Origin of the sequence: Streptomyces mashuensis (assembly GCF_014654785.1) — a bacterium.
Lineage (GTDB): Bacteria > Actinomycetota > Actinomycetes > Streptomycetales > Streptomycetaceae > Streptomyces > Streptomyces mashuensis.
Window position 1 is genome coordinate 576,715 of sequence record NZ_BNBD01000001.1, and the last position, 57,381, is coordinate 634,095.

General features: G+C 73.2%; 50 protein-coding genes (2 of these 50 cut by a window edge). 29 read left to right on the plus strand and 21 right to left on the minus strand.

All coding sequences use genetic code 11. The features are described 5' to 3' along the window. Positions 1 to 1,544 carry the 3' portion of an FAD-dependent oxidoreductase gene (locus IE305_RS02220; RefSeq protein WP_190127629.1) on the plus strand. It extends 52 nt beyond the left edge of the window, so only the last 1,544 of its 1,596 coding nucleotides appear in the window; the start codon falls outside the window, past its left edge; it ends in the stop codon at positions 1,542 to 1,544. Between the two features lie 37 nt (positions 1,545 to 1,581). Here IE305_RS02220 and IE305_RS02225 read toward each other — a convergent pair whose 3' ends face one another. Genes IE305_RS02225 through IE305_RS02240 form a run of 4 tightly spaced genes read right to left on the minus strand, consistent with a single transcriptional unit; the run spans position 1,582 to position 9,339 of the window. Further along, positions 1,582 to 2,814, minus strand: a complete 1,233-nt coding sequence (locus IE305_RS02225) for a cytochrome P450 (protein WP_190127630.1) — start codon at positions 2,812 to 2,814, stop codon at positions 1,582 to 1,584. Further along, positions 2,811 to 4,454 (minus strand): FAD-dependent monooxygenase, encoded by a 1,644-nt coding sequence (locus IE305_RS02230; protein WP_190127631.1) that lies wholly within the window; start codon positions 4,452 to 4,454, stop codon positions 2,811 to 2,813. The genes IE305_RS02225 and IE305_RS02230 overlap by 4 nt, the downstream gene beginning before the upstream one ends. Further along, positions 4,451 to 7,813: a ferritin-like domain-containing protein gene (locus IE305_RS02235; RefSeq protein WP_190127632.1), complete on the minus strand. Its 3,363-nt coding sequence runs from the start codon at positions 7,811 to 7,813 to the stop codon at positions 4,451 to 4,453. The genes IE305_RS02230 and IE305_RS02235 overlap by 4 nt, the downstream gene beginning before the upstream one ends. Further along, positions 7,813 to 9,339, minus strand: coding sequence for a flavin monoamine oxidase family protein (locus IE305_RS02240; protein ID WP_268255840.1), 1,527 nt, complete (start codon positions 9,337 to 9,339; stop codon positions 7,813 to 7,815). The genes IE305_RS02235 and IE305_RS02240 overlap by 1 nt, the downstream gene beginning before the upstream one ends. Positions 9,340 to 9,910: 571 nt before the next feature. Here IE305_RS02240 and IE305_RS02245 point away from each other — a divergent pair. Next, positions 9,911 to 10,411 carry an inorganic diphosphatase gene (locus IE305_RS02245; protein ID WP_190127633.1) on the plus strand — a complete coding sequence of 167 codons (501 nt, stop codon included), beginning with the start codon at positions 9,911 to 9,913 and terminating at the stop codon, positions 10,409 to 10,411. A 53-nt stretch (positions 10,412 to 10,464) separates the two neighbouring features. Here IE305_RS02245 and ssgD read toward each other — a convergent pair whose 3' ends face one another. Together ssgD and IE305_RS02255 are read right to left on the minus strand one after the other, a co-directional pair. Further along, positions 10,465 to 10,878, minus strand: a complete 414-nt coding sequence (gene ssgD / locus IE305_RS02250) for a spore wall synthesis regulator SsgD (RefSeq protein WP_190127634.1) — start codon at positions 10,876 to 10,878, stop codon at positions 10,465 to 10,467. Positions 10,879 to 11,126: 248 nt separating this feature from the next. Beyond that, on the minus strand, positions 11,127 to 13,133 hold the full coding sequence (locus tag IE305_RS02255) for a Xaa-Pro dipeptidyl-peptidase (RefSeq protein ID WP_190128172.1): 2,007 nt from the start codon (positions 13,131 to 13,133) through the stop codon (positions 11,127 to 11,129). A 217-nt stretch (positions 13,134 to 13,350) separates the two neighbouring features. Between IE305_RS02255 and IE305_RS02260 the strand changes: the two genes are divergently transcribed. From IE305_RS02260 to IE305_RS02275, 4 genes are all read left to right on the plus strand, one after another. Continuing rightward, positions 13,351 to 14,883 carry a M1 family metallopeptidase gene (locus tag IE305_RS02260; RefSeq protein WP_190127635.1) on the plus strand — a complete coding sequence of 511 codons (1,533 nt, stop codon included), beginning with the start codon at positions 13,351 to 13,353 and terminating at the stop codon, positions 14,881 to 14,883. Positions 14,884 to 15,114: 231 nt separating this feature from the next. Then, positions 15,115 to 15,552: a hypothetical protein gene (locus tag IE305_RS02265; RefSeq protein WP_190127636.1), complete on the plus strand. Its 438-nt coding sequence runs from the start codon at positions 15,115 to 15,117 to the stop codon at positions 15,550 to 15,552. 9 nt (positions 15,553 to 15,561) lie between these two features. After that, positions 15,562 to 17,355, plus strand: coding sequence for an alpha/beta hydrolase (locus IE305_RS02270; protein ID WP_190127637.1), 1,794 nt, complete (start codon positions 15,562 to 15,564; stop codon positions 17,353 to 17,355). Next, entirely contained in the window at positions 17,348 to 17,917 is a 570-nt protein-coding gene (locus IE305_RS02275; protein ID WP_190127638.1) for a hypothetical protein, read from the plus strand. Before IE305_RS02270 ends, IE305_RS02275 begins: the two co-directional genes overlap by 8 nt. Here IE305_RS02275 and IE305_RS02280 read toward each other — a convergent pair. The 3 genes from IE305_RS02280 to IE305_RS02290 are packed head-to-tail and all read right to left on the minus strand — an operon-like array spanning position 17,887 to position 19,123. Continuing rightward, a complete protein-coding gene (locus tag IE305_RS02280; protein ID WP_190127639.1) occupies positions 17,887 to 18,099 on the minus strand; it encodes a DUF397 domain-containing protein in 213 nt (70 codons plus the stop codon). The genes IE305_RS02275 and IE305_RS02280 overlap by 31 nt on opposite strands. Further along, on the minus strand, positions 18,096 to 18,305 hold the full coding sequence (locus tag IE305_RS02285) for a DUF397 domain-containing protein (RefSeq protein ID WP_190127640.1): 210 nt from the start codon (positions 18,303 to 18,305) through the stop codon (positions 18,096 to 18,098). Before IE305_RS02285 ends, IE305_RS02280 begins: the two co-directional genes overlap by 4 nt. Continuing rightward, a complete protein-coding gene (locus IE305_RS02290; protein WP_190127641.1) occupies positions 18,302 to 19,123 on the minus strand; it encodes a helix-turn-helix domain-containing protein in 822 nt (273 codons plus the stop codon). Before IE305_RS02290 ends, IE305_RS02285 begins: the two co-directional genes overlap by 4 nt. 127 nt (positions 19,124 to 19,250) lie before the next feature. Between IE305_RS02290 and IE305_RS02295 the strand changes: the two genes are divergently transcribed. After that, on the plus strand, positions 19,251 to 19,664 hold the full coding sequence (locus tag IE305_RS02295) for a DUF6415 family natural product biosynthesis protein (RefSeq protein ID WP_190127642.1): 414 nt from the start codon (positions 19,251 to 19,253) through the stop codon (positions 19,662 to 19,664). Positions 19,665 to 19,676: 12 nt separating this feature from the next. Here IE305_RS02295 and IE305_RS02300 read toward each other — a convergent pair whose 3' ends face one another. From IE305_RS02300 to IE305_RS02320, 5 genes are all read right to left on the minus strand, one after another. Then, positions 19,677 to 21,839, minus strand: a complete 2,163-nt coding sequence (locus IE305_RS02300) for a 3-hydroxyacyl-CoA dehydrogenase NAD-binding domain-containing protein (protein WP_190127643.1) — start codon at positions 21,837 to 21,839, stop codon at positions 19,677 to 19,679. Positions 21,840 to 21,889: 50 nt separating this feature from the next. Then, positions 21,890 to 23,116, minus strand: coding sequence for an acetyl-CoA C-acetyltransferase (locus IE305_RS02305; protein WP_190127644.1), 1,227 nt, complete (start codon positions 23,114 to 23,116; stop codon positions 21,890 to 21,892). A gap of 11 nt (positions 23,117 to 23,127) precedes the next feature. Then, positions 23,128 to 24,312 carry a CaiB/BaiF CoA transferase family protein gene (locus IE305_RS02310; RefSeq protein WP_190127645.1) on the minus strand — a complete coding sequence of 395 codons (1,185 nt, stop codon included), beginning with the start codon at positions 24,310 to 24,312 and terminating at the stop codon, positions 23,128 to 23,130. A 123-nt stretch (positions 24,313 to 24,435) separates the two neighbouring features. Beyond that, on the minus strand, positions 24,436 to 24,810 hold the full coding sequence (locus IE305_RS02315) for an MmcQ/YjbR family DNA-binding protein (protein WP_190127646.1): 375 nt from the start codon (positions 24,808 to 24,810) through the stop codon (positions 24,436 to 24,438). An 81-nt stretch (positions 24,811 to 24,891) separates the two neighbouring features. Continuing rightward, positions 24,892 to 25,593, minus strand: coding sequence for an endonuclease V (locus IE305_RS02320; protein ID WP_190127647.1), 702 nt, complete (start codon positions 25,591 to 25,593; stop codon positions 24,892 to 24,894). Between the two features lie 94 nt (positions 25,594 to 25,687). Between IE305_RS02320 and IE305_RS02325 the strand changes: the two genes are divergently transcribed. Both IE305_RS02325 and IE305_RS02330 read left to right on the plus strand, forming a co-directional pair. Continuing rightward, positions 25,688 to 25,981 carry a YciI family protein gene (locus IE305_RS02325; RefSeq protein WP_190127648.1) on the plus strand — a complete coding sequence of 98 codons (294 nt, stop codon included), beginning with the start codon at positions 25,688 to 25,690 and terminating at the stop codon, positions 25,979 to 25,981. Between the two features lie 81 nt (positions 25,982 to 26,062). Further along, a complete protein-coding gene (locus IE305_RS02330) occupies positions 26,063 to 27,700 on the plus strand; it encodes an ABC-F family ATP-binding cassette domain-containing protein (RefSeq protein WP_190127649.1) in 1,638 nt (545 codons plus the stop codon). A gap of 14 nt (positions 27,701 to 27,714) precedes the next feature. Here IE305_RS02330 and IE305_RS02335 read toward each other — a convergent pair whose 3' ends face one another. Then, on the minus strand, positions 27,715 to 28,455 hold the full coding sequence (locus IE305_RS02335; RefSeq protein ID WP_229890432.1) for a TetR/AcrR family transcriptional regulator: 741 nt from the start codon (positions 28,453 to 28,455) through the stop codon (positions 27,715 to 27,717). A 122-nt stretch (positions 28,456 to 28,577) separates the two neighbouring features. On the opposite strand from IE305_RS02335, the gene IE305_RS02340 reads away from it, so the two are divergent. Then, positions 28,578 to 30,290 carry a CocE/NonD family hydrolase gene (locus IE305_RS02340; RefSeq protein ID WP_190127650.1) on the plus strand — a complete coding sequence of 571 codons (1,713 nt, stop codon included), beginning with the start codon at positions 28,578 to 28,580 and terminating at the stop codon, positions 30,288 to 30,290. 76 nt (positions 30,291 to 30,366) lie between these two features. After that, entirely contained in the window at positions 30,367 to 30,606 is a 240-nt protein-coding gene (locus IE305_RS02345) for a hypothetical protein (protein ID WP_190127651.1), read from the plus strand. Between the two features lie 26 nt (positions 30,607 to 30,632). Here the strand turns inward: IE305_RS02345 and IE305_RS02350 are convergent, their stop codons facing one another. Then, positions 30,633 to 33,023: a Tex family protein gene (locus IE305_RS02350; protein WP_190128174.1), complete on the minus strand. Its 2,391-nt coding sequence runs from the start codon at positions 33,021 to 33,023 to the stop codon at positions 30,633 to 30,635. Positions 33,024 to 33,157: 134 nt separating this feature from the next. After that, positions 33,158 to 34,009, minus strand: coding sequence for an SCO6745 family protein (locus IE305_RS02355; RefSeq protein WP_190127652.1), 852 nt, complete (start codon positions 34,007 to 34,009; stop codon positions 33,158 to 33,160). 110 nt (positions 34,010 to 34,119) lie between these two features. On the opposite strand from IE305_RS02355, the gene IE305_RS02360 reads away from it, so the two are divergent. Next, a complete protein-coding gene (locus tag IE305_RS02360) occupies positions 34,120 to 35,094 on the plus strand; it encodes a GlxA family transcriptional regulator (RefSeq protein WP_190127653.1) in 975 nt (324 codons plus the stop codon). Positions 35,095 to 35,159: 65 nt separating this feature from the next. Beyond that, positions 35,160 to 35,807 (plus strand): DJ-1/PfpI family protein, encoded by a 648-nt coding sequence (locus IE305_RS02365; RefSeq protein WP_190127654.1) that lies wholly within the window; start codon positions 35,160 to 35,162, stop codon positions 35,805 to 35,807. Here the strand turns inward: IE305_RS02365 and IE305_RS02370 are convergent. Further along, positions 35,785 to 36,543 (minus strand): enoyl-CoA hydratase/isomerase family protein, encoded by a 759-nt coding sequence (locus IE305_RS02370; protein ID WP_190127655.1) that lies wholly within the window; start codon positions 36,541 to 36,543, stop codon positions 35,785 to 35,787. The genes IE305_RS02365 and IE305_RS02370 overlap by 23 nt on opposite strands. Before the next feature lie 260 nt (positions 36,544 to 36,803). On the opposite strand from IE305_RS02370, the gene IE305_RS02375 reads away from it, so the two are divergent. Continuing rightward, positions 36,804 to 37,325 carry an ATP-binding protein gene (locus IE305_RS02375; protein ID WP_190127656.1) on the plus strand — a complete coding sequence of 174 codons (522 nt, stop codon included), beginning with the start codon at positions 36,804 to 36,806 and terminating at the stop codon, positions 37,323 to 37,325. Here IE305_RS02375 and idi read toward each other — a convergent pair. The 3 genes from idi to galE form a co-directional block, all read right to left on the minus strand. Beyond that, complete coding sequence (idi, locus tag IE305_RS02380; protein WP_190127657.1) at positions 37,300 to 37,899, minus strand: isopentenyl-diphosphate Delta-isomerase; 600 nt, start codon at positions 37,897 to 37,899, stop codon at positions 37,300 to 37,302. The two genes, IE305_RS02375 and idi, sit on opposite strands and share 26 nt — an antisense overlap. A 137-nt stretch (positions 37,900 to 38,036) precedes the next feature. Then, positions 38,037 to 38,984: a cation diffusion facilitator family transporter gene (locus IE305_RS02385; protein WP_190127658.1), complete on the minus strand. Its 948-nt coding sequence runs from the start codon at positions 38,982 to 38,984 to the stop codon at positions 38,037 to 38,039. Positions 38,985 to 39,152: 168 nt separating this feature from the next. After that, complete coding sequence (galE, locus tag IE305_RS02390; RefSeq protein ID WP_190127659.1) at positions 39,153 to 40,136, minus strand: UDP-glucose 4-epimerase GalE; 984 nt, start codon at positions 40,134 to 40,136, stop codon at positions 39,153 to 39,155. Positions 40,137 to 40,431: 295 nt separating this feature from the next. Between galE and IE305_RS02395 the strand changes: the two genes are divergently transcribed. From IE305_RS02395 to ispG, 15 genes are all read left to right on the plus strand, one after another. Further along, a complete protein-coding gene (locus IE305_RS02395) occupies positions 40,432 to 42,213 on the plus strand; it encodes a DUF5941 domain-containing protein (RefSeq protein ID WP_190128175.1) in 1,782 nt (593 codons plus the stop codon). Continuing rightward, positions 42,210 to 42,947, plus strand: a complete 738-nt coding sequence (locus IE305_RS02400) for a phosphocholine cytidylyltransferase family protein (protein ID WP_190127660.1) — start codon at positions 42,210 to 42,212, stop codon at positions 42,945 to 42,947. Before IE305_RS02395 ends, IE305_RS02400 begins: the two co-directional genes overlap by 4 nt. Next, positions 42,935 to 43,996 (plus strand): iron-containing alcohol dehydrogenase family protein, encoded by a 1,062-nt coding sequence (locus tag IE305_RS02405; protein WP_190127661.1) that lies wholly within the window; start codon positions 42,935 to 42,937, stop codon positions 43,994 to 43,996. Before IE305_RS02400 ends, IE305_RS02405 begins: the two co-directional genes overlap by 13 nt. Beyond that, complete coding sequence (locus IE305_RS02410; RefSeq protein WP_190127662.1) at positions 43,974 to 44,753, plus strand: CDP-alcohol phosphatidyltransferase family protein; 780 nt, start codon at positions 43,974 to 43,976, stop codon at positions 44,751 to 44,753. Before IE305_RS02405 ends, IE305_RS02410 begins: the two co-directional genes overlap by 23 nt. A 74-nt stretch (positions 44,754 to 44,827) precedes the next feature. After that, on the plus strand, positions 44,828 to 45,682 hold the full coding sequence (locus IE305_RS02415; RefSeq protein WP_229890580.1) for a glycosyltransferase family 2 protein: 855 nt from the start codon (positions 44,828 to 44,830) through the stop codon (positions 45,680 to 45,682). 83 nt (positions 45,683 to 45,765) lie between these two features. After that, complete coding sequence (locus tag IE305_RS02420; RefSeq protein WP_190127664.1) at positions 45,766 to 46,701, plus strand: ABC transporter permease; 936 nt, start codon at positions 45,766 to 45,768, stop codon at positions 46,699 to 46,701. Further along, on the plus strand, positions 46,694 to 47,473 hold the full coding sequence (locus tag IE305_RS02425; protein ID WP_229890434.1) for an ABC transporter ATP-binding protein: 780 nt from the start codon (positions 46,694 to 46,696) through the stop codon (positions 47,471 to 47,473). The genes IE305_RS02420 and IE305_RS02425 overlap by 8 nt, the downstream gene beginning before the upstream one ends. Before the next feature lie 432 nt (positions 47,474 to 47,905). Beyond that, on the plus strand, positions 47,906 to 48,808 hold the full coding sequence (gene hpnC, locus IE305_RS02430; RefSeq protein WP_229890436.1) for a squalene synthase HpnC: 903 nt from the start codon (positions 47,906 to 47,908) through the stop codon (positions 48,806 to 48,808). Further along, on the plus strand, positions 48,805 to 49,755 hold the full coding sequence (gene hpnD, locus IE305_RS02435; protein WP_190127665.1) for a presqualene diphosphate synthase HpnD: 951 nt from the start codon (positions 48,805 to 48,807) through the stop codon (positions 49,753 to 49,755). The genes hpnC and hpnD overlap by 4 nt, the downstream gene beginning before the upstream one ends. 82 nt (positions 49,756 to 49,837) lie before the next feature. Beyond that, entirely contained in the window at positions 49,838 to 51,307 is a 1,470-nt protein-coding gene (gene hpnE, locus IE305_RS02440; protein ID WP_190127666.1) for a hydroxysqualene dehydroxylase HpnE, read from the plus strand. A gap of 71 nt (positions 51,308 to 51,378) precedes the next feature. Continuing rightward, positions 51,379 to 52,443 carry a polyprenyl synthetase family protein gene (locus tag IE305_RS02445; RefSeq protein ID WP_373311494.1) on the plus strand — a complete coding sequence of 355 codons (1,065 nt, stop codon included), beginning with the start codon at positions 51,379 to 51,381 and terminating at the stop codon, positions 52,441 to 52,443. A gap of 131 nt (positions 52,444 to 52,574) precedes the next feature. After that, the gene (shc, locus tag IE305_RS02450; protein WP_190127668.1) at positions 52,575 to 54,569 is read left to right on the plus strand and encodes a squalene--hopene cyclase; all 1,995 of its coding nucleotides are present in this window, start codon (positions 52,575 to 52,577) and stop codon (positions 54,567 to 54,569) included. Next, entirely contained in the window at positions 54,569 to 55,216 is a 648-nt protein-coding gene (locus tag IE305_RS02455; RefSeq protein WP_190127669.1) for a phosphorylase family protein, read from the plus strand. Before shc ends, IE305_RS02455 begins: the two co-directional genes overlap by 1 nt. 5 nt (positions 55,217 to 55,221) lie before the next feature. Further along, entirely contained in the window at positions 55,222 to 56,244 is a 1,023-nt protein-coding gene (gene hpnH, locus IE305_RS02460; protein ID WP_190127670.1) for an adenosyl-hopene transferase HpnH, read from the plus strand. Positions 56,245 to 56,267: 23 nt separating this feature from the next. Then, a protein-coding gene (gene ispG / locus IE305_RS02465) for a flavodoxin-dependent (E)-4-hydroxy-3-methylbut-2-enyl-diphosphate synthase (RefSeq protein WP_190127671.1) crosses the window boundary here: on the plus strand, positions 56,268 to 57,381 show its 5' portion. 35 nt of this gene lie beyond the right edge of the window; only the first 1,114 of its 1,149 coding nucleotides appear in the window; its start codon is at positions 56,268 to 56,270; the stop codon falls past the right edge of the window.

Here is a 57,381-nt window from a genome sequence, read left to right on the forward strand (position 1 = left end):
TTGTGATCGTCGGCGCCGGGCCCACCGGCCTGGCGCTCGCGGTCGCCCTCCGCCAGTACGGGCTCGACGTGGCCCTCCTGGAGAAGGAACCCAGCACCAAGCGGCAGGTCCGCGCCAGCGTCATCTGGCAGCGCGCCCTGGAGGTCCTGCGCGATTTCGGCTGCTCCGACCGGTTCCTGGAACAGGGGCTGTCGCTGCGCCGCAGCGAGGTGTACATCGGGGGCCGGCACGCCGGCCGGCAGGACCTGGCCGTCACCGGCACACCCTTCGCCAACCCCCTCGCCATCGAGCAGATCGCCATCGAGGGCCTGCTGGCGGACCGCCTGCGGGAGCTGGGCACCGAGGTGCAGTGGAACACCGAGGCCGTCGCCGTCCGGACGTACGCCGACGGCGCGGAGGTCCGCGTACGCGAGCACGGCACCGGCCGCGACCGGGAACGGGTCATCGGCTGCCGGTGGGTCGTGGGCTGCGAGGGCGCGCACAGCCTCGTCCGCAAGACGCTGGACGTCCCCTTCGAGGGCGAACGCCGCACCGGCTTCCAGGCCGTGCAGATCAACGCCATGCCCGACTGGAAGTACACCTGCGCCCCCGACACCACCCACATCTTCGTCGAGCGCCGGGTGTGCCTCATCGCCTCGCCGCGCCCCGGCGGCGGCTACCGCTTCTTCGCCTTCCGCGACGACCCCGACCCGGGCCTGGCCGACCCGCCCACCGTCGACGAGATGCGCGAACTCGTCGCGCGTGCCTCGCACGACACCGGCGTGCAGCTGGTGCCCACCGAGCCGCCCTGGTTCAACCGGGCCCGCTTCCACGACCGGCTCGCCCGCTCCCTGCGCGTCGGCCGGGCGCTGCTCGCCGGCGACAGCGCGCACCTGTGGGCGCCGGTCGGCGGCCGGGGCCTCAACACCGGGCTGCGCGGTGTGCACAACCTCGCCTGGAAGCTCGCCGCCGTCCACCAGGGCCGCGCCCCCGACGAACTCCTCGACACCTACTCCGCCGAGCAGCGCGCCATCGTCCGCGACGTCATGCGGCAGATGCGCCGCAACGTCGTCGAGCTGCCCCCCTCGCGCGCCATGCTGCTGGCCATGCGGCTGGCCGTGCCCGCCGTGCTCGCCAGCGAACGCCTCAGCCGGGGCAGCAGCGACCTGCTCAGCGAACTGCCCCGGCACCACCGCGCCGGCAAGCTGTCCACCGACGCCGGCGGCCGGGGCGAACTGCGCGCCGGCGACCGCCTGCCCGACACGACGGTCGTCGCCGACGGCCGGCCCTGCCGCGTCCACGAACTCCTCTCCTACGAGCGGTGGACGCTGCTCACCGACCCCCGCGCCGACCTCGCCGCCCTGCGGCGCGCCGCCGACCGCCACTCCCTCCCGCTGGAGGTGCACGCCGTACGCCCCGGCCCCCGCGAGGGCGACGGGTTGCCCTCCGGCACGCTGTACCTCGTACGGCCCGACGGTCACATCGGCCTACGGGCGCGCCACACCGCCGTCCGCACCGTCGACGCCTACCTGCGCCGGTGGTCCACGCCGCGCACGCCCCGCTGAAACCCCGGCCACGTCAGCCCCCCCCCCTCAGCCTCCATCAGCCCCCCGGCCGCACCAGCAGCCGCTCCGGCCCGTGGAACACCAGGTCGTCGGCGTACCGCACGGCGTCCGGGCCCTCCGCCACCGTCAGCCACGGCAGCGACCGCAGCAGCTCGGTGAACGCCTCTTCGGCCTCCACCCGGGCCAGGGGAGCGCCCAGGCAGTAGTGCGCGCCCATGCCGAAGCCCGCGTGCCGGCGTGCGTCCCGGCGTATGTCCAGCCGGTCGGGCGCCGTCACGTACGCCGGGTCGCGGTTGGCCGAGCCCAGCACCAGCGTGACGTGCGAGCCGCCCGGTATTTTCCGGCCGCCCACCTCGTCGTCCTCGCGCGCCCACCGGCTGATCATCTGCACCGGCGAGTCGTACCGCACCAGCTCCTCCACGGCCCCGGGCGCGAGCTCCGGCCGCGCCCGCAGCAGGGCCAGCTGCCCGGGGTTGGCCAGCAGGGCCAGCAGGCCCTTGCCCACCAGGTTGGTCGTCGTCTCGTGACCGGCTGTCAGGAGGTGGATGCAGGTGCCCACCAGCGTGTCGTCCCCCAGCGGCTCGTCCTCCTCGGCCCGCAGCATCTCCGCGATGAGATCGGTGGTGGCGGGGTCGGCGTCGGCCGGCGTCTCCTTGGAGCTGCGGCGCCGGTCCAGCTCCGCCCGGAAGTACGCGTCCAGGTCGCGCGCCGCGGCCTCCGCCGCCGCGAACGCCCCCGGGCTCCGTGCCACCCGCGAGCTCGTGGCCTGTTGCAGCCCCACGGCCCGCTCCCGGAACCACGGACGGTCCTCCGCCGGCATCCCCAGCAGCTCGCTGATGACGAGGATGGGGAACGGCGCGCAGAAGCCCGCCACCAGGTCGGCGGTCTCCTCCTCCGCGAGGGCCGCCACCAGCCCGGCCGCGAGCCGGCGGATGCGCGGGCGCAACCCCTCGACCATGCGCGGCGTGAAGCTGCGTGCCACCAGCGACCGCACCCGTGTGTGCCGCGGCGGGTCCATGAACACCATCCAGTTGGCGGTGGTGCGCCGCAGGTGCGGGCAGTCCTCGGGCAGCCGCGCGGTGGGCGTGCCCCGCCCGTATGCCCGGCTGGTCAGCACGTGCGCCACGTCCGCGTGCCGGAACAGCGTCCACGCCCGGCCCGACCCGTGCACCGGGTCGGCCTCCCGGTAGCGCCGGTACAGCGGGTACGGGTCGCGCACGTCCACGTCCTCCGTGCGGAACGGCGGCAGCGCCGCGGCCGGGGCGCTCATCGCGCACCCCGCACCCTGTCGACGAGAGCCCCGGCCGCCGCCGCACCCGACGGCGGACGTGCCCCGCACCAGGCGACGTGCCCGTCGGGCCGGACGAGGCAGTACGCGTCCCCGTACAGGGCGCGCGCCGCAGAACCGGGCGCCCAGCGCGAGGTGTCCGTCGTCTCCAGTGGTACGCCGCGCAGCGCGAAGGCGGCCTCCAGGGGCGCCGTGCGCTCGCGGCCGGCGGGCGCCAGCAGGTGGAAGCCCCTGCCGAACAGGTCGAGCGTCGAGCGGCCCGGCGCCAGCCAGGCGTGCGGCGCCCGCCCGCCCGGCAGCACCGCCGTCCGCCAGTCGCCGCCACCTCCGCCCCCAGCACCGTCACCGCCACCGTCACCGTTCCCGGCGATCAGCGACGAGGCGTACCGGTAGCCCAGATGCACGTCGGGCGCGTCGAACTCGCTCCGCACGCCGCTCTCCTCCAGCACCCGCGCCAGCTCCTTGCGGGCCCGCTCGCCCTCCGCCGAGTCGTCCAGGATCTCCTGGGGCAGCTCGCGCCGCAGGGTGCGCGCCAGATGCACGTTGGCCTCCTCCAGGCTCTGCTCGGCGACCGGCCGCCGCTCGGCCTCGTAGGAGTCCAGCAGCCGCGGCCCGGCCCAGCCGGCCAGTTCCGCGGCCAGCTTCCAGCCCAGGTCGGCGGCGTCCACGATGCCGGTGTTCATGCCGAAGCCGCCCGACGGCGACAGCGTGTGCGCGGCGTCCCCGGCCAGCAGCACCCGGCCCGCGCGGAAGCGCCGGGCGATGCGGTGGGTGAGGTGCCACACGTTGTCGGAGAGGATCTCCACCGGCGTGTCCAGGCCCAGCGCCGTGCGCACCATCTGCTCGGCGTCGCCCGCCGGCGTGCCCTCGCCCGCGCTCACCGTCAGCCGGTACAGCTCCCGCCCGTCGATGGCCCGCAGCGGGAACCGCAGCCGCGGCGGGCGCAGCAGGAAGTACACCAGCGCGGCGCGCGGCCCCAGCAGTCCCAGCAGCTCCGGCGCCCGGAAGAGGATGTTCCGGAAGACCCGGGTGGCGTACCGGCCCGGCGCCTCGATGCCGCACGCCTTCCGCACGGGCGAGGAGGCGCCGTCGCAGCCCACCAGATACCGGGCGCGCAGCGCCAGCCGGGAGCCGTCGGCGAGGTCCGTGGCCACGGCCGTCACGCCCTCGTCGTCGTGGGTGAAGCCGTCCACCCGGCAGCGCAGCCACAGCCGCCCGCCGGGGTCCCGGCCGCGCACGCCCACCGAGCGGGCCAGCAGCGGGGCCAGCCAGTGCTGCGGGCAGGCGTGCTCGGGCTCGGGCGTGTACGGCGGCACGGGGCGGCTGTCGGCGGTGCCGAACGACAGCCGGTGGATCTCGTGGCCGCCGACCGCGGTGACCCAGGCGACGTCCAGCGTGTGGTCGCCGGGCCAGCCCGCGGCCCGGATCCGGTCCGCCACGCCCCAGCGCCGGAACAGCTCCATCGAACGGGGGCCGACCGTCGACACCTTGGGGTGGAACACCTCGCCGTCGGACGCCTCCAGGGCGAGGAAGTCCACGCCGCGCGCCCCGAGATCCAGCGCCAGGGCCATCCCCACCGGGCCGGCTCCGACGATCAGCACGTCGGTCTCGTACGTCCTCATGTCCCCGTCCCCTCCTCGCCCCTGCCGAAGCAATCGGCGTAGAAACCCATCATGTCCGCGACCTGCGCGGGCACCGGGCCGCACTTGCGGGCCGCCGCCTCCAGGTGCGCGAAGCGCAGCGCGATCGCACGCCGCGCCACATCAGGCCGGGCGACCGGCGCGGGCACGGTCTCCAGCTCGAACGTCGGCCCGGCCGTCCGGCCGCGCCGCCCCGACTCCATCGTGACCAGCAGCTCGGCCAGCGGCCGCATCATCCCGGTCATCACGTCGATGGAGGCGTTCATCAGCTTCGAGCGGCGCAGGCTGCCGTCCGGGCTCTCGCCGAAGTGCTGCACCATCAGCTGGAGCATCAGCTGGTACGACCGGTTGAACAGCCGTCCCACGGCCCGGGCCTCCGGGTCGGTGACGGGCGACGTGGCACCGTCACCGGCGCCCAGCGTGGGGTTGCGCAGCACCGGGTAGGACGGCTGCCACGGCAGCAGCCGCCCGTACGGGCCCGGCACCTGCTCGGTGGTCAGGGCCTCGGCGATGCGCAGGAAGCTGTGGAAGTGCGACACCTCGGCGCCGTCGGGTCCGGGGCCGCTCCCGGTTCCGCTCCGGGGGCTCCCGGGCACGCCGCCCTCGCCCTGCTCCGTGATGAGGTCCACCGCGAACAGGGCGCTGGTCAGGTCGTCGACCTCCAGCTGGTAGTCGGGGTGCACCGCGTTGACGGACGCGCGCAGGAACAGGTGGTGCTCGCCGCCGCCGCGCCCCTTGGGGACGAGGAACAGGCCGGGCACCCGTTGCAGCCCTTCCCGGATGCCCGCGTACAGCTCGCTGATCGAGTTCCAGGTGAAGCCCAGCGTCCGCGGCCCCGCGCCGGCGCCCGTTCCGTGCGCGCCGCGCACGTCCGGGACGAGCGCCTCCGGCTGCTCCAAGGCGACGTAGCGCTGGACGCTGCCCAGGCTCAGCCCTTCGAGCGCGAAGTCCAGCGGGACGGGCAGTTCGGCGTTGACGGTGGCGAAGTCGATGTGCGGGACGTGGAAGGGCTCGCCGAGCGCCGTGATGATGTTGTTGACCAGCAGGAAGTGGATCATTTCCTCGCGGGCCACCTCCAGCAGGGTGCCGCGGATGCCGCCGTCGCCGGTCTCGCCGCCGCTGCCGCAGGCCAGGTGCAGCTGGTGCGGCGTCCACTGCCCGCGCCGCACGTACTCCCGGCCCGCGCCGTACGTGGGCACGGAGAACGCCGCGTAGAGGTACTGGAGCATGACGGCCAGCTCGACCGCGGCGGCCTGCTTGAGCACCGCCCACAGTTCCCCGCGGGTGGTGATGGCCGGGCCGCCGCCGAGGACGGCCGGCACGGCGAGCGGCGGCCGGACGCGCGCCTGCTGGTTGCGCAGGTAGGCCAGGAGCAGGCGCGCCTTGGGGTCGGTCAGGTCGCGGGTGGGCGGCATGTAGTACGTCCGGTCCTTGTTCCGCGGGTCGCACATCTGCCACACCAGCTCGGCGTACGTCTCGACCTTGCAGCGGTCGGCGAGGCTGAAGACCTCGGAGCGCATGAAGCCCGACAGGTGCTCGTAGAAGGCGAACACCTCCCGGTGCAGCAGGTCGAAATCGACGTCCTCGCGCGGCACGTCGTCCAGGTGCCAGTCGTCGGGCAGGACGCGGACGGCCAGGGCGCCGGCCCCGGCCCAGTAGCCGAGGGCGTCCTCGTCGTCGTACGCGGCCCAGGCCGAGCCGGGCGCGGCCGGGTCGACGGGGGGCAGGTCGCCGGGGCCGGTGGAGAGCAGCACCCGGCAGGTGCCGGCGTGTTCGCCGCGGAGCGTGAGCGAGCCGTGCCCGTGCTCGTCGGTGTCCACGACGCATTCGGCGGCGTACGCGCCCTCGCCGCGCATCCCCAGCAGCACGGCGTCGCCGATGCGCGCGCCGGGGGCACCGGCGCACGGATCGGCGGGCAGCGCACGCGGGTTGAAGTACTGCCGTACGTGCACCGGGCCGGCGCTCGCCGGGCGCCCCCGGACGTACGAGCGCAGCGGCACCGTCACCGCGTGGTCGGCGCCGTGCGCGTGGTCGCGGTGGTGGACGACGACGCACGCCTCGTCGCTCTGCACGTTCACCTCGCGCTCGGTCAGCAGCGCCGTCCGGCGGCCGGTGCTGTCGGTGCCGGTGAGGACGAGCCCCTCGTCGCCGGTGGCCTCCCAGCCGGGTTCGGCGGGGAGGGTGAGCAGGCCCGAGGTGAGCGCCGCCCGCTCCCCGGCGTAGGCGGCGGCCGGTACGCGGGCCACGAGCCGGCCCGTGCGGGCCGTCCGCAGCTCCAGGTCACCGGCGTCCAGCGGGGGCCCGAGCCGGTGCAGCGGGCCGGGCCCCGGCTCGGGGGCCCGCGTGGTGACGGGCACGGCGGACACCATGTCCAGCGCCGCCCGGCCGCCGGCCACGTGGGCCGTCAGGTGGTGCAGGGGCCCGCCGGGCACGGGCACGAGGAGCCGCCCGGCGGGGTAGGTGCGCAGCTCGTCCGCGTACCAGGGCGCGACGGTGCCGCGCACCCGCCAGTGGCTGGGCGCGTCCGGCACCTGCGGCGAGGCCATGGCGTCCAGCGCGAACCGGACGACGAGCCCGTCCGCGCCCTCCTCCACCGCCTCGCGCAGGGCGAGGACGGCGGGGGAGAGGCGGGCGTCCGGCAGCCAGCCCGGACCGGCCGCCTCCGTGCCCGTGCCCGTCGTCGTGCCCCCGGCCGGGGGCACGACGACGAACTGGTGCACCGCGCAGTAGCGCAGCAGGGGCGCCAGCACGTGGTCGCCGACGTCCACGATGTGCCGGAAGTCGGGCCAGCGCGGCGGCTGGAGGCCGGTGACGTCGCCGGCGACCATGTAGCCCTGCCCCTCGTCGTGCGAGCGGCCCAGCCGGCCGAGCCCGAACCGGCCGGTCATCAGCGTCATCGTCCACCGCGACGCCGGGTCCAGGTCGAAGACGCGGGCCCGGTTGACGGTGGTGCGCAGGTACGCGTTGTAGTGGCCCCACAGGTCGACGTGCCGGCCGACGACCGGGTCGGCGGTGTCCGGGGCGTCGCCGGGCCGGGACCCGGGCCCCTCGGCGGAGACGACCCGGGCGTCGATCCAGAAGTGGCCGTTGCCGTCGAAGTTCCAGCCCTTGGCGGCGCTGAACTCCCCGGTTTCGCACGGCTTTCCGTTCCGGTCCCAGTGCGGCCCCTGCTGCTGGAGCCAGTCGTGGTACTCGGTGGTGGGCCGGCCGGGCGGGAAGGGCCCGTCGTCGGTCAGCGCCCGGTGCGCGGCCAGGTCGACGAGGCCGCTGCGGGGCCCGGTCGGCAGTTTGGTCACGGCGGTCCCGGCGAAGTGCAGCCGGGGCAGGTCGAAGACGCTCATCACAGGGCTCCCGCGGGGTTGGCGCGGCCGGTGACGGCCGGCGGACGGCGGCCGGGCACGTACGCCCCGACCTCTTCGACGGCCCGCAGCGCGGACTCGACGGCTCCCTCGATCCAGGCCGGTGCCGACGAGCAGTGCTCGCCCGCGAAGAACATCCGGCCGCAGGGCCGGGAGGCGCGCCGGATCTCCTCCTCGCACTGCTCGGGGCCCTTGCCCCAACGGGTGGTGCAGCCGCCCCAGGCCCACGGCGCACGGTCCCAGGCCACGCTGACGACGTCCAGCACCATGCCGGGCGCGAGCAGCTCGGGGTGGAGGGCCGCCAGCTCGCGCAGGACGAGGCGGTGCCGGCGCCGCTCGGGCAGCCGGCCCATCAGGTCGGCCTCCTCGCCTATGGTGTAGCTGGCCAGCAGGGCGGCGCCGCGCCCGGTGTCGCCCTCGACCGGCGGGTAGTACGTCTGCCGTATGCGCCCACCGGTGAACGAGGCGCCGCCGCGTATGCCGTGCTGCCACCAGAACGGCTCGCGGCAGTGGACGGCCACCTTGGTCGCCGGGCAGTAGTCCACCTCGGCCAGGACGGACAGCTTGTCGGGGTCGAGGCCGCGCAGCCGCAGCCGGCGCACGGCCGGGAACGGCAGGGTGCACACCGCGAAGTCCGCGCGCCGCACGACACTGCGGGTGCCGGTGCGGGCCCGGACGAGGACGTGGTCGCCGTGCACCTCGACGCCGGTGACGCGGTGGCCCAGCCGGAGCGGACCGCGCAGCCGGGCGGCGAGCCGTTGCGGCAGCTGGTCCATGCCGCCCTCCAGGCGCAGCAGCGCCGGCCCGGTCTCGGTCAGGATGTCGTCGAGGAAGCTGTTGAGGCGGGCGCTGCACCCGGTCCGCAGCCACGGGTGGGCGGCGAACACGGCCTGCAGGTCCACCCGGTCGCCGGCGGAACCGCGCAGATGCGCGGAGACGTCGGTACGGGCGACCAGGTCCAGCAGCTGGCGGCGCAGGTCCTCGCGGAGTTCGGCGCGCAGGTCCGGCGGCGCCACGGCGTCGACAATGGCAGTGAGCCAGGCGCCGAAGACGACGGTGCCGTCGTCGTAGTGGTGGCCCGGCAGGTGCTGTTCGAGCTCGCGGCGGAAGTTCTCGCCGAGCGGGCCGGCGGCGTCCCGGATTCGCAGGAAACCCGGCCCGGTGCGCAGGAATGCGTTCTCCTCCGAGAGCAGGGTCCGGAAGGTGCGGAGTTTCTCGTCGAGACCGGTCCGGTGGATGTATTCCAGGGTCCGGTGGTGGTGCGCCGGAATGCGCATCGCGCCGAGTTCCGCGAACGGCGCGCCGGGGCCCGGACCGAATCGGTGGGTGTGGATGCGGCCCCCGATGCGCGTGTTGCCTTCCAGGACTTCCACGCGGTAGCCCAGGGCCTCCAGTTCACAGGCCGTCACCAGGCCGGATATACCGGCTCCGAGGACCAGGACCGACGGTCCGGCCTGTTCGAAAGAGTCGAATGTGTGTGCATGCCAAACTTCGGTTGCGTCCAGCACCGTACTTCCCCCCGTAAAGTGCCTTGCATTCCCCGTAAGGGGCCCTCATAGGGTTTTCACAGTCGAGCCCCTGAGGCAATGGTATTTCCGGTCACCCAGATTCCCGCAACGCCTTTTTGGGTAGCGTCCACCAATGCGTAGACGTCGTACGACGGCATAGCGCGGCAACGCCCGAAAAGCGGTCCTGGGGCCTCCGCATTTTCCGCGGACAATGCAACGGTCAATCCCTGGTGCGCCGGTGGGCGCGGCCGCGGAAAAGTGGAAACCCGAAGCATCCGGCCGCCGGCCGCCCGCCGGGCCGGCCGGGGGCGTCCCGCCCCGGAACGGCGCGATGGGCCGGTCCGGGCCGGATGACGTAGCGGCGGGGGAGACGGAAGGCGTAAAAGGCCGGGCCTCTTCCGCGGCCCGGTACCGCGGCCGGTGTCTGGTTCCTTCCCGTTCGGGCCCGAAGTCCGGTTGAGGCGCCCCTTCCGCTCCCCCGGAAGAGTGACCACGGGGCACCGTGGCGCCCGTGGTGCGGGCCGCGCGACCATGGGGGCCGCCCGGCCCGCCGACCGCTCCGGAGGAGCCCATGGACTTCGACGTCGTCGTGGAGATCCCGCAAGGCAGCCGCAACAAGTACGAGATGGACCACGAGACCAGCCGCATCCGGCTCGACCGGATGCTCTTCACCTCCACCCGCTACCCGGCCGACTACGGGTACATCGACGGCACCCTCGGCGCCGACGGCGAGCCCCTGGACGCGCTCGTGCTGGCCGGTGACCCCACCTTCCCCGGCGTCGTGGTGCGCTGCCGGGCCATCGGGATGTTCCGGCTGCGGGACGAACAGGGCGAGGACGACAAGGTGTTGTGCGTGCCCGCGGCCGACCCGCGCCACGAGCACCTGCGCGACCTCAGACACCTGCCGGAGTTCGACCGCCTGGAGATCCAGCACTTCTTCGAGGTCTACAAGGAGCTGGAGCCCGGCAAGTCCGTCGACGTGGCGTGCTGGGCCGACCGCGCGGCGGCCGAGGCGGAGATCAGCGCGTCACGCAGGCGCGCCGCGCGGGCCGGGACGCGCGAGGACCTCTGAGCCGGCCTCCGAGCCGGGCGGGAAGCACGGGAAACACGGGGAGCGCCGGGCCGTCAGGGCTGCCGCAGCAGGGCCGCCAGGTGGCCGTCCACGTCCAGCAGCCCGCCCTCGCCGCCCGCCGGCACCACGGCGTACGTACGGGCCAGGAACGACCGCAGCTCACCCGTCTCCAGCTGCACCATGGCCACGCCCTCCGGCGCGTGGAGCTCCACCACCGTGCGGTGCGGCCCGCACGGCCACACCCGGACGTCCCCGCCGCCCGCCGAGCGCAGCAGCCCGCGGGCCAGCAGGTCGCGCGCGAAGGCCCACTCGACGGCCTCGCCGTCGAGCGACGCGGCGGCGGGGAAGGCGACGCGCACCGCGAACGGGTCGGAGCGGAGGTAGCGCAGCTGCGCGGGAACCGCGCGGGAGGGCGGGGCCGATGCGATGATCCGTGCCTGGACAGCCTGTTCGATGACAGTGGACACGCCAGCTCCCTTGCGGTTGTGGTCCCGGTGGTGCGCTTCCCGTGAAAGAGACGACCGAACCGGGGGCATCGTGCACCCGGTTTACGCGTGAGCTGCGTCACTCTCCTTGAAAAAGAAGACATTTACGGGTGAGCGCCCCGAACTCGAAGGAATGCCGGGGAAGGGAGTCAAGAGAGTCAAGGAAGACATGGGGAAAAGGGCGCGGGAGCGCGCCCCGGCGCAGACCGGCCGGTACGCGCTCCCGCCGCTCAGGGCAGCGCCGTGACGGCCGGCGGCCGCAGCCCGGGCGCGGTCACGGGCGGCCCGGCGTCGTACGGCTGCCGGAGGCCGCCGGAGCCGCCGCCGGGGCCGCTGGGGCCGCCGCCCGGGCCGCCGCGGGTGGCCCGCAGGAAGGCCGGCCAGCCGCCCGTCACCGGCAGCTCCGCCGCCGTCCCGGCCAGGTCCAGCGTCAGCCGGGGCCGCGTCGACGCCGGCTGCACCAGGCCCGCGTCCGTCCCGGCCACGATCAGCGCCAGCCGGTGCCCGGCCGGCACCACGTGATCGGTGGCACCAAGAGCGAGCGTGATCGTGTACGGCCGGCCGGGCGTGAGCACCTCGCCCTCCTCCAGCCCGGCGTGGTGACCCAGGTCGGCCCAGCCCCGGCTGAACACCGTGTGCGCCACCTGCGCCGTGTCGGGCTCGGTCACGCGGAAACAGCCGGTGTCGGCGGACGTGCCGGCGCCCCAGCACGTCCGGCCGGACAACGTCCGGATGCCCTCCCCGGCCCCCGCGTAGTTGCGGATCACGGCCGGGCCCAGGTCGACGAGGACCGCCGTCAGGTGGGCCGACCCGGTGGACGGCGTCACGGTCAGACGGACCCGCGACGAACCGGACAGCCGCAGGTCCCGGGCGAGCGGACCGGTGAGGAAGGATGCCTTGGCCGGCGTGGACTCCGTGGCGTGCGCCGCCCAGTCGCTCTCGTCCAGCGCCGGGTCGTCGGTGAACACCGACGCGGCCCCGGCCGGCGCGGGAAGGAGACCCAGGGTGCCGACGCCGGGCACCGGGCCGGCCGCCGGCCGCACGGTGGTGGCGGAGGTGCCCCGCGGCGGCCACACCGCGTCGGTGGCCCACTGCCCCGGCGCCCGCTCCACGTCCGCCATGGGCTCGCGCTCGACGCCGTTGTCGTAGCCCAGCAGGTAGTGGTCGAACCAGCGGTGCAGGGTGCGCACCCACTCCTCGCGGCGCAGGTCGAACGGGTCGACATGCCCGGCCTGCGACAGCCACACCTTGCGCTCCACGCCCTCCCGGGCCAGCGCGTCCCACCACTGCCCGAAGTGCTGGGTGCGCACGTTCAGGTCCTGCATCCCGTGCACGGCCAGCACGCTGGCCCGCACCCGGCCGGCGTCCTTGACGTAGTCGCGCTCCTCCCACAGCGGGGTCCAGTCGCCGCTGCGGGGCGCGCCCTCCCGCAGCGCGCGCTGCACGGCCTGGCAGCGGCCGCGCGCCGCCGCGCTCTCGACGCGGTCGGCCAGGCCGTCGGGCCCGCTGCCGAACAGGGCGGCGCCCTGCGCGAAGTAGTAGTCGTACCAGGAGCTGATGGCGCTGATGGGTACCACGGTGCGCAGCCCCGGCACGCCGGTGGCGGCCACCGCGTTGGCGATGGTGCCGTCGTAGCTCTTGCCGATCATGCCGACCGCGCCCGTGCTCCAGCCGGCCCGTACGGCGGTGCGGCCGCGGGCCGAGGCGTAGCCGCGTGCCCGGCCGCCGAGCCAGTCGACGACGGCCTTGGCGGAGAGGACGTCGGAGCGGCCGCCGACGTCCGTGCAACCGTCCGAACGGCTCGTTCCGGTGAGGTCGACCAGGGCGACGGCGTAACCGCGCGGCACGAAGTAGTTGTCGTAGTACAGCGGGAACTGGAGCGGCCGCCCCTGCGCGTCGTACGTCTTCTTCTGGCTCTCGTTGCCCCGCCCGCAGCACGCGTAGTACGGGCTGGCGTCCATGATGACGGGCACCCGGATGCCCTGCTCGGCGGCCTCGCGCGGCCGGATCACATCGACCGCCACCCGGTCGGTGCGGCCGTCGCCGTCACCGTCGAGGCCGGTGTCGACCCAGACCGACTCGCGTACGGCCTGTTCGTACGAGTAGACGGGTCTGCTCTCGTCCGGTGGTTTCGCGCCGTTCCCGGCGAGCGCGGCCGCCGGGGGCGCGATCAGGACGGTGACCAGGGCGGCCAGAGCCGCGAGAAAGGATGCCGCCCGGGGGAAGCGAAACTGGATGCGGGTGTTCCGGAAGGGTTTCGGCACGGCGGGACCGTAGCGCGGTCAACTCCTGGGCAGAAGAGGGGCGGACGGGGCTCGTGACGGGTGGCCGAACGGCCACTCGTGTCGGGCACGTGTCGATCACATGTCGGGACGGGCCATGGACATGACCGGGCGGGTGGTGAGTACATAGGCTGCGTTTGATCTTTCGCCCCCTACGAGTTGGAGTGAGCCCGTGCGTCACAGACTCATCGTCCCGAGCGCTGCCGCCGCCGCCCTGCTGCTGGCCGTCCCGGCATCCGCCGCCGACGCCACGCCCGGCGCCCCCGGCATCGGGGACTCGTACTACCCCACGTCGGGGAACGGCGGATACGACGTCTCCCACTACGACTTGAGGCTGAAGTACCAGCCGTCCACGGACCGGCTGGACGGCACGGCGACCCTCACCGCCACCACCACGCAGGCCCTCTCCCGCTTCAACCTCGACTTCGCGCTGGACGTCAGCGAGGTACTCGTCAACGGCAAGCCCACCTCGTTCGCCAAGTCGGGCGACCACGAGCTGGAGATCACGCCGTCGGCGCCCCTGGAGCGCGGCCGGCAGATCACCGTGGTGGTCCGGTACAGCGGCACCCCCTCGCAGGTGAAGATCAACGGGTACAGCGCGTGGCAGCGCACCCCCGACGGCGCCGTCGTCGCCAACGAGCCGGAGGCCGCCGCCTGGTGGTTCCCCAGCAACGACCACCCGCTCGACAAGGCCACGTACGACATCTCCGTCGCCGTGCCCGAGGGCCTCCAGACGGTCAGCAACGGCGAGCTCAAGTCGCAGACCACCAAGCTCGGCTGGACCCGCTACAACTGGCGCTCCACCAAGCCGCAGGCCAGCTACCTGGCGACGCTCGCCATCGGCAAGTTCGACATCACCACCGACAAGACCGCCTCCGGCCTGCCGGTCCTCAACGCCTACAGCAAGGACCTGGGCGACAACTACGACTCGGCCAAGGCCAGCGTCGAGCGCTCCACCGAGGTCATCGACTGGGAGAGCAAGGTCTTCGGCCCGTACCCGTTCAACGCCATCGGCGGCTACGTGCCCAACGTCAAGACCGGCTACGCCCTGGAGACCCAGACCCGCCCCTACTACAGCCCCTCCGGCTTCGCCAACGGCGCCAACGTCTCCCTCGTCGTCCACGAGCTGGCCCACCAGTGGTTCGGCGACAGCGTCTCCGTGAAGGACTGGCGCCACATCTGGGTCAACGAGGGCTTCGCGACCTACGCCCAGTGGCTGTGGTCCGAGAAGGAGGGCGAGGGCACGGCCCAGGAGCTCGCCGACTACATCTACAGCAGCATCCCGGCCGACAACGACTTCTGGAAGGTCAAGCCGTCCGACCCGGGCGCCGACAACCAGTTCCACAACGCGGTCTACAACCGCGGCGCCATCGCCCTCCAGGCGCTGCGCAACGCGGTCGGCGACAAGGTCTTCTTCCAGATCCTCCAGAACTGGACCAAGGAGAACAAGTACGGCAACGCCTCGGTCCAGGACTTCGTCGCCTTCGCGGAGAAGACCTCGGGCAAGAAGCTCCAGAAGCTCTTCGACCGCTGGCTGAACACCCCCGGCAAGCCGGCCGCGGCCGACGCCGCGCGCGACGGCATCGGCAAGGCGGCCTCTGCGGCCACGGGGAAGGGTGGCGCGCACAGCCTGAAGGCGGCGAAGCCGGTGGCCCCGAAGTCGTGGCAGAAGATCCAGGAAGCGCAGAAGGCGCACCAGCACTGAGCGCTGACTCCTGACTCCCGGTGCGGGCCCGTCGTCATGGACGACGGGCCCGCGCTTTTTGCGGAACAGGGGGCCATCGCCCGGGGGCTGGGGGTGGGTGCTCAGGAGGTGGTGAGTATCCGTACTCATCTTTCTGTGACCTGCGATCATTCGGGCGGCACTCGCTGATCCGCTGCATAAACTGACGCCTCGTTGTCAGGGCCGTTGCACGAGTACGGGTGGCTGGGGAGCATGTCTTCTTTCGCGTCGGAGTGGGCGCAGCTGAAGCGGGAGGCGACCGCTGATGCGGGAATGCACCTTGCGGGTGTCGGCGGGAATTCCGGCGGTTCTGGCTGGGTGAGTTCCGACCGGAAGGCATGGAGCGCGGCGGGTCATGGGGTCGGTCGGCTGGCCGGCAACGTCAAGACCGCGCTCACCGGGCTCGAAGACGGGCAGAAGGGCGCGAATGCGAGCGGCGTGCAGAGCGCGGTGGCCCAGGCCGAGGTGTACGAGACCTGGAAGACGTACCTGAACGCGCTCAGTGGCCGGTGCGGTCAGATACAGGGGCGTCTGGAGAAGGCCGGCAATGGCCAGTACAAGAACGACGAGGCCATCAAGACCGACTTCGACGGCATGGAGGCCATGTACAAGGACACGCCCGCCGTCGGTGGCGACCAGAAGGCCCGGTGATCCGGGCTCATGGACTTTGCGACGCTCAAGGCGTTCAAGCCCTCCGAATTCGAGGAGGCGGCGACCGGCTACGCCAAAACCGGTGACATGGCCAGTGCGGCCAAGGACAGCATCGAGAACGAAGTGGCCGCGGGCATGCGGAAGTCACTCAAGGGCGAGGCCGCGGATGCGGCCCACTACCAGCTCGGGGAGCTGGCCAAGGACTTCCACTACGTCCAGGCCGAGTGCGGGCTGATCAGCACGGCGCTCCGCGCATTCGCCTCCGACATGCGGGCGGTGAAGGACAAGCTCGACGCGGCCATCGAGGACGCCGAGGCCAAGAACTTCACGGTGGGTGCCGACGGCTCGGTCTCCTATCCGGTTGCCGGAGAGGCGAAGGGCAGCAGCCAGCCCAAGGCCGGCACGGCGACCGGCACGACGGATGTGACCGCCCAGGCGATCTACCAGCAGTCGGCCAACTTCAACCCGAACCCCAACTTCGGCGTGGCCCAAGGCATCGCGAACCGCATAGCCGCGGCCATCAAGGAGGCCACGGAGGTCGACGAGAAGTGGGCGCCGAAGCTGCGACGCCTGAAGGCCGACGACGACCTGACCGTCTCCGACAACGACTGGATCGACGTGACGTCGGACGCCGGGGCGGTACGGGACGGAGCAAAGAGCTACCTGAGCCGCATCAAGGAGCCGCCGAAGGGCGGCGACCCGAAGGCCAACGCCGACTGGTGGGCACACCTCTCCAGCGACCAGCAGGCCGACTACACCGCCATGTTCCCCGCGAGGGTCGGCGCCATGAACGGCCTGCCCGCGACGGTCCGCGACGAGGCCAACCGTATTGTGCTGGACGAGACGCGCGCCGATTACCGGAAGCAGCTGGACGCGATACCGCCGGAACCGAAGCGCTTCATCGACTTCCGCGAGACCGTGCGGACCAATAACGAGTGGGCGGTATGGGACAAGAAGTACGGCGCAAAGAAGCAGCACCTGGAGTCGACGCTGAAAGGTATGGAGGCCATACAGAAGCGTTTCGACAGTACGGGCACGGAGGGCCTGCCCGAGGCGTATCTGCTCGGCTTCAACCCGGAAGCGGACGGCGGGGTGGTCCTGGCCACGGGTAATCCGGACACTGCGGACCACACCGCCGTCTATGTCCCAGGTACGAAGACGCGTCTCGAAACCATCGACAAGGACATCAATCGGGGATCGAAGCTGTGGCAGGCGAGCCACCGTCTCGCGCCCGATGCCAAGATCTCGACCATCTCGTGGTTCGACTACGACGCACCCGACCACATTTTTCCGGAGGCCACGTGGGACGAGTACGCGGCAAAGGGCGGGCCCACGTTCCGGGAATTTCTCGAGGGAAACAGAGCCGCCCATCAGGCAGCCACGGGGAGCCACGCCCACACCACGATCATCGGGCACAGCTACGGCAGCACGCTCATCGGTGATGCGGCCAAGTCCGGCCTCCACAAGGACGGCCCACTGCTGGCCGACGACGTGATCGCCGCGGGCAGCCCGGGAATGCAGGCGAAACGTGCCGCCGACCTCGGCATCGACCCCAACCACATGTGGGCGGAGAAGGCCGACAACTATGATGACTGGGTTGTCCGGGAGGGTGGGGCCACGATGGGCCTCGGGGATGACCGGGTGGTTCCCACTGACAAGGAGTTCGGTGGGCATGTGATGAAATCGGACGCCCCGGATCACGGCGGATACTGGAACGTGAGGGATGACGGCGAACCATCCGTCAGCTTGAAGAACCAGGCTCGGGTCATCACGGGCCAGTATGAGGAAGTGACACTTGAGTGAGCCGCGTTCCGGGCTTCTGCGGAAGGTCCGGCGACTGTTCTTGCCGGTCGTTTCTCTGGCGGCCGCCTTGATTGTCTTGGGGTATTGGTACATGAGTAACGATGTCGAAGGTAAGCTCGGCTACAAGCCGGAGGTCCGTGCGGTCGAATCGGCCAAGCGTGAAGTCAATTCCATCTCCAGTCAAGTGCTCGACTGGATGGACGTCAAGGGAAAGGTCACCGAGGGTGGTGGGATGGTGGGCGCCTGTGATGCCGTTGACCCTGACTTCACCACGTACTACCAGGTGAATCACCCGTGGTCAATTTACGACTTGACGAGTGGGACCTTCGAACAGGCCATGCAGAACCTTCGCGAGAAGCTGCCGAAGAACGGCTGGGTGATCAAGAGGGACGGTCACACGAACTCCCAGGCCCGTAATCCGGAAATTGTGGCTTTCCATCCCGAAACCCACCACTGGCTCACTGTCGAGTGGGCTTGGAAACGGTCCGGAAACCCGCCGAAGATGATTATCGTTGACGTCGACTCGCGCTGCTACAAGGCGCCGGAGGGCACGAAGCTCTGACGGCCGCGGCTGAGGGCGTTGACGAAGGCGCCCCAGGCCGGGGCGGGGACGGTGAGGATGGGGCCGGTGGGGTTTTTGCTGTCGCGTATGGGGATGGTCTCGGGGGAATGGTCGGCGACCTCAACGCAGTGTTCGCCACCGCCGGTGCTGTAGGTGCTTTTACGCCAAGCAGTCGCAGTCACGAGCGCGTGCTACCTGTGGGCAGGTCGCCGTGGCTAATGGCGTTGACGAAGGAGGCCCAGGCCGGTGCCGGGACGCTCAGGATCGGGCCGGTGGGGTTCTTGCTGTCGCGTATGGGGACGGTGGTGCGGAAGTCGGCGGCGACTTCTAAGCAGCCGTCACCTGCGGCGGCGCTGTGGGTGCTCTTGCGCCAAGCAGTCGTACTCACGAATGCCTCTCCTCGATTACCTTGCGCACGAACGCCATGGATTGTGTGGGCGACAGTGCCTCCGACTGCAGGTGATCGTAAAGGGTTGCGAAGGGCGCGACAGTCTTCTCGTTCGAGGTGAACGCCGACTCTTCGACCCCTTCTCGGCACAGGACGGTACGGCCGTCGCGAAGTTCGAAAATGGTCGTCAGCCCGATGGCCGGGAACAGCGTCGCCTGATCGTGCAGGAGGATCTGCACGTTGATGTTCGGGGCCTCCGTTGCCTTCAACAGGTGCACGAGCTGGTCGCGGAGGGTGTCGGGCTGCCCCAGGCTTCGGTAGAGCGCCGACTCGTCGAGAACCGCCCAGATCCACGGTGGGTTGGTGGACTCGAGCACGGCCTGTCGGCCGAGGCGGAAATTCACCTTGTCGTCGAGGTTCCCGCCGTAGAAGGGCATGCCTGCGCTGAGCAGGGCCGTGGCGTACTCCCGCGTCTGCAAGAGAGCGGGAATCACGCTCATGTAGTACTTGATCTTCCTCGCATTCCGCTCCATGTCGAGCACCGCAGGTGCCGACCGCCAGTCGGCGCCACGCCGCTCCAGGCGGCACCACAGATCGCTCAGAAAAGTGTTCGCCCCCAGCGCCTCGTCCAGCCGTTCCGCGACGTCGAACGGCGGTGCCTCCCCGCCCTCGAACTGGGCGATCCGGCTGCGGGACAGGAACACCTTGTCGCCGAGGTCGGCCTGCGTCCAGCCGTTCCTGTCGCGCAGCTGCCTGATCTTTCCCCCGTACCACTTGTTGAATGGTTCCTCGGGGTTAAGTCCCCTCACCGTGGGCACAGTTGTTCCCCCTATGCCGGGCCGGGGCTCCTCACACCGGACCCGATCTCCTAACGCGGTTACCACTGGTCACGGTACCGCTACGCATGGAAGCTCGGATCCGGTTCGAATGAACGGAGATTCCGCCATGCCTCTCTTCCCCCGCACCGCCAAGTGCGACCCCGCGCGATTCGCCCCGCTGCCGGCCCGGCTCGGGCCCACCACCGATCCCGAGATCAGGGCCGTCATCGATCTCGTCGTCAACGCAACCGTCTCGCCGCCCGCAGGGCAGGTACTCGCCCTCACGCTCAAGCTCCGCCGTTTCCTGCACGAGCGCGTGCCCCGCATCCGGGAGGTCGCGGACCGGTTGCTGCCCGTCGACGACCCGCGGCGGCTTGCCGCCGAGAAGTGTGCCGACGAGGCCACGTACCGCGTCTGGTACGTCAAGCCGGCGGGCGGGCTGGAGGCCGAGTTCCGGTACTGTCTCGGCCTCGCCCGGATCGCCGAGGAGCTGCTCGACCACCAGTGCAGGCTCGCGCAGGGCACCGCCTCGCAGCCCTGACCAAGGGGCGGCTCAGTCCGCGAAGACCTCGCCCTTCTCCGCCTTCTCCACCAGCAGCGCAGGCGGCGCGAAACGTTCGCCGTACGCCGCCTGCAGCTCGCGTGCGCGGGTGAGGAAACCGGCCGCCCCGCCCTCGTAGCCGTTGACGTACTGCAACACCCCGCCCGTCCACCCCGGGAAGCCGATGCCCAGCAGCGAGCCCACGTTCGCGTCGGCGACCGACGTCAGTACGCCCTCCTCCAGGCAGCGGATCGCGTCCAGGGCCTCGGCGAAGAGCATGCGTTCCGTCAGGTCCGACAAGGCGTAGCCCGTGCCGTCCTTCAGTTCCGGCTTTCCGAAGTGTTCGGACAGGCCCGGCCAGAGGCCCAGACGTTCGCCGTCGTCCGAGTAGTCGTAGAAGCCCGCGCCGCCGCTGCGGCCCGGGCGGCCGAACTCCTCGACCATGCGGTCGAGGACCGCATCGGCCGGGTGGGGTGTCCACGTGCCGCCGGACGCCTCGACCGCGCGCCGGGTCTCCTCGCGGATCCTGCGCGGCAGCGTGAGCGTGAGCTCGTCCATCAGCGCCAGTACCTTGGCCGGGTAGCCGGCCTGGGCCGCGGCCTGTTCCACGGACGCGGCGGGCACGCCCTCGGCGACCATGGCCACGCCCTCGTTGATGAACTGCCCGATGACCCGCGACGTGAAGAAGCCGCGCGAGTCGTTGACGACGATCGGTGTCTTGCGGATCTGCCGTACGAGGTCGAAGGCGCGGGCCAGTGCCACGTCGCTCGTCCGCTCGCCCTTGACGATCTCCACCAGCGGCATCTTGTCCACGGGGGAGAAGAAGTGCAGGCCCACGAAGTCGGCCGGCCGCTCGACTCCTCCCGCCAGCAGCGTGATGGGCAGCGTCGAGGTGTTGGAGCACAGCAGCGCGTCCGGTGCGACGACGTGCTGGACCTCCTGGAAGACCTGCTGCTTGAGCTCGGGGTTCTCGAACACCGCCTCGATGACGACGTCCGCGCCCGCCAGGTCGGCGACGTCGGCGGTCGGGGTGATCCGGGCCAGCAGGGCGTCCCGGTCGTCGCCGCGGGCCCGGCGCTCCGCGTACGTCCTGCCCTTGGTGGCGTTCTCCGGGGTGACGTCCTTGAGGACGACCTCCAGGCCGGCCTTCGCGCAGGCGTAGGCGATGCCCGCGCCCATCATGCCGGCGCCCAGGACCGCGACCTTGCGCGCGGTGTGCCGCTCGACGCCTTCCGGGCGGCTGCGGCCGGCGTTGACGGCGTTCAGGTCGAAGAAGAAGCCCTGCATCATGTTCTTGGCCGTCTGGCCGGTGACCAGCTCGGTGAAGTACCGCGCCTCGACGACCTGCGCCGTCTCGAAGTCGACCTGGGCGCCCTCCACCGCCGCGGCGAGGATGTTGCGCGGTGCCGGGTAGGGCGCCCCGCCGGTCTGCTTGCGCAGGGTGGCGGGGAAGGCGGGGAGGCTGGCGGCGAGGGCGGGGGAGGCGGGGGTGCCGCCGGGCATGCGGTAGCCCTTCTCGTCCCACGGCTGCCGGGACTCGGGGTGCGCCTCGATGAACGCCCGCGCCTTGGCCAGCATGTCGTCGGCGTCGGTGGCCAGCTCGTGGACGAGCCCCGCCTCCAGCGCGGGCCGCGGCGCGTACCGCCTGCCCTGCAGCAGGACCTTCAGCAGCGCGTCCGTCACGCCCATCAGGCGCACCGTACGGACGACCCCGCCGCCGCCCGGCAGCAGGCCGAGCGTGACCTCGGGCAGCCCGATCCGCGACCCGGCCGCGTCGAGGGCGATGCGGTGGTGGCAGGCGAGGGCGATCTCGTAACCGCCGCCGAGCGCCGAGCCGTTGAGGGCGGCCACGACCGGTACGCCGAGGGTTTCGATGCGGCGCAGGTCGCGCTTGATGCTCATGGCGCCGTCGAACACGTGCTGTGCGTCCGCGGGTGTGGCGGTCATGAACTCGCGCAGGTCGCCGCCGGCGAAGAAGCTCTTCTTGGCGGAGGTGACGATGACGCCGCGCACGGTGTCGCGCTCGGCCTCCAGCCGGTCGGCGACGGCGGTGAGCGAGGCGACGAACGCCTGGTTCATGGTGTTGGCGGACTGCCGCGGGTCGTCGAGGACGAGGGTGACGATGCCGTCGCCGTCCTGCTCCCACTCCCAGCGGATCGTGGCGGGTGCGCTCATGGGTGCTGTCTCTCCAGGTCTGTGGTGATCCGGCCGGGTGGGCTGGTGGGCTACAGGCGTTCGACGACGGTGGCGATGCCCATGCCGCCGCCCACGCAGAGGGTGACCAGGCCGAACTGCTTGTCCTGGCGCTCGAGTTCGTCGACGACGGTGCCCAGCAGCATGGCGCCGGTGGCGCCGAGGGGGTGGCCGAGGGCGATGGCGCCGCCGTTGACGTTGATCTTCTCCAGGCCGATGCCCATGTCGGCGGCGAAGCGCAGGACGACGGCGGCGAACGCCTCGTTGACCTCGATCAGGTCGATGTCGCCGATGGTCAGCCCGGCCTTGGCGAGTGCCTTGCGGGTGGCGGGGGCGGGGCCGGTGAGCATGATGGTGGGGTCGGAGCCGGAGACGGCGGCGGACACGATGCGGGCGCGGGGCCGCAGCCCGTACCGTTCGCCGGTCGCGCGGCTGCCGATGGCCACCAGGGCCGCGCCGTCGACGATGCCGGAGGAGTTGCCGGCGTGGTGGACGTGGTCGATGCGCTCCACCCAGTGGTACTGCTGGAGTGCGGCGGCGTCGAAGCCGCCCTGTTCGCCGATGCCGGCGAAGGAGGGCTTGAGGGCGGCGAGCGTGTCGAGGGTGGTGCCGGGGCGCAGGTGCTCGTCGCGGTCGAGGACGACCAGGCCGTTGCGGTCGCGTACGGGCACCACGGAGCGGTCGAAGCGGCCGTCCTTCCAGGCGGCGGCGGCGCGTTCCTGCGAGCGGACGGCGAACGCGTCGACGTCGGTGCGGCCGAAGCCGCCGAGCGTGGCGATGAGGTCGGCGCCGATGCCCTGGGGGACGAAGCGGACGGCGTGGTTGGTCATCGGGTCGGCGAACCACGCGCCGCCGTCGGAGCCCATGGGCACCCGTGACATCGACTCGACGCCGCCGGCCAGGACCAGGTTCTCCCAGCCCGAACGGACCTTGGCCGCAGCCAGGTTGACGGCCTCCAGGCCCGAGGCGCAGAAGCGGTTCTCCTGGACGCCGGCCACCGTGTCGGGCAGGCCGGCGGCGATGGCCGCGATGCGGGCGATGTCGGAGCCCTGGTCGCCGAGGGGGCTGACGACGCCCAGCACGATGTCGTCGATCGCCGCGGGGTCGAGGCCGGGCAGCCGGCGCAGGAGTTCGTGGATGAGGCCGGTGACCAGGTCGACGGGCTTGGTGCCGTGCAGCGAGCCGTTGGCCTTGCCGCGGCCGCGCGGGGTGCGGATGGCCTCGTAGACGTACGCCTCGGGGCTCGTCGGTGTGCTCATGGTGCTCACGATCACTGGCCTTCCATGGGTGTCGGCGGGAGGGTGCCGGGCTGCTGCGGCCCGGGTGCGGGGGCCGGGGTGGGCCGCAGGGCGGGTACGTCCCAGTCGTGCGCCACTTCGGCGGTGTGCGCGCCGGGGGGCGCGGGCGGCCGGCGTACGGCGGCCGGGGTGGCGGAGAACCGGGGTGCGGGTGCGGGCTGGGTGATGCCGCCGTGCTCGGTGAACGTGCCGCGCGCGGCCAGGTGCGGGTGGCCGGGGGCCTCGCCGAGGGTGAGGACGGGCGCCACGCAGGCGTCGGTGCTCTCGAAGACCTCCGTCCACTCGGCGCGGCTACGTGTCGCGAACCGCTCGGCGACCAGCCGCCGCAGCTCGCCCCAGCGTGCGGGGTCCTCGCGCGGGGGCAATGGCTCGCCGATGCCCAGCAGCCGGACGAACTCGGCGTAGAACTGCGGTTCCAGCGCGCCCACGGCCATGTGGCCGCCGTCGGCGGTCTCGTACGTGCCGTAGAAGGGGGCGCCCCCGTCGAGGAGGTTGGCGCCGCGCCGGTCCTGCCAGCGGCCGGCGGCCAGCATGCCGTGCAGCATGGCGGTGAGGTGCGCGGTGCCGTCGACGATGGCGGCGTCGACGACCTGCCCGGTGCCGGTGGCGCGGGCGTGCTGGAGGGCGGCGAGGACGCCGACGACGAGGTAGAGCGAGCCGCCGGCGTAGTCGCCGAGGAGGTTGGCGACGGGGTAGGGGGGCCCGTCGGCGGGGCCGCCCAGGGCGAGTGCGCCGGTCACGGCGATGTAGCCGATGTCGTGGCCGGCGGAGGCGGCCAGCGGGCCGTGCTGGCCCCAGCCGGTCATCCGCCCGTACACCAGGCGGGGGTTGCGGGCGTGGCAGGCGTCCGGGCCCACGCCGAGTCGTTCGGCGACGCCGGGCCGGAAGCCCTCGATCAGCACGTCGGCGCGGGCGGCGAGGTCCAGGACGGTGCCGGGACCGCCGGCGGACTTCAGGTCCACCACCACGGAGCGCTTGTTGCGGCCCGTGACGTCCTGCTCCGGCGGCGGGCCCAGCGCGGTGCCGCCGGGGCGGTCGACGCGGACCACGTCGGCGCCGAGGTCGGCCAGCAGCATGGCGGCGAACGGTCCGGGCCCGATGCCGGCGAGCTCCACGACGCGCACGCCCGCGAGCGGACCCTCCCCTGCGCCGGCCATGCGGCCCCCACCCTCGTGTGTTGTGACACAACTGCTGTAACAGTCATCGATGTCAGGGATGGTAGGAACGGCTTCCGGCCTCCACAAGCCCCCTCGTGCCCCGCCCCCGTGCCCGGGGCCGGCTCACCCGGCGTCGAGGCGCGCCACGAGCCGCTTGGGTGCGACGGTGCGGTAGCTCTCCTCCACCCAGTCGCACAACAGCTCGACAGGGGTCTCCCCGCCCGTCAGCGGGACCGACACCCAGCCGTGCCGGCCCAGCCCGTACGCCGTCGGGGCCGCGCCCGGCACGGCCAGGGCATGGCCGTGCGCCTCCTCGTCCTTGAGCTTGACGGAGATGCCGTCGGAACCGGCACCCCCCAGGAAGACGAAGATCTTCTTGTTGACCTTGACGACCGCGTCGTCGCCCCAGGGGAACTCCTCGACGGCCTCGGGCAGCGACAGCGCGAACGCGCGCACCGCCTCCCGTGCCGTCCGCGGGCCCTTCCGTGCTGCCGCCATGTCCTCGGCCTCCTGCCCGGTGTGCGCAAGCATTGCAAGGCCCACGCTAAGGGCAGGGTCGGACAACCGGCCCGAACCGCCTCAGCCGGCCGCCAGGGCGCGGCGGCACAGCGAGTCCGCCGCCCGGGTCGTCTCCGGCAGGCGGTAGCGCGGCGCCAGCCGCAGCACGTGCGCGCAGGCCCGGTCCAGGTCCACGCGGTGGCCCACCGACACGAACACCGGCTTCACGCCCTCCTGCGTCCGCAGCGCCCGCCCGACCTCCTCCGCGCCGTCCAGCAGCGGCGCGCTGTCGCCGCGGCGCGGGCCGGGCGCGTCGTACGCGAAGACGAACGGGGTCTTGGCCACGCCGATCGTGGGCAGGCCGGTGAGCACGCCCAGGTGGCTGGCGAGGCCGAAGCGGCGCGGGTGGGCGAGCCCGTAGCCGTCGCAGACGACGAGGCCGGGCGTCACCGTCAGCCGCTCCAGCGCGGCGAGCACCGCCGGCACCTCGCGGAACGCCAGCAGCCCCGGCACGTACGGGAACGCCACCGGGCCCGCGGCCGTGGCCTCCTCCAGCACCTCCAGGGTGCCGGCGTCCAGCGCCACCGCTGCGGCCACCACCAGATCGCGTGCGTCGTCGTACGCCACGTCCACGCCCACCGCGACCAGGGGCGCGCCGGGCTCGGGGCCCGGCTCGTCCAGCACGACGCGGTCGCGCAGCCGGTCCTGGACGGCCAGGGCCCCGGCCTCGGTCACCGGCCAGCCGGGCGGGGGAGCGGCGGAGTCGTCACGTGGCGGGATCATGACGGCCCACCGTACGCGACCACAGGTGAACGGCGGCACCGGGGCGATGGGGGCCCGGTGCGGGGGCGGCGGGCGGCGCGCGTAGCCTGGCGCCATGTTCGTCCTGGAACTGACCTACACCGCGCCCATCGAGCGCATCGACGCCCTGCTCGAGGACCACCGCGCCTGGCTGACCGGCCACTACGACAGCGGTGCCTTCATCGCCTCCGGCCCCAAGGTGCCGCGCGAGGGCGGCCTGATCCTCGCCGACTTCCCGAGCCGGGCCGACGTCGACGCGGCCGTCGCCACCGACCCCTTCGTCACGGCCGGCGTCTGCACCTACCGGATCACCGAGTTCGCGGCGACGCGGACCGCCCCCGCCCTGGAGGAGTACCGGCAGCCGGTGTGAGCCACGGCCCGGCGGCACGAGGCACACGCCCCGGAAATCCCTTCGCCGCCGGGCCCGCCCACCCGTTACCGTCGTATCCGTATGAGCGCAACCCTCGTCGCCAAGGACCTCGCCGCCGGCCACGGCGACCGCACCCTCTTCTCCGGTCTCGACCTCGTCGTCGCACCGGGGGACGTCATCGGCCTCGTCGGCGCCAACGGCGCCGGCAAGTCCACCCTGCTGCGGCTCCTCGCCGGGCTCGGCACGCCCGACCAGGGGGCCGTGCGGCTCAGCCCGCCGCACGCCACCGTCGGCCACCTGCCGCAGGAGCCCGAGCGGCGCCCGGGGGAGACCGTCACGGACTTCCTCGCCCGCCGCACGGGCGTGGCCGCCGCGACCGCCGCGCTCGACGCCGCCTCCCAGGGCCTGGCCGACGGGGCGCCCGGCGCCGACGACGCGTACGCCACCGCGCTGGACCGCTGGCTGTCGCTGGGCGGCGCGGACTTCGAGGAGCGCGCCGCCGAGGTCACCGCCTCCCTCGGCCTCACCACCGGCCCGGACGCCCCCATGACCGGCCTCTCCGGTGGCCAGGCCGCCCGCGCCGGCCTCGCGTCGCTGCTGCTCAGCCGCTACGACGTCTTCCTGCTGGACGAGCCCACCAACGACCTGGACCTCGACGGGCTGCGGCGGCTGGAGGAGTTCGTCACCGGCCTGCGCGCCGGCACGGTCGTGGTCAGCCACGACCGCGAGTTTCTCGCCCGCACCGCCACCAAGGTCCTCGAACTGGACCTGGCCCAGCAGCAGATCGCGCTCTACACCGGTGGCTACGCCGCCTACCTGGAGGAGCGCGCCACCGCCCGGCGGCACGCCCGCGAGGCGTACGAGGAGTACGCCGACACGCGCGCCGGCCTGGAGGCACGGGCCCGCACCCAGCGCGCCTGGATGGAGAAGGGCGTGCGCAACGCCCGCCGCAAGGCCACCGACAACGACAAGATCGGCCGCCGCTTCCGCACCGAGACCTCCGAGAAGCAGGCCGCCAAGGCACGCCAGACCGAGCGGCTCATCGAGCGGCTGGACGTCGTGGAGGAGCCCCGCAAGGAGTGGGAGCTGCGCATGACGATCGCCGCCGCGCCCCGCGCGGGCGAGGTCGTCGCGACCCTGCGCGGAGCTTGCGCCCGCCGCGGCTCCTTCGTCCTCGGCCCCGTCGACCTCCAGATCGACCGGGCCGACCGGGTGGCCGTCACCGGCGCCAACGGCTCCGGCAAGTCCACGCTGCTCGCCGCCCTGCTGGGCCGGCTGCCGCTGGAGGAGGGCAGCGCCGCGCTCGGCCCCGGCGTCGTGGTCGGCGAGGTCGACCAGGCGCGCGGCCTGTTCCTCGGCGAGGACGCCCTGCTCGACGCCTTCGGCGCGGCCGTGCCGGACCTCACGCCCGCCGACGTCCGCACGCTGCTGGCCAAGTTCGGGCTGAAGGCCGCGCACGTGCTGCGCCCGGCCGCCACGCTCTCCCCGGGCGAGCGCACGCGCGCCGCGCTCGCCGTCCTCCAGGCGCGCGGCGTCAACCTCCTCGTGCTGGACGAGCCGACCAACCACCTCGACCTGCCGGCCATCGAGCAGCTCGAATCGGCGCTCGCCTCGTACGAGGGCACGCTGCTGCTGGTCACCCACGACCGCCGCATGCTGGAGGCGGTGCACACCACCCGCCGCCTGGAGGTGGCGGACGGGAAGGTGCGGGAGCTCTGAACGCCCGTTGAGGCTCAGGCCCCCGCCGTCAGGCCGTTGATCATGCGGTCGAGGAGCCGGCCGAAGACGGCGTCGGGGTCCGGGTCGGCGGCCGAGGTCGCCAGGGCCTCCGCCAGCTGCGGGTAGTCGCCCCCGGCCACGGCCGAGCGCAGGAACCGCGCCTGCACGTCGTGCAGTTCGCCGCCGCTGCGCCCGGCGGCCTCCAGCGCCCGCTGCTGGGCGAGTTCGTACGCGACGTGGCCGGCCACGAAGCCGGTGAGCAGGCTGAACGTCTCCAGCTTGGCCCGGCCGTCCAGCCGGGTGGGGGCGAGCACGGCGAGGACGTGCTCCACGACGGCGAGCGTATTGGGGCCGAACGTCTGCCGGGCCGGCAGCGCCGCCGGCAGCCACGGGTGGCGCCGCATCATGGCGCGCTGCTCCCACGCCAGGCGCCGCAGGTCGGCGCGCCAATCGCCGGAGGGTTCGGCCGGGAGGCCGTGCTCGGCGCTCACGCGGTCGATCATCAGCTCCAGCAGCGTCTCCTTGTTGGGGACGTAGCTGTAGAGGGACATCGTCCCGGCGCCCACCCGGGCCGCGACGGCCCGCATCGTGACGGCGGCCAGCCCCTCCGCGTCACCGATCGCGACGGCGGCCTCGGTGATCGTGGCGCGGTCGTACGCCGGGGGCCTGCCCCGGCGCGGGCGCGGGGCCGGGGCGGACCACAGCAGCCCGGGATCCACACCGGCGCTGCGGCCGGACGAGCCGGTACGGGCCACGACACACCACTCCTCACTCCCTGTGGCCATTCAACCATCTCGTCCCGTCCCGGTCCGTCCCGGCCGTCCGTTAATCTCGTACAGCGTACGAAAAAGAAAGCGCGACCGAGGAGCCCTGCCCCATGAGGACAGCAACGACCCGACCCCAGCCCCCGCGCCCGCTGCCGCCTTCCGTCCGGGCCCTGCGGCGCACCCTGCGGGGGCTGCCCGGCAAGCTGTACGACGTCGCGTACGAACCCGGCCTCGTCGTCCCCGCCGCCGACGGCAGCGCCCTGCTGACCGACCACTACCTCCCGGCCCGTGACCGGAAGCAGGCGCCCGGCGACTTCCCCACCGTCCTCATCCGCTCGCCCTACGGCCGCGGCTTCCCCTGGGCGCCCATGTTCGCGGTCCCGCTGGCCGAGCAGGGCTTCCACGTCGTCCTCCAGAGCTGCCGCGGCACGGGCGGCTCCGGCGGCACCTTCGACCTGTGGCGGAACGAGACGGCCGACGGGACGGCCACGGTGGCGTGGCTGCGCGAGCAGCCCTGGTTCACCGGCGTCCTCGGCACCACGGGCCCCAGCTACCTCGGCTTCACCCAGTGGGCGCTGGCCCTCGACCCGCCACCGGAGCTGCGCGCGATGGTGGTCCAGGAGGGCCTGCACGACCTGCACGCCTACTTCCGGCCCGGCGGCACGTTCGCCCTGCAGAACGGCCTCACCTCGGCCATGGGCCTCACGTGCCAGCACCAGGGCACCCTGCCCTTCGTCCGCGCCACCGCCCGGCTGCAACGCCGCTTCCCCGCCGCCGCCCGCACCCTGCCGCTCGGCGACGCGTACGTACCCGCCCTCGGCACCCGCGTGCCCTTCGTCGACGAGGCCCTGGCCCACGCGGACCCGGCGGACCCCGCCTGGCGGGGCGCGGACGCCGGCGCCGCGGCCGAGAGCGCGTCCGTACCGACCTGCCTGATCAGCGGCTGGTCCGACGTGGCCCTGGACCAGACGCTCCAGCAGTACGAACGGCTGCGCCGCGCCGGCTGCGAACGGGCGCTGCTCATCGGCCCCTGGACGCACCACTCCCTGCTGCAACGCGGCTGGCCCCAGGTCTTCGCCGAGACCCTCGCCTGGCTGCGCGCCCACCTGTGCGGCGATCCGTCGGGGCTGCGCCCGGAGCGGGTCCGCGTCCACGAGGGCGGCGGTTCCGCCACCGGCACCTGGCGCGACCTCGCCGACTGGCCGCCGGCCGCGCCCGGCCGCCGCTGGTACCCCGCAGCCGACGGCACCCTGAGCCGTGCGGACACCGGCGAGGCCGGCGCGCCCTTCGCCACGTACCGCTACGACCCCGCCGACCCGGTGCCCTCCACCGGCGGCCCGCTCCTCGACAACACCGCCGGCCCCCGGGACCAGAGCGCCCTGGAGGCCAGGGACGACGTCCTGACCTTCACCACCGCCCCGCTCCGGGAGCCGCTCCACGTCCGGGGGCCGGTCTCGGTGTCCCTGCGCGCGGCCGCGGACACCGGGCACGCCGACGTCTTCGCCCGACTGTGCGACGTCGACGGCCAGGGGCGCTCGGTCAACATCTGCGACGGCATCGTTCGGCTGCCCCCGGACACCACGGAACCGGCCGACGTCACCGTGGCGATGAGCTCCACCGCCCACTGCTTCGCCTCCGGGCACCGCATCCGCCTCCAGGTCAGCGGCGGCGCCCACCCGCGCTTCGCCCGCCACACCGGCACCGGCGACCCCCTGGCCACGGCCACCCGCCTCGTACCGGCGGAGGTCACCCTCCACCACCCGGCCGCGCTCGCGCTCCCGGTGACGGAGGACGGCGAGAGCGGCGACGACGGCAAGGCGTAGCGCCCGACCCGCCACGGGAGGGGGAAGCGGCGCCGAAACCGGGGCGGAGGCGGCCCGGGCGGCCGACCATGACGACATGTCACCAGCCCACGGCGGCCACGGCGCCGCACCCTCCCTGGTCCGCTGCAATCAGTGCGGCAACCCGATGTGGTGGGACACCACCGCCGGGCAGCGGCCCATCTGGTACTGCTCGGTGTGCGGCCACCCGCCGGAGCGCAAGGTCAACCAGGCGGCCGTGCCGCCGCCCTGCCCCGCCGGGTGCCCGTCGGCCGTGACGGAGGCCAGGGACGGCGTCAGACGGTTCGTCTGCCACTAGCGCCCCGGCCCCTTACGGTCTCCCGTTCAGCGCTGCGGGCCCAGCAGCCCCGCCCGGCGCAGGGCGTCGGCCATGGCTGCGTTGGCCGGGGCCGGTTCGCGCGACTCGCGGTTGCCGCGGCCGCCGCGCTGCTCCCCGCGGCGCTGGCGCGGCGTGCCGCCACCGCCGTTGCCGCCCGCGCCGCGCCGGCCGGCCCGGTCGGGGGACGAGCCCGCGGCGGGCGCGGCCTCGTCGTCCAGGCGGAGCGTCAGCGAGATCCGCTTGCGCGGGATGTCGACGTCGAGGACCTTCACGCGCACGATGTCGCCGGGCTTGACCACGTCGCGCGGGTCCTTGACGAACGTCCGCGACATCGCCGACACGTGCACCAGGCCGTCCTGGTGCACGCCGACGTCCACGAAGGCGCCGAACGCGGCGACGTTGGTGACCACGCCCTCCAGGATCATGCCCGGCGTCAGGTCGCCGATCTTCTCGACGCCCTCCTTGAACGCGGCCGTGCGGAACGCCGGGCGCGGGTCGCGGCCCGGCTTCTCGAGCTCCCGCAGGATGTCCGAGACGGTCGGCAGGCCGAACGCGTCGCTGACGAAGTCCTGCGGCCGCAGCGAGCGCAGCGTGGCGGTGTCGCCGATGAGCGCCGCCACGTCACCGCCCTTGGCGGCCTTGGCGATCGTCCGTACGACGGGGTACGCCTCGGGGTGCACGCTGGAGGCGTCCAGCGGGTCGTCGCCGCCGCGGATGCGGAGGAAGCCCGCGCACTGCTCGTACGCCTTGGGGCCGAGGCGCGGCACGTCCTTCAGCGCCTTGCGGCTGCGGAAGGGCCCGTTGGCGTCGCGGTGGGCGACGATGTTCTCCGCGAGGCCCGTGCTGATGCCCGACACGCGGGCCAGCAGCGGCGTGGAGGCGGTGTTGACGTCCACGCCGACGCCGTTGACGCAGTCCTCGACGACGGCGTCCAGCGACCGGGACAGCTTCACCTCGGGCAGGTCGTGCTGGTACTGGCCGACGCCGATCGACTTGGGGTCGATCTTGACGAGCTCGGCGAGCGGGTCCTGGAGCCGGCGCGCGATCGACACGGCGCCGCGCAGCGACACGTCGAGGTCCGGCAGCTCCTGCGAGGCGAACGCGGAGGCGGAGTACACCGAGGCGCCGGCCTCGGAGACCATCACCTTCGTCAGCTTCAGCTCGGGGTGACGGGCGATCAGGTCGGTGGCCAGCCGGTCCGTCTCGCGGGAGGCGGTGCCGTTGCCGATGGCGACGAGCTCCACACCGTGCTCGCGGGCCAGCCGCGCCAGCGTGGCCAGCGACGCGTCCCACTGGTTGCGCGGCACGTGCGGGTAGATCGTCTCGGTGGCGGCCACCTTGCCCGTCGCGTCGACGACGGCCACCTTCACGCCCGTACGGAAGCCCGGGTCCAGGCCCATCGTGGCGCGGGTGCCGGCCGGCGCGGCCAGCAGCAGGTCGCGCAGGTTGGCCGCGAAGACGCGCACCGCCTCGTCCTCGGCGGCCTGCCGCAGCCGCAGCCGCAGGTCGATGCCGAGGTGGACGAGGACGCGGGTGCGCCAGGCCCAGCGGACCGTGTCGGCCAGCCACTTGTCCGCCGGCCGGCCCCGGTCCGCGATGCCGAAGCGGCGGGCGATCGCCTGCTCGTACGTGCTGGGGCCGGGCGCGGCCGAGGGCTCCTCCGGCTCCAGGACGAGGTCGAGGACCTCCTCCTTCTCGCCGCGCAGCATGGCCAGCACCCGGTGCGACGGCAGCTCGGTGAACGGCTCGGCGAAGTCGAAGTAGTCGGCGAACTTGGCGCCCGCCTCCTCCTTGCCCTCGCGCACCTTCGCCACCAGCCGGCCGCGCGTCCACATGCGCTCGCGCAGCTCGCCGATGAGGTCGGCGTCCTCGCCGAAGCGCTCGGTGAGGATGGCCCGCGCGCCCTCCAGCGCGGCCGCCGCGTCCGCGACGCCCTTGTCGGCGTCGGCGTACGCGGCCGCCGCGGCGAGCGGCTCGACGGACGGGTCCGCCAGCAGGGCGTCGGCCAGCGGCTCCAGACCGGCCTCGCGGGCGATCTGCGCCTTGGTGCGCCGCTTGGGTTTGAAGGGCAGGTAGATGTCCTCCAGCCGGGCCTTCGAGTCCGCCGCCAGGATCCTGGCCTTCAGCTCGTCGTCCAGCTTGCCCTGGGACGCGACCGACTCCAGGATCGCCGCGCGCCGGTCCTCCAGCTCCCGGAGGTAGCGCAGGCGCTCCTCCAGGGTGCGCAGCTGGGCGTCGTCGAGCGCCCCGGTGGCCTCCTTGCGGTAGCGCGCCACGAACGGCACGGTCGCGCCGCCGTCGAGCAACTCGACGGCCGCCCTGACCTGCCGTTCCGCTACGCCGAGCTCCTCGGCGATCCTGCTCTCGACCGACGGGTTCCCGGCCGGCTGCGACATCGTCACGATCACGCTCTGCTTTCTTCGGGTGGTTCCTCGAGCCCGCTCAGCATTGTGGCAGGTGCACCCCGCCGCACCGGTGACCCCCGGCCGCGCCGACCGCCCGGCCGCGCCCGGTCGTGCCCGGCCGCGTCCTAGCCGCGCACGCGCGCCGGGAAGCCCGCGGCGGCGGCCCGGGCGAACGGACGCAGCAGTTCCGTCAGGCGTTCCGTGTCCTGCGCGCCCAGGTGCTCGTACGGCGCGGCGTCCAGGCGGTCCGTCTCCCGCTCCAGCTCGTCCCGCAGCGCGGTGCCGGCCTCGGTGAGGGTGCCGTCGGCGGCCAGCAGGCCACGGGCGCGCAGCCGGTCCTGCGCCGCCGTCAGCTGCTCCATGTCCCAGCCGCGCGAGGCCGCCAGCCACTCCAGGGAGAAGCCCTCGCCGGTCGCGGCGTGGCTGACCATCGCCTCCAGCGGGTCCAGCCCGGACAGCAGCAGGACGGCGAAGTGCCCGTCGCCGCGGTGCTCGCGCAGCAGCGTCGCGGCGTGCCACAGCGCCAGGTGCGGCGTCTCCGGCACCGGCAGACCGGCGAGGGCCGCGTACATGGGGCGGCCGGAGCGGGCGCACCCCTCGGTGGCGCGCACGGCCAGGCGCGCGGCCTCCGCCAGCTCCGGCGAGGCGAGGGCCTCGTCGCCGAGGAGCCGGCGCAGCGTGCTGTCGGCGGCGCGCAGCCGTGCGGCGAGAACCTCCTCGGGCGTGGTGACGTTCCACACGGCCGGCAGGTGGCGGGCTATCAGGTCGTGGCTGAAGTTGTGGAAGAGGGCGGTGACGGCGCCCGCCGAGACACGGCCCAGGGGCGCGGTGCGCGCGGCGAAGTAGGCGGCGTGGCGGTCGTCGATGCCGAGCCCGGCCAGCTCGGGGCCGTTGTCGGGGGAGAGGGCGACGACGGAGTGGAGGGTGTTGAGCAGCGCGTGGCAGCGCCGGCCGGCGCCGGCGGGAAGAGTACTCATGGCCTGATGTTACCGACGGGTCGGAACGGGGGGAGGGGGCCCGGCCCATGGCAGGAAAGGTGGGAAACCCGTCATTGCGGCCACGCCCCGGCGGCGGAAGCATGAAGGGCATGACCTTCCGCCACACGGTGCTGATCCTCCTCTACGACGGCGTCCAGAGCCTGGACGTCACCGGTCCCCTGGAGGTGTTCGCCGGTGCCGGGCAGGCGGTGGGGCGCCCCGGCGCGTACGAGGTGCGCACGGCGAGCCCCGACGGGCGGGAGGTCCGGGCGCAGAGCGGGCTGCGGCTGCTGCCCGACGCGGCGCTCGCCGACTGTGCCGCCCCCGACCTGCTGCTGGTGCCCGGCGGCGACTGCACCGACGCGCAGGACCCGCGCCTGGTGGCGTGGCTGCGCGAGCACGGCCCGGCGGCCGGGCGGCTGGTCTCGGTGTGCACCGGATCGTTCCTGCTGGCCGCCGCCGGACTGCTCGACGGCCGCCGGGCCACGACCCACTGGGCGTACTGCGACGCCTTCGCCGAGCAGTTCCCGGACGTCCGGCTGGACCCCGACCCCATCTTCGTACGGGACGGGCACGTGGCCACCTCGGCCGGCGTCACCAGCGGCATCGACCTGGCGCTGGCCCTGGTGGAGGAGGACCTCGGCCGGCAGCCGGCGCTCACCGTCGCCCGCCACCTGGTGGTCTTCCTGCGCCGGCCGGGGAACCAGCGGCAGTTCAGCGCCCAGCTGGCCGTGCAGACCGCCGCCCGCTCCGGGCTCCGCGACGTCCAGCACTACATCGCCGAGCACCCTGCCGCCGACCTCGGTGTGGAGGCCCTGGCCGCCCGCGCAGGCCTGTCACCGCGCCACTTCGCCCGCGCGTTCCAGGCCGAAGTGGGCACCACGCCCGGCCGGTACGTCGACCAGGTCCGCCTGGAGGCCGCCCGCCGGATGCTGGAGGACGGCACGCGGGGCATCGAGGAGATCTCCCGCGCCTGCGGCTACGGCACGCCGGAGGCCATGCGCCGGGCGTTCCTGCGTGCCCTGGGCACCGGCCCCGCCGAATACCGCCGCCGCTTCCGGGCAGTGGGCGCACCGGCTCACTGACGCCGCCGCCACCTTCTTTCCTTCCTTTTCTTTCAATCCTTCAATCCGTCAATCGGAGTTCCGTCATGCGCCTCGCCATCCTGCTCTTCCCCGGCTTCACCGCCCTCGACGCGGTCGGCCCCTACGAGATGCTCGGGCAGCTGCCCGGCGCCGAGACCCTGTTCGTCGCCGAGCGCCCCGGCCCGGTGACCAACGACAACGGCAACCTCACCCTCGTCGCCGAGGCGTCGCTGGACGACGTCACCGACCCCGGCATCGTCGTCGTGCCCGGCGGACCCACGGCCCGGCTGCCGCTGACGCCCGGGCCCGTGCAGGACTGGCTGAAGACGGTGGACGCCGGCACCACGTGGACGACGTCCGTGTGCACCGGCTCGCTCGTGCTGGGCGCCGCCGGGCTGCTCGCCGGCCGCCGCGCCACGACGCACTGGCTGTCGCTGGACCACCTGGCGGCCTACGGTGCGCAGCCCACGGGGGAGCGGGTCGTCATCGACGGCAAGTACGTCACGGCCGCCGGCGTCTCGTCGGGCATCGACATGGGGCTCACGCTGCTGGGCCGCATCGCCGGCGACCGGGTGGCGCAGTCGGTGCAGCTGCTGACCGAGTACGACCCGCAGCCGCCCTACGACGCGGGCTCGCCGGAGAAGGCGCCCGCCGACCTGGTCGCCGAGTGGCGCGCGCGGCAGCAGGAGATCATGAACCGGCAGGCCAGGTGAACCGCGGCTGACGGCGCTGGAGGAACGCCGCCACGCCCTCGGCGGTGTCGGCACCCGTGCGGGCCTGCTCCGACCAGTGGGTGACCCGCTCGGGGCTCGCCGGGCCGGCCGCGAACTCCTTGGCCGCCGCCTGGGTGAGCTGCGAGCGGGACGCCAGCAGCCGGGCGAACTCCGCCACCCGCCCGTCCAGTTCGGCGTCCGGCCACACCTCGTCCACCAGCCCGGTGCGCAGCGCACGGTCCGTGCCGACGAGCTCGGCCGAGAACAGCAGGTACTTGGCGGTGGCCGGGCCCACCAGCTCGACCAGGCGGCGGGTGGAGGAGGCCGGGTAGACGATGCCGAGCCGGGCCGGGGTGACGCCGAAGCGGGCGCCCTCGGCCGCGAAGCGCAGGTCGCAGGCGACGGCCAGCTGGCAGCCGCCGCCCACGCAGGAGCCGCGGACCGCGGCGAGGGTGGGCTTGGGGAAGGCGGCCAGCGCCTCCTCGGCCGCCACCGCCAGGTCGCGCGGCGCGCCGCCGCCGTCCGGGGTGAGCGCCGTGATGTCCGCGCCCGCGCAGAAGGTGCCGCCCTCGCCGGTCAGCACCAGCACCCGTACGGCGGGGTCGGCCGCGCACCGGTCCAGCAGCGTGGGCAGCTGCCGCCACATGGCGTTCGTCATGGCGTTGCGCTTGCCGGGGTGGGAGATGCGGATCGTCGCGGTGGTGCCGTCGACGTCCAGACGCAGTGCGGGCTCCATGCGCCGGATGGTAGCCGCACGGATCTCCGGGCGGACTCCTCACCGACCCCCTCGCCGAACCGCTCACCGGACCCCTCGCCGAACCGCTCACCGAACGCGACCGGGACGGCCAGGATCAGTCGCGAAGGTGACCGCGGCATACCCACGCGATCAATTCCTGCTCAAAACCACTGACTTCCGGGCAGGCCACCGGTGCGGACCGTGAGGTTCCCAACACTCTCCCCATGTGGTCGCGCCACGGTGAGGGGTTGGTACCGGACATGGAGATCCTGGGGAGCGGGCCGCCCGGACAGGCCCCCCCGCCCCGCAAGCCGGCCGAGTACGACGCCACGTGGCGCCGGCCCGTCCCCGCCCTGGCCGGCTCGGTGCCCCGCGCCCGGCACGCCGTCCGCGACCTGATCCGGTGCCGGCGGGTGCCGCTGCGCGAGGACCTGCTGCACGGGCTGCTGCTCATCGTGTCGGAGCTGGTCACCAACGCCGTGCAGCACGCCGCCCCGCTCTCCCCCGAGGTCGTCCTGGAGGTGTCCGTGGGTCCGGCCTGGGTGCGCGTGGCCGTCGAGGACAGCCACCCCTGCCGGCCCCGGCCCGCCGGGCCCGACGGGGCCGGGCACGACGACGGCGCCGAGCCGCGCACCGGGGGCCGCGGGCTGCTGATCGTCCAGGCGACGGTCGCGGAGGCCGGCGGGATGTTCGACGTGGAGCACACGGCGGGCGGCGGCAAGGTGGTCTGGGCCGCCCTGCCGCTGCACCCCGTCGTCACCAGCCGGCGCCGGCCCCGATGACCTCGCGGACGGCCGGACGGGCGGCGTCCAGCACCGTCCCGAACCATGCCGAGAACGTCTTCTCGCGCATCAGCTCCGCCAGCTCGGCCGGCGTCACGAACGCCGTCTCGGCGATCTCCTCCGGGTCCGGCCGCGGCTCCGTACGCACGGTGCCGACGAACAGGTGGTTGTACTCCTGCTCGACCAGGCCCGACGCCGGGTCCGGGTGGTTGTAGCGCACGGTCCCCGCCTCGCGCAGCAGCGCCGGGGCGATGCCCAGCTCCTCGCCCGTACGGCGGACGGCGGCGGCGAAGGGCGGCTCACCGGGGTACGGGTGACCGCAGCAGGTGTTCGACCAGACGCCGGGGGAGTGGTACTTGCCCAGCGCCCGGCGCTGGAGCAGCAGCCGGCCCCGGTCGTCGAAGAGGAAGACCGAGAAGGCGCGGTGCAGCCGGCCCGGTGCCACGTGGGCGGACAGCTTCTCGGCCGTGCCGGTCGTTCTGCCGTCCTCGTCGACCAGCTCCAGCATGATCGGGTCAGCGGTGGTCTCGGGGGCGGGCCCGGCCGAGCGGCCGGTGGCTGATGTGATCGGCATGGACCATCCTCGTCGTCGGTCTTCGGCCCTCAAGTCTGCCGTACGAGATGCCCACGACAGCGACAGACCAGACATCCCGGCCCCCGAGCGGGGCACAGCCACGGGCCCGGCCCGGTGACACGCCCCGGTGACACGGCTCAGTGGCAGAGCCGCGCCTCGTGGTCCGCGTGGCCGCTGGGCTCCAGCTGGAACGTGCAGTGCTCCACGGCGAAGTGCTCGCCCAGACAGCCCTGGAGGTCGTGCAGCATCTTCTCCTGCCCGGCCGAGTCCAGCCGGGACGGGTCGACGACCACATGCGCCGACAGCACCGGCATCCCCGACGTGATGGTCCACACATGCAGGTCGTGCAGGTCCTCCACGCCCGGCAGGGCCATGATGTGCGCCCGCACCTCGTCCATGTCGACATTCTTGGGCGCCGCCTCCAGCAGGACGTCCAGCGCCTCCCGCAGCAGCTTCAGCGTCCGCGGCACGATCATCAGCGCGATCACCAGCGAGGCCACCGCGTCGGCCTGCGTCCACCCCGTCACCATGATCACCACGGCGGAGAGCACCACGGCCAGCGAGCCCAGCGCGTCCGAGAGGACCTCCAGGAACGCGCCGCGCACGTTCAGGCTCTCCTTCTGCCCGCGCATCAGCAGCGCCAGCGAGATGCCGTTGGCCACCACGCCCACCAGGCCGAAGACCACCGTCTGCGCGCCCGGCACCTCGGTGGGGTTCGTCAGCCGCTGCACGGCCTCGAACAGGATGAAGCCGCCGACCCCGAGCAGCAGCAGGCAGTTCAGCAGTGCCGCGAGGATCTCGGCGCGGGCGTAGCCGAACGTCCGGCGGCTGGAGGCCGGGCGGCCGGCGAAGTGGATCGCCAGCAGCGCCATCGCCACGCCCACCGCGTCGGTGGCCATGTGGCCCGCCTCCGCGAACAGCGCCAGCGACCCCGTCAGCAGACTGCCGGCGACGTACGCCAGCAGCACCGTGAGGGTGATGCCCAGGGCCATGCGCAGCCGGCCCTTGTAGGCGGCCGCCGCCGTGCCGGTGGTCCCCGGCGGCGGCCCGCCGTGCGTGTGGCCGTGGTCGTGACCCGCTCCCATGGATGCCGCCTCCGTCAACCGTCGTCCAGCGGCCGGCGGGCACCGGCCGACGCCCAGTGAACTACGGGGTAGGGGTATCCGGCAACGCGACGCTGAACACCGTTGTCATTGCCTCTGACCTGCGCAGATGCCGTAGGGCGGTGATCAGCGACGACGTGCCCCGGGGCCTCACCGCGGACGTGCCTCCGGGTGGTGCAGGCACCAGCCCTCCCACGCCGACTCGACCATGCTGCGCACGTCGTGCACGGCCCGCCAGCCCAGCTCGTCGCCGATCCGCCCGGCCGAGGCCACGACGCGCGCGGGGTCGCCCGGCCGGCGCGGAGCCGTCCGGGCCGCCGGCTCCGTACGGCCGGTGACCTCGGCGATCAGGGCCGCCATCTCCCGCACGGACACCCCCGTGCCCGTGCCCACGTTCAGCGTCAGGTCGCCGCCGGGCCGCTCCACCAGCCGGCGGGCGGCGGCCAGGTGCGCGGTGGCCAGGTCCTCGATGTGGATGTAGTCGCGCACGCAGGTGCCGTCCGGCGTGTCGTAGTCGTCACCGAAGATCAGCGGCGGCTCGCCCCGCGTCAGGCGGTCGAACATCATCGGGATGACGTTGAAGATGCCGGTGTCGGCCAGCTCGGGCCGGGCCGCGCCCGCCACGTTGAAGTAGCGCAGGCAGGCCGTCGACAGGCCGTGCGCGGCGCCCGTCGCCCGCACCAGCCACTCGCCGGCCAGCTTCGTCTCCCCGTACGGGTTGATCGGCCGGCACGGCGTGTCCTCGGTGACCAGGTCCACGTCCGGCATGCCGTACACCGCCGCGGAGGACGAGAACACGAAGTTGCGCACCCCGGCCGTGACGACGGCCTCCAGCAGCACGGTCAGCCCGTGCAGGTTCTCCCGGTAGTACAGCAGGGGCTTCTCCACCGACTCGCCGACCTGCTTCTTCGCGGCCAGGTGCACCACGCCCGTGACGCCGTGCTCCTTCAGGGCCGCCTCGACCGCCTCGCCGTCCAGCACCGACGCCCGCACCAGAGGCACGTCCTCCGGGAGCCGGGCGCCCGAGCCCGAGGACAGGTCGTCCAGCGCGACCACCCGCTCCCCGGCCTCCGTCATCGCCCGTGCCACATGGGCACCGATGTAGCCCGCTCCGCCTGTGATCAGCCACGTCATGCACGGCACCCTAGTCCAGCCGGATGGCCGGAAACGTTTCTCCGTGCCGTTCCCCCGTCTGTGGGACTTTCGTCCGGTACCGCCGGGAACCGCCCGCCCCGCCCGGGCGTCCTGACGGTGGGGCCCTCGCACGGCGCCCGTGCGGGTGAACGGTGCCTTCCGTTGATCCGATAGCCTCTGCCGACGTGCCGCACGCCGCCGCACCGGACCGCCGGGGCCCGGCACGCCGCGCGCCCGCCCCCGGCCCCCTGCGCGCCCCGCGGCGGCCACGCCAGCTTCCAAGGAGTGAGTTCGTCTGTCGACCGCCATCCTCACCGGTACGCCGCCCGCCGGCTCCTCCCTCGAGGACGACCTGCGGTCGCTGGGCTTCGCCGTCCGCACGGCGGGTGACGCCGGCGCCCTGGCCGCCGAGCTCGCGGCCGTCCCGGCCGCCGAGCGGGTCGCCGTCGTCGACGCCCGCTTCACCGGCCACGTCCACGCCCTGCGCCTGGCCCTCACCGACCCCCGCTTCCCTGCGGCCGCGGTCGAGGGCGCGCTCGGCGCGCAGGCCGAGGCCCGCACGGCCCTGACGTCCGCGCTCGGTGAGGCGCCGGCCGAGGACCTCCCCGGGGCCCTCGCCGCCGGGCTGGAGGCCCACGGCGTCGCCGTGCACCGCCCCGACCTCGGCGTGCTCGTCGCCGCCGTGCCGGGCGACGACGAGGCACGGGAGAAGACGCGTGCCGAGGTCGCCGCCGTCGACGAGGAGGCCGTCCGGCTGCGCAGCGCCGTCAAGTCCCGCGACGGCTTCTTCACCACCTTCTGCATCAGCCCGTACTCCCGCTACCTCGCCCGCTGGTGCGCGCGCCGCGGCCTCACCCCCAACCAGGTGACGACCGCCTCGCTGCTGACGGCGCTGATCGCGGCCGGCTGCGCGGCCACCGGCAGCCGCGGCGGCTTCGTCGCCGCCGGCGTGCTGCTGATCGCCTCGTTCGTGCTCGACTGCACCGACGGCCAGCTCGCCCGCTACTCCCTCCAGTACTCCACGCTCGGCGCCTGGCTCGACGCCACCTTCGACCGCGCGAAGGAGTACGCCTACTACGCGGGCCTCGCCCTGGGCGCCGCCCGCGGCGGCGGCACCGACGACGTATGGGCGCTGGCGCTCGGCGCGATGGTCCTCCAGACCTGCCGGCACGTGGTCGACTTCTCCTTCAACGAGGCCAACCACGACGCCACCGCCAACACCAGCCCCACCGCCGCCCTGTCCGGGCGGCTGGACAGCGTCGGCTGGACCGTCTGGGCCCGCCGCATGATCGTGCTGCCCATCGGCGAGCGCTGGGCCCTCATAGCGCTGCTCACCGCGCTCACCACGCCCCGCACCGTCTTCGTGGTCCTGCTGATCGGCTGCGCCTTCGCCGCCTGCTACACCACCGCCGGCCGTGTGCTGCGCTCGGTCACGAGGAAGGCACGCCGCACCGACCGCGCCGCCCGGGCCCTGGCCGACCTCGCCGACTCCGGGCTGGTCGCCGAGACCGCCGCGAAGATCACCGCGCGCCGCGGCGCGGGCGCCGTCACCGCCCCCGTCCTGGCCCTCGCGGGCACGGGCGTGCTGCTCGTCACCCTCTGGTGGCACACCTCACCCTGGCTGCCGGTCGCCGGCGCCGCGGCGTACGCGCTGTTCGCCGGCGCCGCCGTGGCGAAGCCCCTGAAGGGGCCGCTGGACTGGCTGGTCCCGCCCGTGTTCCGGGCCGCCGAATACGTCACGATCCTCGTGCTGGCCGCCCGCTCGGGCGCCCCCGGCGCACTCCCGGCGGCATTCGGCCTGGTGGCCGCGGTCGCCTACCATCACTACGACACGGTGTACCGCATCCGTGGCGGCACCGGTGCGCCCCCGCACCCGCTGGTGCGGGCGATCGGCGGACACGAGGGACGCGTCCTGGCGGTCACGGCCGCCGCCGCCCTCTGGCACGGGCAAGGCTTCACCATCGCGCTGACGGCCCTGGCGGTCGCCATCGCGCTCGCGGTGCTCGGCGAGAGCATCCGGTTCTGGGTGTCCTCCGGGGCGCCCGCAGTACACGACGAAACAGGAGAACCCGCATGATCGGCCTCGTGCTGGCCGCCGGCGCCGGACGGCGTCTGCGCCCCTACACCGACACCCTGCCCAAGGCCCTGGTGCCGGTCGACGGTGACACCACCGTGCTCGACCTCACCCTGGCCAACTTCGCGGAGATCGGTCTGACCGAGGTCGCCATCGTCGTCGGCTACCGCAAGGAGGCCGTCTACGCCCGCAAGGAGGCCCTGGAGGCCAAGTACGGGCTGAAGCTGACGCTGATCGACAATGACAAGGCCGAGGAGTGGAACAACGCCTACTCCCTGTGGTGCGCCCGTGACGTGCTCGGCCGCGGCGTGATCCTCGCCAACGGCGACACCGTCCACCCGGTCTCGGTCGAGCAGACGCTGCTCGCCGCCCGCGGCAACGGCCAGAAGATCATCCTCGCCCTCGACACGGTGAAGAAGCTCGCCGACGAGGAGATGAAGGTCGTCGTCGAGGACGGCAAGGGCGTTCAGAGGATCACCAAGCTGATGGACCCGGCCGACGCGACCGGCGAGTACATCGGCGTCACCCTCATCGAGGCCGAGGCCGGCGCCGAGCTGGCCGACGCCCTGAAGGCCACCTTCGAGCGCGACCCCGACCTCTACTACGAGGACGGCTACCAGGAGCTCGTCAACCGCGGCTTCAAGGTCGACGTGGCCCCCATCGGTGACGTCAAGTGGGTCGAGATCGACAACCACGACGACCTCGCCAAGGGCCGGGAGATCGCGTGCCAGTACTGACGAGGCTCATCCCCTCGCCGGTCGTCGTCGACATCCGTCCGGGAGCCCTGGACGACCTGGCCGGCGTCCTCGCCGACCAGCGGATCTCCAGCTCCGGCAAGCTGGCCGTCGCCATCAGCGGCGGCTCCGGGGCGATGCTGCGCGAGCGGCTCGCCCCGGCGCTGCCCGGCGCCTCGTGGTACGAGGTCGGCGGCGGCACGCTGGACGACGCGATCAAGCTCGCCGACGCGATGAAGTCCGGGCACTACGACGCGGTCGTGGGCCTGGGCGGCGGCAAGATCATCGACTGCGCCAAGTTCGCCGCCGCGCGCATCGGCCTGCCGCTGGTCGCCGTCGCGACGAACCTGTCGCACGACGGCCTGTGCTCGCCGGTCGCCACCCTCGACAACGACGCGGGCCGTGGCTCGTACGGCGTGCCCAACCCGATCGCCGTGGTCATCGACCTCGACGTGATCCGTGAGGCCCCCGTCCGCTTCGTCCGCTCCGGCATCGGCGACGCCATCTCCAACATCTCCGCCGTCGCGGACTGGGAGCTCTCCAACCGCCACACCGGCGAGGCGATCGACGGACTGGCCGCCGCCATGGCCCGCCAGGCCGGCGAGGCCGTGCTGCGCCACCCCGGCGGCGTGGGCGACGACGGCTTCCTCCAGGTGCTGGCCGAGGGCCTCGTGCTCACCGGCATCTCGATGTCCGTGGCCGGCGACAGCCGCCCGGCCTCCGGCGCCTGCCACGAGATCAACCACGCCTTCGACCTGCTCTTCCCCAAGCGGGCCGCCAGCCACGGCGAGCAGTGCGGCATGGGTGCCGCCTTCGCCATGCACCTGCGCGGCGCGCACGAGGAGTCCGCGCTGATGGTGGAGGTCCTGCGCCGGCACGGCCTGCCCGTGCTGCCGGGCGACATCGGCTTCACCGAGGACGAGTTCGTCAAGGTGGTCGAGTTCGCGCCGCAGACCCGCCCCGGCCGCTACACCATCCTCGAGCACCTCGACCTCTCCACCGACCAGATCAGGGACGCCTACGCCGACTATGCACAAGCCGTCAGTCGCTGAACTGCGCCCGGTCGTGCACCCCGCAGGGGTGAAGGACCGGCGCAGCGGTGAGCACTGGGCCGGCCGCCTGTACATGCGGGAGATCTCGCTGCGGGTGGACCGGCACCTGGTGAACACCCGGGTCACGCCCAACCAGCTCACCTACCTGATGACCGTCGCGGGCGTCCTCGCGGCCCCGGCCCTGCTGGTGCCGGGGATCTGGGGCGCCGTGCTCGGCGTGGTCATGGTCCAGCTGTACCTGCTGCTGGACTGCGTCGACGGTGAGATCGCACGCTGGAAGAAGCAGTACTCGAACTCCGGGGTGTACCTGGACCGGGTCGGCGCCTACCTGTGCGACGCCGCGGTCCTGGTCGGCCTGGGCCTGCGCGCCGCCGACCCGTGGGGCAGCGGCCGGATCGACTGGCTGTGGGCCTTCCTCGGCACCGTCGCGGCGCTCGGCGCCGTCCTGATCAAGGCCGAGACCGACCTCGTGGGCGTCGCCCGCCACCAGGCCGGGCTGCCGCCGGTCAAGGAGGCCGCGTCCGAGCCGCGCTCGTCGGGCATGGCGCTGGCCCGCAGGGCCGCCGCCGCGCTCAAGTTCCACCGGCTGATCCTCGGCATCGAGGCGTCCCTGCTGATCCTCGTCCTCGCGGCCGTGGACAGCGCCCGGGGCGACCTGTTCTTCACCCGGCTCGGCACCGCGGTCCTGGCCGGCATCGCCGTCCTGCAGACGCTGCTGCACCTGGTGTCCATCCTGGCGTCGAGCAGGCTGCGATGAATACGCGGACGAGTACGCGAAAGGGGGCTCCGGTGAACCCCGAGGAGCTGACGGTCGGCGCGGTCGTGCTGACCATGGGCAACCGCCCCGACGAGCTGCGGGCGCTGCTGGAGTCGGTGGCCAAGCAGAACGGCGCGCCCGTCGAGGTCGTGATCGTCGGCAACGGCTCGCCGCTGCCGGAGATCACCGTGCCGGGGCTGACGATCCGTACGGTCGAGCTGCCCGAGAACGTGGGCATCCCGGCCGGCCGGAACGTCGGCATCGAGGCGTTCGGGCCCGCGGGCCGCGAGAAGGACATCCTGCTCTTCCTCGACGACGACGGCTCGCTCCCGAACCAGGACTCGGTCCGGCTGTGCCGCGAGGCGTTCGCCGCCGACCCGAAGCTGGGCATCATCACCTTCCGGATCGCCGACCCGGACACCGGCGTCACCCAGCGCCGTCACGTACCGCGGCTGCGGGCCTCGGACCCGATGCGGTCCTCCCGGGTGACGACCTTCCTGGGCGGTGCCAACGCGGTGCGGACCCGGGTCTTCGCCGATGCCGGCCTGCTGCCGGGCGAGTTCTTCTACGCCCACGAGGAGACCGACCTGGCGTGGCGGGCCCTCGACGCCGGCTGGATGATCGACTACCGCTCGGACGTGGTGCTGCACCACCCGACGACGGCCCCCAGCCGGCACGCGGTCTACCACCGGATGGTGGCCCGCAACCGGGTGTGGCTGGCCCGCCGCAACCTGCCCGCCCCGCTGGTCCCGGTCTACCCCGGCGTCTGGCTGCTGCTGACCCTGGCCCGCCGCCCGTCCCTGCCGGCGCTGCGCGCCTGGCTGGGCGGCTTCAAGGAGGGCTGGACGGCCCCGTGCGGCCCACGCCGGCCGATGCGGTGGCGTACCGTGTGGCGCCTGACCCGACTGGGTCGGCCGCCGGTGATCTGACAAGCTCTGTCTGAGAGCATCGGGCGCGGCCCGGGGCCGCAGGGCCCCGCAGCCGCGCACCCTTGAGGACGAAAGTGTCAACTGTGAGCGAGACAACGCACGACGGTGCGGTCGCCGTGAGTGCCCCGCCATCCCCCGACGACGGGCTGTCCGCCGCCGAGCTGGCCCGGAAGTACGGGCTGGCGGTGAGCGGGGCCCGGCCGCCGCTGGGCGAGTACGCCCGGCAGCTGTGGCAGCGGCGCCACTTCATCCTCGCCTTCTCCCGGGCCAAGCTGACCGCGCAGTACAGCAAGGCCAAGCTGGGCCAGGTCTGGCAGGTGGCCACGCCCCTGCTGAACGCGGTGGTCTACTTCTTCATCTTCGGTGTGCTCATGGGCGCGCGCGGCCACATGCCGAAGAGCACCTACATCCCGTTCCTGGTGACGGGTGTGTTCGTGTTCACGTTCACCCAGACGTCGGCGATGGCCGGCGTCCGGGCGATCTCCGGCAACCTGGGCCTGGTGCGGGCACTGCATTTCCCGCGGGCGGCGCTGCCGGTGTCGTTCGCGCTCCAGCAGCTCCAGCAGCTGCTGTTCTCGATGCTCGTGCTGGTGGCGATGCTGCTGGGCTTCGGCCACTACCCGGCCGCGTCCTGGCTGCTGATCTTCCCGACGCTCGCCCTCCAGTTCGTGTTCAACACGGGCCTGGCGATGGTCCTGGCCCGGGCGGGTGCCAAGACGCCCGACCTGGCCCAGCTGCTGCCGTTCGTGCTGCGGACGTGGCTGTACGCCTCCGGTGTGATGTACAGCCTGGTGGACCAGCTGAAGAAGGCGCACTCGCCCGGCTGGCTGATCGACGTGCTGAGCGCCAACCCGGCCGCGGTCTACATCGACCTCATGCGCTTCGCCCTCATCGACGGGTACGGCGCGGACAAGCTGCCGCCGCACGTGTGGCTGCTGGCGGTGGGCTGGGCGCTGCTCGTGGGCATCGGGGGCTTCGTGTACTTCTGGAAGGCTGAGGAGCAGTACGGCCGTGGCTGAGCAGCTGACCGGCGACCGTGTCCCCACGGTGATCGCCGACGACGTGCACGTGGTCTACCGGGTCTACGGCGGCGGGACGGGCCGGGGCAGCGCGACCGCGGCCCTGGACCGGATCATCCGGCGCCGGCCCAGCGTGGGCGTGCGCGAGGTGCACGCCGTCAAGGGCGTGAGCTTCACCGCGTACCGGGGCCAGGCCATCGGCCTGATCGGCTCCAACGGCTCGGGGAAGTCGACGCTGCTCAAGGCCATCGCGGGGCTGCTGCCCACCGAGCGGGGCAAGGTCTACACCGACGGCCAGCCCTCGCTGCTGGGCGTCAATGCGGCGCTGATGAACGACCTGACCGGCGAGAAGAACGTGATGCTCGGCGGTCTGGCCATGGGCATGACCCGCGAGCAGATCCGCGAGCGGTACCAGGAGATCGTCGACTTCTCGGGCATCAACGAGAAGGGCGACTTCATCACCCTGCCGATGCGCACGTACTCCTCCGGCATGGCGGCGCGGCTGCGGTTCTCCATCGCGGCGGCCAAGGACCACGACGTGCTGATGATCGACGAGGCGCTGGCCACGGGTGACCGCGACTTCCAGAAGCGCTCCGAGGCCCGCATCCGCGAGCTGCGCAAGGAGGCCGGCACGGTCTTCCTGGTCAGCCACAACAACAAGTCGATCCGGGACACCTGCGACCGGGTGCTGTGGCTGGAGCGCGGCGAACTGGTGATGGACGGCCCCACCGACGAGGTGGTGCGGGCGTACGAGAAGGAGACGGCCCGCTAGGGTCCGGCCTCTTTTCGCGACGCTTGTCACAGGACCCCCGTTGCGCACCGCACGACGGGGGTCCTGTCCTGTTTCCGGCGGTCAACTCGCTTGCGGACAGGGTTGATTCGGGCTGTGCGTGGCATGGTACGGATCAAGCACGTACCCGGTCGGCCGCCGGACGCCTGTACGGCGTACGCTGTACCGTGCTCTTTTGCGGCCGTTTGTCGAGGGCCGAAGGTTGAAGGCGGGACCCGTGCCCCGGGCCGCCGCGGCGGGACCGCGGGGCGCGCCCGAGGGGGAGCGCAAGGGAGGTCACCCTGCGGCGTGTCCGAAATAGGATGTTCTGGGTCGGCAGTGTAGAACGGGAGATGTGACGGCAATGGCTGCATTGGCTACGGGGCCTCTCCAGGGCGGAGAGGCGTACGCCGTCCCCGGTCCGGGCAGCCCGCGGTGACCGCGGGGACGGACGCGCGGCACGCGCGGGCCGTGCTCGACAAGGCCGCGCACGAGAACTTCCCGGTGGCACCCTTCTTCCTGCCCCGGGCCTGGCGCGACGACCTGATGGCGGTCTACGGCTACGCCCGCCTCGTCGACGACATCGGCGACGGCGACCTGGCGCCCGGCGGCCGCGACGCCGAGCTGCTCGGGCTGGACCGCGAGCAGGCCGGCGACCGGCTCGCCCTGCTCGACGCCTTCGAGACCGACCTGCGCCGCGTCTTCGCCACCACCGGCACCGGCCCCCGCCACCCCCTGCTCCAGCGCCTGCGGCCGACCGTCCGCCGCTGCGGCCTGACCCCGGAGCCCTTCCTCGGGCTGATCGAGGCCAACCGCCAGGACCAGCTGACCGGCCGCTACGAGACCTACGGCGACCTGCTCGCCTACTGCGAGCTGTCCGCCAACACCGTCGGGCACCTCGTGCTCGGCGTCACCGGCACCACCAGCCCCGAGCGGGTCCGCCGCTCGGACGCGATCTGCACCGCCCTGCAGATCGTCGAACACCTTCAGGACGTCGCCGAGGACCTGCGGCGCGACCGCATCTACCTCCCCGCCGAGGACATGCGGCGCTTCCACGTCACCGAGTCCGACCTGGCCCGCCCGACCGCCGGCGCGTCGGTGCGCGCCCTGGTCGCGTACGAGGCGGAACGCGCCCGGCAGCTGCTGAATGAAGGCACCCCCCTCGTGGGTAGCGTCCACGGCAGGCTCAAGCTGCTGCTCGCGGGGTTCGTGGGCGGAGGAATGGCCGCGCTGGACGCGGTCGCCGCCGCGGGCCACGACGTTCTCCCCGGACCGCCCAAGCCCACCCGGACGCGCCTGCTGCGCCGGGTGGGGGCGACACTGCGAAGAGAGGGGTGAGCGGCATCGTGACCGGAACGCCCTATGCGTCCGCGCCGGTACTCGCCGCGTACAGCTACTGCGAGGCCGTCACCGGACAACAGGCCGGGAACTTCTCCTACGGCATCAGACTGCTGCCCACGGCGAAGCGGCGGGCCATGTCGGCCCTCTACGCCTTCTCCCGGCGCGTCGACGACATCGGCGACGGGCCGCTGGACCCCGAGGCCAAACGGCTGCGCCTGGAGGAGGCCCGGACCACGCTCGACCGGATAAGGACCGGCGACGTCGCCGAGGACGACACCGACCCGGTGGCCGTCGCGCTGGCCCACGCCGTGCGCCGCTTCCCCATCCCGGTCGACGCGCTGGACGAGCTGATCGACGGCGTCCAGATGGACGTGCGCGGGGAGACCTACGAGACCTGGGACGACCTCGTCCGGTACTGCCGCTGCGTGGCGGGCGCCATCGGCCGGCTGTCACTCGGCGTGTTCGGCACCGTGCCCGGCGCGCGCGACGCCGGACGCGCTGCCGAGTACGCCGATACCCTCGGCCTCGCCCTCCAGCTCACCAACATCCTCCGCGACGTGCGCGAGGACGCCGCCAACGGCCGCACCTACCTGCCCGCCGAGGACCTGGCCAAGTTCGGCTGCTCGGCCGGCTTCCACTCGGTGCGCCCCCCGGCCGGCTCCGACTTCACCGGCCTGGTCCAGTTCGAGGTGCGCCGGGCCCGGGCCCTGTTCGCCGAGGGCATGCGGCTGCTGCCCATGCTCGACCGGCGCAGCGGCGCCTGCGTCGCGGCCATGTCCGGCATCTACCGCCGGCTGCTGGACCGCATCGCCGAGCAGCCCGGCGCGGTGCTGCGCGGCCGGGTCTCGCTGCCCGGCCGCGAGAAGGCGTTCGTCGCCGTCCGCGGGCTGTCCGGCTACGACGCGCGCAGCGTCCACCGGCAGACCGCCAGGGGGCGCGCCTGATGCTCCTGTTCCCCACCGGCCGGCGGTGCGCAACCCTCCGCCCGGTCGACGCGTCCCTGTCAGCAGCCAAGGGGGTGGACGGATGACGGCCGAGGCAGCAGAGACGGCGAACCGGCCCGACCGGCTCCGCACAGACGAGGCAGGCCGCCCCGACGGGGCGGCCGCGGTGGTGATCGGGGGCGGCCTGGCCGGCGTCACGGCCGCGCTGGAGCTCGCCGCCGCCGGCCTGCGCGTCACCCTCACCGAGGGCCGGCCGCGGCTGGGCGGCCTCGCCTTCTCCTTCCGCCGCGACGAGCTCGACGTCGACAACGGCCAGCACGTCTACCTCCGCTGCTGCACCGCCTACCGGTGGTTCCTGGACCGCCTGGACGCCACCGCCCTGGCCCCGCTGCAGGACCGGCTCGACGTGCCCGTCCTCGACGTCGGCCACCCCTCCGGCCGCCCCCGGCTGGGCCGGCTGCGCCGCACCGCGCTGCCCGTCCCCCTGCACCTGGCCGCCAGCCTCGCCACCTACCCGCACCTGTCGCTCGCCGAGCGCGCCGCCGTCGGCCGGGCCGCGCTCGCCCTGCGCGGCCTCGACCCGGCCGACCCCGCCCTCGACGGCGTCGGCTTCGCCGACTGGCTCCACCGGCACGGCCAGACCCCCCGCGCCGTCGAGGCCCTGTGGGACCTGGTGGGCGTGGCCACCCTCAACGCCACCGCCGACCGGGCGTCCCTCGGCCTCGCCGCCATGGTCTTCAAGACCGGGCTGCTCTCCGAGCCCGGCGCCGCCGACATCGGCTGGGCCCGCGTCCCCCTCGGCGAGCTCCACCACACCCGCGCCCTGGCCGCCCTGGAGAAGGCCGGCGTCCGCGTCGCGCTGCGCACCCGCGCCACCCGCGTCACCCGTACGGACGACGGCGGCTGGCACGTCGACACGGCGGGCGGCCCCGGCCGAACCGAGCGGCTGACCGCCGGCACGGTCGTCCTGGCCGTCCCCCAGCGCGAGACCCACGACCTGCTGCCCGACGGCGCCCTGGACAACCCCGGCCGGCTGCTGGAGATCGGCACCGCGCCCATCCTCAACCTGCACGTCGTCTACGACCGGCCCGTGCTGCGCCGGCCGTTCTTCACCGCCCTCGGCAGCCCCGTGCAGTGGGTGTTCGACCGCACCGACTCCTCCGGGCTGGCCGCACGCGACCCCCGCGCCCAGTACCTGGCCGTGTCCCAGTCGGCCGCGCAGGACGACATCGACCGGCCGGTCGCCGAGCTGCGCGAGCGCTATCTGCCCGAGCTCGCGCGGCTGCTGCCGGCCGCCCGCGACGCCCGCGTGACGGACTTCTTCGTCACCCGTGAGCGCACCGCGACGTTCGCGCCCACCCCCGGCGTCGGCCGCCTGCGGCCCGCCGCCCCCACGCGCGCGCCCGGCCTGTTCCTGGCCGGCGCGTGGACCGCCACCGGCTGGCCGGCGACCATGGAGGGCGCGGTGCGCAGCGGGGTCACCGCCGCCGGCGCGGCGCTCTCCCGGCTCGGCCTGCCCTACCGGAACCCCCTGCCGGAGGCGGCGGAATGAACCAGCGAGCCCTCCAGACGCGCGTCCCGGTCGGCGGGCCGCGCGCGAGCACCAACACCAGAGGAGAGACCGTGACATCGGCGATCCCAGCTGTCGACACCGCGGGCGTGCGCGCCCTGCTGGAGCGCGGACGGACGCTTGCCACGCCGGTGCTGCGTGCCGCCGTGGCCCGGCTCGCCGCACCCATGGACGCCGTCGCCGCCTACCACTTCGGCTGGACCGACGCCCAGGGCCGCCCGGTCTCCGGCGACGGCGGCAAGGCCGTGCGCCCCGCCCTGGCCCTGCTCTCCGCCGAGGCCGCCGGCGCCGCCGCCGAGGTGGGCGTCCCCGGCGCGGTCGCCGTGGAGCTGGTGCACAACTTCTCCCTGCTGCACGACGACCTCATGGACGGCGACGAGCAGCGCCGCCACCGCGACACGGTGTGGAAGGCGTACGACCCCGCCCAGGCCATCCTCGTCGGCGACGCGCTGTTCGCGCTGGCCAACGAGGTGCTGCTGGAGCTCGGCACGGTCGAGGCCGGCCGGGCCACGCGCCGGCTGACCACCGCGACCCGCAAGCTCATCGACGGGCAGGCCCAGGACATCTCCTACGAGCACCGCGAGCGGGTCACCGTCGAGGAGTGCCTGGAGATGGAGGGCAACAAGACCGGCGCCCTGCTGGCCTGCGCCTGCTCCATCGGCGCGGTCCTCGGCGGCGCCGACGACCGTACGGCGGACACGCTGGAGGCGTACGGCTACCACCTGGGCCTGGCCTTCCAGGCCGTCGACGACCTGCTGGGCATCTGGGGCGACCCGGAGGCCACCGGCAAGCAGACCTGGAGCGACCTGCGGCAGCGCAAGAAGTCCCTCCCGGTGGTCGCCGCGCTCGCCGCCGGCGGGCCGGCCTCCGAGCGGCTGGCCGCGATGCTCGCCGCCGACGCGAAGCTCACGGAGGCCCAGGCCGCCGACTTCGACGAGGAGGAGTTCGCCACCCGCGCGGCACTGATCGAGGAGGCCGGCGGCCGGGAGTGGACCTCCCAGGAGGCCCGCCGCCAGCACGCCACCGCCCTGGAGTCGCTGGACCGGGTCGACATGCCCGCCGAGGTCCGGGCGCAGCTCGTCGCGCTCGCCGACTTCGTCGTCGTACGGAAGAGTTGACCACCACGGAAGCGTTGACCCCGGCGGAACCCCCCGCCGGCACCTGACACCGGCTGAAGCAGCCCCCGAAGTACAGCATCACCAGCAGTACGGCAGAGAAGAGAGAGACTCACTGCGTTAGGGGAAAGCACATGACAGCGACGACCGACGGCAGCGGGGTGGGACATCCCTCCCGCGGGGCCGAGGCCGGCTCCCCGGACACCGTCCTGACCACACGTCAGGCGGCCGGGGAGGCCACCGCCCGGGCCGTCGAGCACCTCCTCGCCCGCCAGGACGCGCAGGGCTGGTGGAAGGGCGACCTGGAGACCAACGTCACCATGGACGCCGAGGACCTGCTGCTCCGTCAGTTCCTGGGCATCTCCGACAAGGCGACCACCGAGGCCGCCGCCCGCTGGATCCGCTCCCGGCAGCTCCCCGACGGGCCCTGGCCCACCTTCCACGGCGGCCCGGGGGAGCTGTCCGCCACCGTCGAGGCGTACGTGGCGCTGCGGCTCGCGGGCGACGCCCCCGACGCCCCCCACATGGCCGCCGCCTCCGCCTGGGTCCGGGACCGCGGCGGCATCGCCGCCGCCCGCGTCTTCACCCGCATCTGGCTGGCCCTCTTCGGCTGGTGGCGCTGGGAGGACGTGCCCGAGCTGCCACCCGAGCTGATCTTCCTTCCCAAGCGGTTCCCGCTCAACCTCTACGACTTCGGCCAGTGGGCCCGGCAGACCATCGTCCCGCTCACCATCGTCTCCGCGCTCCGGCCCGTACGGCCCGCGCCCTTCGCCCTGGACGAGCTGCACACCGACCCCCGCCGGCCCAACCCGCCGCGCCCCCTCGCCCCCGCCACCACCTGGGACGGTTTCTTCCAGCGCGTCGACAAGGCCCTGCACCGCTACCGCAAGGTCGCCGTGCGCCCCCTGCGGCGCGCCGCCCTCAACGCGGCGGCCCGCTGGATCGTCGAGCGGCAGGAGAACGACGGGTGCTGGGGCGGCATCCAGCCGCCCGCCGTCTACTCGGTCATCGCCCTCCACCTGCTCGGCTACGACCTCCAGCACCCCGTGCTGCGGGCCGGCCTCGAGTCGCTGGACCGTTTCGCCGTCTGGCACGAGGACGGCCCGGACGGCGCCCCGGTGCGCATGGTCGAGGCGTGCCAGTCGCCGGTGTGGGACACCTGCCTGGCCGTCATCGCGCTCGCCGACGCAGGCCTGCCCCGCGACCACCCGGCGCTGGTGAAGGCCGCCGACTGGATGCTGGACGAGCAGGTGCTGCGGCCCGGCGACTGGGCCGTGCGCCGCCCCGGGCTGCCCCCGGGCGGCTGGTCCTTCGAGTTCCACAACGACCACTACCCCGACGTCGACGACACCGCCGAGGTGGTCCTCGCCCTCACCCGCGTGGACCATCCCGACCCCAGCCGGCTGGAACGGGCCCTGGAGCGCGCCGCCCGCTGGACCGCGGGGATGCAGTCGCGCAACGGTGCCTGGGCCGCGTTCGACGCCGACAACACCAGCCCCTTCCCCAACCGGCTGCCGTTCTGCGACTTCGGCGAGGTCATCGACCCGCCCTCCGCCGACGTCACCGCCCACGTCGTGGAGATGTTCGCCCACCTGGGCCGCGGCCACGACCCGCGGGCCCGGCGCGGCATCGAGTGGCTGCTCGCCGAACAGGAGGAGAGCGGCTCCTGGTTCGGCCGCTGGGGCGTCAACCACGTCTACGGCACCGGATCGGTCGTCCCCGCCCTCGTGGCCGCGGGACTGCCCACCGCCCACCCGGCGATCCGGCGCGCGGTCGACTGGCTGCGGAAGGTGCAGAACCCCGACGGCGGCTGGGGCGAGGACCTGCGCTCGTACCGCGACCCCGGCTGGATCGGCAAGGGCGCCTCCACCGCCTCCCAGACCGCCTGGGCGCTGCTGGCCCTGCTGGCCGCGGGCGAGCGGGACAGCGAGGCCGTGGACCGCGGCGTGACCTGGCTGGCCGCCACCCAGCGGCCCGACGGCTCCTGGGACGAGCCGTACTTCACCGGCACCGGCTTCCCCTGGGACTTCTCCATCAACTACCACCTGTACCGGCAGGTGTTCCCGCTCACCGCCCTCGGCCGCTACCTGCACGGCGAGCCCCTCCCGGGCACCCGGCCGGAGCGCTGATGAACCCCGGCACGGTCCCCGCCCCGCCCGCCCCGCTGCTGGTCGCCTGCGCGCTCGGCATCGAACGCCTGGCGCTGCGCGGCGGCCAGGACGAGGCGGCCGGGCCCGTCACCGTGCTCCGCACGGGGATGGGCCCGCAGGCGGCGGACCGTGCCGTCACCCGCGCCCTGGCCACGCCCGGCCTCGGCGCCGCCGCCGTGATCGCCACCGGCTTCTGCGCCGGCCTGGCCCCCGGCATGCACCCCGGCGACCTCGTCGTGGCCGACGAGACCCGCGACGGGCGGGGGCGCACCGAGTGCGTCGGCGTCGAGCTGCTCGCCAAGGAGCTGGCCGAGGCCGTGCCGCGGCGCGTCATCCACACCGGGCCGCTGGTCGGCTCCGACCACGTGGTGCGCGGCGCCGAACGGGCGGCCCTGCACGCCGCCGGCGCGCTGGCGGTGGACATGGAATCCGCGGCCACCCTGCGCAGCGCGGTACGGGCGGGCGCCCGCCCGGTTGCCGCCGTACGAGTGGTCGTGGACGCACCGGAGCACGAACTCGTACGCATCGGGACCCTGCGCGGTGGAATATCAGCCTTCCGTGTGTTGCGCACCGTCCTTCCCGCCTTTTTCGAATGGCACCGTTCCTTGCTGCTCCCCAGGAGGTGAGCCAGATGGCCATGCCGCTCCGCCAGACCGTCCGGGTCGGTACCTATCTCTTCCAGCAGAAGCTGCGGAAGCGGGAGAAGTTCCCGCTCATCGTGGAACTGGAGCCGCTCTTCGCCTGCAACCTCAAGTGCGAGGGCTGCGGGAAGATCCAGCATCCGGCCGGGGTGCTCAAACAGCGCATGCCGGTGGCGCAGGCGGTCGGCGCGGTGCTGGAATCCGGCGCGCCGATGGTCTCCATCGCCGGCGGCGAACCGCTGATGCACCCTCAGATCGACGAGATCGTGCGGCAGCTGGTGGCCCGCCGGAAGTACGTCTTCCTGTGCACCAACGCCCTGCTGATGCGCAAGAAGCTGGAGAAGTTCACCCCGTCCCGCTACTTCGCGTTCGCCGTGCACATCGACGGGCTGCGGGAGCGGCACGACGAGTCGGTGGCCAAGGAGGGCGTGTTCGACGAGGCGGTGGCGGCCATCAAGGAGGCCAAGCGGCGCGGCTTCCGGGTCACCACCAACTCGACGTTCTTCAACACCGACACCCCGCAGACCGTCGTCGAGGTGCTCGACTACCTCAACGACGAGCTGCAGGTGGACGAGATGATGATCTCGCCCGCCTACGCCTACGAGAAGGCGCCCGACCAGGAGCACTTCCTGGGCGTGGAGCAGACCCGGGAGCTGTTCCGGAAGGCGTTCGCCGGCGGCAACCGGCGGCGCTGGCGCCTCAACCACAGCCCGCTCTTCCTCGACTTCCTGGAGGGCAAGGCGGACTTCCCGTGCACCGCCTGGGCGATCCCCAACTACTCCCTCTTCGGCTGGCAGCGCCCCTGCTACCTGATGAGCGACGGGTACGTGCCGACGTACCGGCAGCTCATCGAGGAGACCGACTGGGAGAAGTACGGGCGGGGCAAGGACCCGCGGTGCGCCAACTGCATGGCGCACTGCGGCTACGAGCCCACCGCCGTCCTGGCCACGATGGGCTCGCTCAAGGAGTCGCTGCGCGCGGCCCGCGAGACCGTCTCGGGCAACCGGGGCTGACGGCCGTGGCCCTCCATGAGCCCGTGTCGCTCGGCGTGCCGTCCGTTCCGGTCAGGCTCGCCGAGCGGCGGGTGAGCCGGAAGATCCAGGTCGGCTCGGTTGCCGTGGGTGGCGACGCGCCGGTGTCGGTGCAGTCGATGACGACGACCCGCACCTCGGACATCGGTGCGACGCTCCAGCAGATCGCGGAGCTGACGGCGTCGGGCTGCCAGATCGTGCGGGTGGCCTGCCCGACGCAGGACGACGCGGATGCGCTGCCGGTCATTGCGAAGAAGTCGCAGATCCCGGTGATCGCGGACATCCACTTCCAGCCGAAGTACGTGTTCGCGGCGATCGACGCGGGCTGTGCGGCGGTGCGGGTGAACCCGGGCAACATCAAGCAGTTCGACGACAAGGTCAAGGAGATCGCCAAGGCGGCCTCCGACGCCGGCACGCCCATCCGGATCGGCGTGAACGCCGGGTCGCTGGATAGGCGGCTGCTGCAGAAGTACGGCAAGGCCACCCCGGAGGCGCTGGTGGAGTCGGCGTTGTGGGAGGCGTCGCTGTTCGAGGAGCACGGTTTCCGTGACATCAAGATCTCGGTCAAGCACAACGACCCGGTCGTGATGATCAATGCTTACCGTCAGCTGGCGGCGCAGTGCGATTACCCGCTGCACCTGGGTGTGACGGAGGCGGGGCCGGCGTTCCAGGGCACGGTGAAGTCGGCGGTGGCGTTCGGTGCGCTGCTGAGCGAGGGCATCGGTGACACGATCCGGGTGTCGCTGTCGGCGCCGCCGGCGGAGGAGATCAAGGTCGGTATCCAGATCCTGGAGTCGCTGGGCCTGCGGCAGCGCCGGCTGGAGATCGTCTCGTGCCCGTCCTGTGGTCGTGCGCAGGTGGATGTGTACAAGCTGGCGGACGAGGTGACCGCGGGTCTGGAGGGCATGGAGGTGCCCCTGCGCGTCGCGGTGATGGGCTGTGTCGTCAACGGCCCGGGTGAGGCCCGTGAGGCCGACCTGGGTGTGGCGTCCGGCAACGGCAAGGGCCAGATCTTCGTCAAGGGCGAGGTCATCAAGACCGTGCCCGAATCCAGGATCGTCGAGACCCTCATCGAGGAAGCGACGAGGCTCGCCGGGCAGATGGCGGGGAAGGACGGCG

Coding starts and splice junctions, on each gene's coding strand:
- IE305_RS02330 (WP_190127649.1), top strand. CDS start 26,063: ATGAGCGCAACCCTCGTCGCCAAGGACCTCGCCGCCGGCCACGGCGAC.
- IE305_RS02355 (WP_190127652.1), bottom strand. CDS start 34,009: ATGAGTACTCTTCCCGCCGGCGCCGGCCGGCGCTGCCACGCGCTGCTC.
- IE305_RS02300 (WP_190127643.1), bottom strand. CDS start 21,839: ATGAGCGCACCCGCCACGATCCGCTGGGAGTGGGAGCAGGACGGCGAC.
- IE305_RS02315 (WP_190127646.1), bottom strand. CDS start 24,810: ATGGCGGCAGCACGGAAGGGCCCGCGGACGGCACGGGAGGCGGTGCGC.
- IE305_RS02305 (WP_190127644.1), bottom strand. CDS start 23,116: ATGAGCACACCGACGAGCCCCGAGGCGTACGTCTACGAGGCCATCCGC.
- hpnH (WP_190127670.1), top strand. CDS start 55,222: ATGGCCATGCCGCTCCGCCAGACCGTCCGGGTCGGTACCTATCTCTTC.
- IE305_RS02400 (WP_190127660.1), top strand. CDS start 42,210: ATGATCGGCCTCGTGCTGGCCGCCGGCGCCGGACGGCGTCTGCGCCCC.
- galE (WP_190127659.1), bottom strand. CDS start 40,136: ATGACGTGGCTGATCACAGGCGGAGCGGGCTACATCGGTGCCCATGTG.
- IE305_RS02325 (WP_190127648.1), top strand. CDS start 25,688: ATGTTCGTCCTGGAACTGACCTACACCGCGCCCATCGAGCGCATCGAC.
- shc (WP_190127668.1), top strand. CDS start 52,575: ATGACAGCGACGACCGACGGCAGCGGGGTGGGACATCCCTCCCGCGGG.
- IE305_RS02365 (WP_190127654.1), top strand. CDS start 35,160: ATGCGCCTCGCCATCCTGCTCTTCCCCGGCTTCACCGCCCTCGACGCG.
- IE305_RS02295 (WP_190127642.1), top strand. CDS start 19,251: ATGCCTCTCTTCCCCCGCACCGCCAAGTGCGACCCCGCGCGATTCGCC.
- hpnE (WP_190127666.1), top strand. CDS start 49,838: ATGACGGCCGAGGCAGCAGAGACGGCGAACCGGCCCGACCGGCTCCGC.
- IE305_RS02410 (WP_190127662.1), top strand. CDS start 43,974: ATGCACAAGCCGTCAGTCGCTGAACTGCGCCCGGTCGTGCACCCCGCA.
- IE305_RS02265 (WP_190127636.1), top strand. CDS start 15,115: ATGTCTTCTTTCGCGTCGGAGTGGGCGCAGCTGAAGCGGGAGGCGACC.
- idi (WP_190127657.1), bottom strand. CDS start 37,899: ATGCCGATCACATCAGCCACCGGCCGCTCGGCCGGGCCCGCCCCCGAG.
- IE305_RS02235 (WP_190127632.1), bottom strand. CDS start 7,813: ATGAGCGTCTTCGACCTGCCCCGGCTGCACTTCGCCGGGACCGCCGTG.
- IE305_RS02340 (WP_190127650.1), top strand. CDS start 28,578: ATGAGGACAGCAACGACCCGACCCCAGCCCCCGCGCCCGCTGCCGCCT.
- IE305_RS02270 (WP_190127637.1), top strand. CDS start 15,562: ATGGACTTTGCGACGCTCAAGGCGTTCAAGCCCTCCGAATTCGAGGAG.
- IE305_RS02385 (WP_190127658.1), bottom strand. CDS start 38,984: ATGGGAGCGGGTCACGACCACGGCCACACGCACGGCGGGCCGCCGCCG.
- IE305_RS02350 (WP_190128174.1), bottom strand. CDS start 33,023: ATGTCGCAGCCGGCCGGGAACCCGTCGGTCGAGAGCAGGATCGCCGAG.
- IE305_RS02245 (WP_190127633.1), top strand. CDS start 9,911: ATGGACTTCGACGTCGTCGTGGAGATCCCGCAAGGCAGCCGCAACAAG.
- IE305_RS02415 (WP_229890580.1), top strand. CDS start 44,828: ATGGGCAACCGCCCCGACGAGCTGCGGGCGCTGCTGGAGTCGGTGGCC.
- IE305_RS02225 (WP_190127630.1), bottom strand. CDS start 2,814: ATGAGCGCCCCGGCCGCGGCGCTGCCGCCGTTCCGCACGGAGGACGTG.
- IE305_RS02375 (WP_190127656.1), top strand. CDS start 36,804: ATGGAGATCCTGGGGAGCGGGCCGCCCGGACAGGCCCCCCCGCCCCGC.
- IE305_RS02360 (WP_190127653.1), top strand. CDS start 34,120: ATGACCTTCCGCCACACGGTGCTGATCCTCCTCTACGACGGCGTCCAG.
- IE305_RS02230 (WP_190127631.1), bottom strand. CDS start 4,454: ATGAGGACGTACGAGACCGACGTGCTGATCGTCGGAGCCGGCCCGGTG.
- IE305_RS02370 (WP_190127655.1), bottom strand. CDS start 36,543: ATGGAGCCCGCACTGCGTCTGGACGTCGACGGCACCACCGCGACGATC.
- IE305_RS02310 (WP_190127645.1), bottom strand. CDS start 24,312: ATGGCCGGCGCAGGGGAGGGTCCGCTCGCGGGCGTGCGCGTCGTGGAG.
- IE305_RS02320 (WP_190127647.1), bottom strand. CDS start 25,593: ATGATCCCGCCACGTGACGACTCCGCCGCTCCCCCGCCCGGCTGGCCG.
- IE305_RS02345 (WP_190127651.1), top strand. CDS start 30,367: ATGTCACCAGCCCACGGCGGCCACGGCGCCGCACCCTCCCTGGTCCGC.
- IE305_RS02455 (WP_190127669.1), top strand. CDS start 54,569: ATGAACCCCGGCACGGTCCCCGCCCCGCCCGCCCCGCTGCTGGTCGCC.